Raw genomic sequence first — 40,930 nt, 5'->3', positions numbered from 1 at the left:
GGCCAGTTAAATATGAGCAGTTACACTCAATCAGGAGTTTATTTTCTCCTAAATCAGGAGTTTATTTTCTCCTAGTGGTACTTCTACATCAGGCGGAAAGCTGTTATCAAAACTCCTGCCACGGTGCTCAGGTACAGAAAATGGTACTATGGCAAGAGATATCGGCATCTTTCCCCAATAAGGCATATAGACGGCATCAAACTCATCAGGGGAAGTAAAGTACGATGTGTTATCGTCACGAATTGCCAAAGAGGCTTCGATCATCTTTTGTTAAGCCCAGGCGTTATCGGTAAGACTCTGTCTCTATCTGCACCTGCGGGATAAATTGTTCGCCTTGTTTTCTCATCAATTTATCCGTTTCAAGAAAATCCATTTTCTGATTTGTATGGGTAGAACTAATGCTAACAATAGAAATACGGATTTGGTTTTTATTACGCTCTTTCCATATCGAAATGCCAAAAACAAATCCGGAATGGCTCGGTAGCCAGTAGCCGATAAAGCCAGATACATTCCCCTGTAGAATCGATATTTCCCCAGTTGACAGGGGCAATGTTCCAACCATGTGGATTGGTGCTCGGAAATCAATTCTTCAGTCGCTGCTGCCATACTAGCGGCTCGATGGATAGTGGAATGAGCCCCCGTCAGGTTATCACCACTTTGGGTGTGGTAGATACGAGCTGGCCGGTTAATCATTAGGGCTGGCCGGTTAATCATTAGGGCTGTTCGATGTTTGAGAATTCGCCAGTGGCGCAAAGCTTCAAGGCCATTGTAGGTTGGCCATGCAGAAATCCCTATAACATCACTCCGGTAAATTGGGAAAAATTCACCCCAAATTTTTTGCCCGCACACATGATCCAGATAATCGGTTTCAAGGCGATCGGCAAGTAAGTGATACAAGCCTGCTTTTCCCTCGCTATCGGCCACAGTAAATGCCACCCAAGCAATTTCAGGGCGAGTTTCTCTGATCTCATCCAACATCTCTTTTAAGGTATCTTCTTTGAAGAGCTCATCATCACTGTCCAGATAAATTACATAATCGGCTTTGATTTTTTTGTCACCACAATTACGTGCACCGTTAACACCGGTATTGTTCTGCCAGATGTAAGTAATACGTGGGTCAGCAAAGCCATCGACAACCTGTCGAGTGTTATCGGTCGATCCATCATCAACGATGATCCACTGAAAATCCCGCTCAGTTTGCTCACGTAGGCTTTTCCAAACTCGTGGAAGCAAATGCCCCCTATTATATGTAGGCGTAATAATAGAAACAGCAGGATTCATGTATGAGCTCCAAGTCGAACAATGCGTTTCATAGTTGCTTTGATCAAACTTTGCTCATATCCGTGATAAGCCAACCCTATACAAAGCATTGTTCCACCAATCATAAAAGCTGCAAGAAGGAGGGAGGGAATGCCCAACTGCACACTAATAGGCAAACCATTGAAAACAGATAACATTAATAATAACCCTGCTGCGTTCCAGCCCAACCACCGGAAATGCCTACCATATTCGATAGCAAAACCTATCTGCTTTGTACTGATCAATCCGGTCATCATCATTACCCAATAACTGATCGATGTGGCCATCGCCACCCCGAATAACCCCCACTCCAAACCAAATAAAAACCATATGTTAAGAATGACATTCGTGACCAATCCCAATACTGTTCGCCGCACCATCAAGCCAACTTTTTTCTCTACCTGAAAAACCTGATCCAACGAACCAATTAAAAACAGGGGTAAAATCATCCAAGCGTAAGCGATAATTGCTTCAGTAACTCTCGCCGTATCAGCCACTGTAAATAACCCTCGCTCCAACATCACCTGAACCATGCTCTGCCCAGCGATGAGCATAAAAGTTGTGGAGCCTACTCCGAGGTAAATAACTATAGATATAAGGTCATTCAGTCGCACATTCTTTTTACTGATTTCATTTTGCTCTGCAAATACTGTTATAAATGAACCGCTCAGGGAAATTAATACGGGAAACAAACTGATCAGGGTAAAGCCATAAGCTAATGCTGCGATAGCACCTTCAGGTAAGAACGAAACAAACATCCTGTCTACCAGCACATAAACATAATGCGCTCCCTGCAAAATAAAAAGCCCTGGAGCCATGTTCAATGCATTACGTACATATGGAGAGAAGGGGTTACCGAGTGGAAAAATAAACCGCCGTGTTTTATATAGAAGAAATAGAAAAGACGCAGTAACACCTACACTGAATGACCAGAGCAAAACGTGGCTGTCTTCTTTATAAAGCCAAACACAAACAAGCACCGCAAGAGCCGTAAGAGCCTCAGCCTGATAGAATGGTGAAAAATTGCGTATTGCGCGTAACACCGCCCCCATCAATCGCAATGGAATATAAAACAGAATAACGGGAATCAACCAGGGTATTGCTTCGGCTAGTAGTTGACGGCGCTCCTGCTCGAAACCAATGGCAGTTGCTGCAACACCATACCTGCCGAAATACAAGAAGATAGCAAGTAGAAGTGACCCCACCAGAGTAAGAGTGAACATTCCCGAAGCAATGTAACGGAAATTTTCATGCTGGTTTTCCTGACTCGCACGAACCATACTAGGGACGGCAACTACATCAATCATGCCCGCCCAAGAAAACACCAACACTCCAAGGAAAGCAACTCCCATGTAAAAAACATCAAGCTGGGCGCTCAAGCCAATAGCAGCAGCAATGACAAGATGTTTTGCAAATCCTGCTAATCGATCAACCCCTTTCCAGAGCACGGACGAAGCAATTGATTTCAAAAAAGACTCAGATTCCATGATCGGTTACTACCTCACCCACCATTTTGTGGACCAGTTAGAATCATCTGTGTAGATGCAACAATTGATTCTACAATTAACGGTAAACATCAAGGTTCGAGGTTCGATACGCTTTACATTTTGTAGTATTTCGTAACTGTTCACGGTTACAATCTTAAATCCGATTCATTTGCTCCAAAAACGTACTTAAGGTCATACAGTACGTGCACCGGCTTGCCTAGAGCGTGAATGGCAGCGGAGTCCATTTCCTTGAATTGTTGGTGAGCAACAGATATGAGGATAGCGTCGTATCCCTCATCCTCTCCTTCTAAACATGCGGGTAGAGATGTGAGCGGAAAGACTCCATACTCATTCTGAGCCTCCTCAACATCCACCCAGGGGTCATAAATATCGACCTTGCAGTTGTAGTCTTGTAATTCAGCAATGATATCAACCACACGGGTATTTCGCAGGTCGGGGCAGTTTTCCTTGAAAGCGAGCCCCATGACGAGCACACGCGCACCTTCAACCTGAATGCGCCGCTTCATCATAGCTTTAATCAACTGCGATACTGCATAAGCACCCATACCATCGTTCAAGCGTCGACCTGCCAAGATGATTTCTGAGTGATGCCCAATGGCCTGGGCTTTGTGGGTTAGGTAATACGGGTCAACACCAATACAGTGACCACCCACTAAGCCTGGCCGAAAAGGTAGAAAATTCCATTTACTACCAGCGGCATTAAGAACAGCTTCAGTGTCGATACCCATTTTGTTGAAAATGATAGCCAACTCGTTGATAAGCGCGATATTGAGATCACGCTGAGTGTTTTCAATGACTTTTGCTGCCTCGGCTACTTTTATACTCTCCGCCTTATGCGTCCCAACAGTGATGATTTCGCTGTACAGTGCATCAATAAGTTCGGCAATTTCAGGGGTCGAGCCTGATGTGACCTTTTTAATGGTAGTTATGCGGTGCTCCTTGTCACCGGGATTAATGCGTTCTGGACTGTAACCACAGAAGAAACCCTGGTTGTACTTGAGACCAGACTGCTCCTCCAGTACAGGTACGCAATCTTCTTCTGTAGCTCCTGGATAAACGGTAGACTCGTATATTACGATATCCCCTTCCTTGAGCACCTTACCTACTATTTCAGTAGCTTTGATCAATGGAGTTAAATTTGGACGTTTATGTTCGTCTATTGGCGTGGGGACAGTAACGATATAACAGTTACAGGAGCTCAGGTCATTAATATCAGTGGCATAGACCAGATGCTTCGCAGCCTGCAAATCTTGAGTTGTGGTTTCCAGTGTTATATCGTTGCCTGACTTAAGCTCGTCAATTCGTTTCTGATTGATATCGAATCCAATAACAGGCCTGTATCGCCCAAACTCAACTGCGAGAGGCAATCCAACATAACCTAACCCTATGACTGCGAGCTGAATATTTTTCAAATGCTTGTTCAATTCTTATACTCTTTTCTGAAGTCAGCTTAAGCTGGATTCAAGCAAAACTTGATCTTTTAAAATCCTTGATCCTGACTTCTTCGTGATCAAAAAATTCACAATCGATAGTACTGTTTGAACCATGACACAAACGTGGCCACACCTTGTTCCACTGGTGTATTTGGCTGATAGTGGAGCTGTTTGAAAAGGTCATCAACATTGGCCCAGGTATCTGGCACATCACCAGGCTGCAATGGAAGGAGATTCATCTCAGTTTTTTTCCCCAGCGCTTTCTCCAGTGCACCAATATATTTCATAAGCTCAACGGGTTGATTATTTCCGATATTGTATACACGCCAGGGAGCCTTGCTGGTTCCTGGGTCAGGCTGATTGCTGTTCCAGTCTGGGTTATTGGACGCAGGTTTATCCAACACGCGTATCACGCCTTCAACAATATCGTCGATATAAGTGAAGTCTCGACGATGTTTGCCATAGTTAAAAACGTCTATCGGTTCACCTGCCAGAATAGCCTTGGTGAATTTGAACAACGCCATATCTGGGCGCCCCCAGGGACCGTAAACAGTAAAAAATCGCAATCCAGTAGTGGGTAAATTGTAAAGATGGCTATAGGTATGCGCCATTAACTCATTAGATTTTTTGCTGGCAGCGTAAAGACTGAGTGGGTGATCAACGTTTTGATGGATAGAGAAAGGGATGGCCGTGTTGGCACCATAAACACTTGAGCTACTGGCATAAACCAAATGCTCGACGTCGTTATGGCGGCAACCCTCAAGGATGTGCGCAAAGCCAACGATATTACTGTCAATATAGGCTAGCGGGTTTTCTATGGAGTAACGCACACCAGCTTGAGCAGCGAGGTTTACAACACGTTGCGGTTTATGGGACTGGAAGCATTCTTCTATCGCTTTGCGATCAGCAAGATCAATGCGCAGATGTGTATAGCCTGGATGATCAGCGAAGCGTGCCAGACGAGCTTCTTTTATTGCTGGATCATAGTAATCGTTATGGTTATCAAGCCCAATAACAGTGTCGCCACGATCCAGTAGGCGAAGTACGAGTGCAGAGCCGATAAAACCGGCTGCGCCTGTAACAAGCACTTTCATGAATATTTTCCTTGCTGACTTTGTAAATTCATACCGCTTTTTAGTTTACGAGTCACAGCCAAACAGATCCCGGGTAAAAACCTTAACTTCGACATCTTCGAGTTCCGGTGTTTTTCTATTAGCAATAATCAGATCAGCCTGCTGCTTAAAATTATCAATGTCGTTAACTACTTCAGAGTGAAAGAATTCAGCATCATCAAGTACCGGTTCATAAATAACCACATCTATTCCCTTGGCTTTAATTCGTTTCATGATGCCCTGTATAGATGAAGCACGGAAATTGTCCGAGCCTGATTTCATAACAAGGCGATATATACCTACAACCTTTGGATTCATGCGAATTACTGAATCGGCAATAAAATCTTTGCGCGTTGTATTCGCCTCTACGACGGCCTGGATTAAATTTTGTGGTACATCTCGATAGTTTGCCAGTAGCTGCTTGGTATCTTTGGGCAGGCAGTACCCCCCATAACCGAAGGATGGGTTGTTGTAGTGACTGCCAATACGGGGATCCAGACCGACCCCTTCTATAATCTGCTGTGAATCTAGGCCGTGAGTAGCAGCATAAGTGTCCAATTCATTGAAGTAAGCCACTCGCAAAGCAAGATATGTATTTGAGAATAACTTAACGGCCTCTGCTTCAGTACTATTGGTAAAGAGCACGGGAATGCTCGTTTTTACAGCGCCTTTAATCAGTAAATTTGCGAACTGTCTTGCTCGATCGGTTTTCTCTCCGACAATAACCCTGGAAGGATAGAGATTGTCATGCAGAGCTTTTCCTTCACGAAGGAACTCAGGAGAAAATATTATATTTTCACAGCAAAATTTTTCTTTGATTTGTTGTGTAAACCCTACTGGCACAGTTGATTTTATCACCATCACCGCATCAGGGTTAATACTCAGCACATCTTGAATAACTGACTCAACACTTTTTGTATTAAAATAGTTTGTCTCTGGGTCATAGTCCGTTGGCGTAGCGATTATTATAAAATCCGCTTTCTCATATGCATTCTGCTTATCAAGTGTTGCACGAAAATTCAGTTCTTTACTTTCAAGAAATTCTTCTATTTCAGCATCTGCAATTGGTGATTGCTTATTGTTAAGCAATGCAACTTTTTCTTCCACAATATCAAGAGCAACAACCTCATTATGCTGAGCCAACAGCATGGCGTTGGAAAGCCCTACGTAACCTGTTCCCGCTATAGCAATCTTCATTCGTCAACCATACTGTATAATTTTCAGCTCATACTCTCGCTGAAAAGCAGCTCTCCAATCGTTCGCGCGTTTGTGCGATACCAAAACATAGCAAGTGCCTGAGTCATGGAAGATTGTGCCCCCTGCCCCCTCATGACATTTCCCTATCACGCTACCGCCCTTCAGCTCACACCCTCACTGAAAAGCAAAAATCTCATTTGTTAAAATTGTCCCTTGCAGCCAGTTTCTTATGATATCGGCAATAGAAAAACACAAGAGTCATAAAAATATAGAGGGGGATTTTACCGGAAGAATAAGCTATAAGCACGGAATAAAACCGTGCTTAAATGAGGCAAAAAATACTGCTCTACACCGTCAGAATCTGCAAAACATTTGTATTCCCCTGACTACTCCCCTTAGTCAGCAGCACCTTGTCACCTTTCTTCAGCTCTCCAGTTTCTACCACCTTGGCCAAAGCTTTCTCTTCAACATCAGGGCTGTCACTGGCAATATCAAACGGCAGACAATGCACCCCCCGATACAGCGCCAACCTGCGTCCAATGCCCTCCCTCCGGCTCAAAGCAAAAATAGGAAGCGCAGAATTAATACGTGACATCCACAGCGCAGTCTGACCCGATTTACTCAGGCAGATAATGGCCTTCACTCCAGACTGGTGATTCGCAGCATACATAGCCGCCATAGCAATGGTTTCATCCGTGCGTTCAAATATCATATCAATCCGGTGCTGGGATACCTTCGCCACCGGATTCATCTCCGCTCCCTTGGTAATACGTACCATAGCTTCAACCACTCCGTGAGGACAATGGCCAGTTGCCGTTTCTGCGGAGAGCATCACTGCATCCGTACCATCAAGCACCGCATTGGCCACATCAAAAACTTCGGCCCGGGTTGGCAGAGAGTTTTCGATCATTGATTCCATCATTTGAGTAGCTGTAATTACCGGGCGATTCAACTTACGAGCCATCTGAATCATATTCTTCTGTACGCCCACCAGTTCGGCATCACCAATCTCTACACCCAAGTCTCCCCTGGCAACCATAATGGCATCGGAGGCAGCAATCACCTCTTCCAGCTTACTCAGATCATTAACAACTTCTGCACGCTCAATTTTCGAGAGAATTGCCGCATGACCACCGGCTATCTCCATCAGCTTGCGAGCCTCATCAAGATCTTCCTTGCAGCGCACAAAAGAAACTGCGAGATAATCCACATTAATAGCCGCAGCCGTTTTAATATCAGTCTTATCTTTATCAGTCAGCGCAGGAGCGGAGAGTCCGCCTCCCTGAAGGTTTATCCCTTTATTATTAGAGAGAATGCCCCCAGTCAGTACTTTGCAGCGAATCTGCGGGCCATCAATACTTTCTACCTGCAGGCTTAATCTCCCATCATCCAGTAACAACACATCACCGGGTTTACAATCATTGGGCAGCCCTTTATAGGCAATGCCTACAGAACGGCTGGTTCCTTCATCCCGTTCAAGATCCGCATCCAGGGTGAAGAATTCACCTGGAACCAGATTCACTTTGCCTTCTTTAAAGCGTGCGATGCGAATCTTCGGCCCCTGCAGGTCCCCGAGAATAGCCACATTGCGCTTCTGCTCAGCCGCTATCTCCCTTACCAGATTTGCTCTGTTGATATGATCTTCCGGCTCGCCATGGGAAAAGTTCATTCGCACCACATCAACTCCGGCTGCAACCAGTTTTTCCAGAGCTTCGCGGGATTCACTGGCAGGTCCGAGGGTGGCAACAATCTTTGTACGTCTCAACATAATACTGTTCCGGAAGGACGGTTTGGCAGGGGAATGTCAGTATAGGGGAAGCAACTTTCCCCATACTGATATTCCCTTAAATAAAAAGAGGGGGAAAGCATGGATAAACCATCTCTCCCCCTTCATCACATCAACCTTGGATGTTGCTTACAGCATAACTCAGGTAAAACTGTCAGGTGTTCATCAGAGCCCTGGCGGTATCCAGCATACGGCAGGAGAAGCCCCACTCGTTATCATACCAGCTCATAACTTTTACCAGGCGACCCTGTACACGGGTCTGGGTTGCGTCAAAGTTGGATGAGAAGGCGCTGTGGTTAAAGTCCATGGATACCAGCGGCTGGGTATTAATTGCCAGCACTTTTTTCATAGCGTCGCTGGACACAGCGGCGGCGGCAATAATCTCGTTCACCTCTTCAACGGTGGTATCCCGACTGGCAATAAAGCTCAAGTCTACCAATGATACGTTAGCTGTCGGCACACGAACGGCCATACCGTCAAACTTGCCTTTCAGCTCAGGAACAACCAGTCCTACAGCGGCAGCAGCACCGGTTTTGGTGGGAATCATATTCAAAGCCGCCGCGCGGGCACGGTACAGGTCAGTATGATAAACGTCAGTCAGCACCTGATCGTTGGTATAAGCATGAATAGTGGTCATCATACCTGAAGTGATACCCAGCGCATCATTCAGGGGCTTGGCGATAGGCGCCAGGCAGTTCGTGGTGCAGGATGCGTTGGAGATCACGGTCATATCTTTGGTAATGGTGTCTTCGTTCACGCCAAACACCACTGTACCATCGACCTGCTGGCCGGGAGCGGAAATAATAACCTTGCTCGCTCCAGCGTCCAGATGGGCCTGGCAAGCCTCCTTGGTGCGGAACACGCCGGTACATTCAAACACCACATCGACTTTCAGGTCAGACCAGGGTAGGGAAGCGGGGTTACGCTCAGACAAAACCTTAATCTCATCACCATTCACGAACAACGCGCCGTCGCCAGCTTCTACCTGAGCATCGAAACGTCCGTGTACGGTATCGTACCTGGTCAGGTGAGTATTGATTCTGGCGTCACCCAGATCATTAATCGCAACAATCTTGAATTCGCTGGTTCTTCCGCTCTCGTACAGGGCGCGCAGAACATTCCGGCCAATGCGGCCATAACCATTAATGGCGATACGGATCATTTTCAAACTCTCACTATCCAGTTCGTTCATTGCGGGTCCGCTCCACGGACCCGGTACAGTATTGACACGCTATGACTCTGGGACTGCCCTGCTCACTAGAGGCTCCGGCCTGCCCTTCTCCTCTGGCGACTGAAACAATAACGGTCTAATCATCAGAAATCGGCATTTCCATAGAATTCATCAGCTGGCTCTCGCCACGCTTTATCTATCTACATCTATTATCTACCTATCTATCTACCTATCTATCTATCTATCTACCTACCTATCTATCTACCTATCTATCTACCTATCTATCTATCTACCTATCTATCTATCTACCTATCTACCTATCTACCTATCTATCTACATCTATTATCTACCTATCTACCACCAGCCAAAGCCACTCAATGACCAGCCAGCGGTTAGTGTAGTCGTGAGCCACCAGCCCTTCCGGATTTCCGTATTTATTCGGAGAAACCTGCGGACCAGTCCGGTGAAGTAATGGTATTACATTGGTACACATTTTCTATTGATGCGCATCAAGACCAATACCAATTCACAACCCCAGCACTGACAGCTTATTTACTTATACTGAATGAAAATGAAGAGGAAATTTCAATGGAAGGACCCGGCCGGGCAGGTCCCACACACCCTGTAACCCATCACAACCATTCATTACAAGGTGATAACACACAAAATCCGGGCCGGTTCAAAGGCAAGAAGGTCACATCTTCTCGGGGGAAAAGCTATACAAACCTTTTGTCCCGTTTGTTACTGCGTACCAGCAAAAGCCAAACAACATCAGGCAAACCTATATCGAACCGAAAGACAGCGTTCCTGTCACCATCAACCGTTGCTGTCAAAATACCTCGTCCAACCCAGGTTTATGCTTCTTCCATTCCACAAGGTCTGAAGCAACTCCGGCAGGAAAACAAAGCAATGGAGAAACTTGCCGACCTCCCTCCTGTGCCAACTCACACCCCCGGGGAAAAAGCCGGGAAAAAGAGCAAATCCCACACGGCGCAGACCAGCCCTCTGCCTCTCTCTCCCAAAGCCCTGCTGCAACAGGTCACTGAAGCCAAAACTATCCCTGAGCTGGTGAAGCTTTGGGATCATCTTATATCCGCGCCAGTAAAAAGCAGCATGAGCCTTCAGGACCAGTTTATGATCAAAGGGCGTTTTCCCGGGCGGCTGAACATGATCAGCAAAAACCCGACCCAGGCCAATATGATTACGGAAAAAATGCTACTGGTGATGATTCCCGACAAAAGTCTGAGAAAAAATATTTCCGGGCAGATTAAAGACAGGCAGTTGCTAGACCGCGTGAACAAATTTAAAAACAGTTAACACAATTGGCAGATATACCATACAAAAAACAGCCGCCACCCCGAAAAAGGCAACGGCTTTTTAATAAAGAGAACTCAAATAAAGCGTAATGCTTACTTGAACTCGCTCATGCCACGGTAGGGAGCCTTGGCACCCAGCTTTTCCTCAATACGCAGCAGCTGGTTGTACTTGGCAACACGGTCGGAACGGCACAGGGAACCAGTCTTGATCTGGCCAGCCGCAGTACCTACAGCCAGGTCAGCGATAGTGGCGTCTTCGGTTTCACCGGAACGATGGGAGATAACCGCCGTATAACCTGCATCCTTGGCCATTTTGATCGCGTCCAGGGTTTCGGACAGAGTACCAATCTGGTTCAGCTTGATCAGGATAGAGTTGGCAATACCCTTATCAATACCTTCCTTCAGAATTTTGGTGTTGGTTACGAACAGGTCATCACCAACAATCTGGATCTTGTCCCCCAGAAGCCTGGTCTGGTAAGCGAAGCCATCCCAGTCAGATTCATCCAGACCATCTTCAATAGAGATAATCGGATACTCTTCGGTCAGCCTGGCCAGATAATCGGAAAACGCGTTGGCGTTAAAAACCTTGCCTTCACCCTTCAGGTTGTACTCACCGTTCTCGTAGAACTCGGAAGCGGCGCAGTCCAGGGCCAGGGTCACATCAGTGCCCAGCTTGTAACCGGCATTTTCAACAGCTTCCTTGATAACAGCCAGAGCATCAGCGTTAGACGCCAGATTAGGGGCAAAACCACCTTCATCACCAACAGCGGTGTTCAGGCCTTTGGCAGATAGAACCTTTTTCAGGTTGTGGAAGATTTCCGCGCCAATTCGCAGGGCTTCACCGAAAGTCTTGGCACCAACGGGCTGTACCATAAACTCCTGGATATCCACGTTATTGTCGGCGTGCTCACCGCCGTTGAGGATATTCATCATGGGAACAGGCATGCTGAACTGACCGGAAGTACCGTTCAGGTCAGCAATATGCTGGTACAGGGGAATGTTCTTGGCATTCGCAGCAGCCTTGGCGGCCGCCAGGGAGATAGCCAAAATAGCGTTCGCACCGAACTGGCTCTTGTTCTCAGTGCCGTCCAGATCAATCATCTTGCTGTCCAGGCCACGCTGGTCAGCCGCATCAAAGCCGATCAGGGCTTCACGAAGAGGCCCGTTGATAAAGCCAACGGCTTTCAGAACGCCCTTGCCCAGGTAGCGTGACTTGTCGCCGTCACGGAGTTCCAGAGCTTCACGGGAACCGGTAGACGCGCCGGAAGGGGCGCAGGCCCGGCCCCAGTGGCCGTTTTCCAGCTTAACGTCCGCCTCTACAGTCGGGTTACCACGGGAATCAAGGACCTCACGGCCACGGATTTCTACGATCTTGGTCATCAGTCGTCTCCAGTCGTTTACTGCCCTGACTCTGCCTGCCGTCTGGTTCGCCAAAGCTTCTCTCCAAAGCTAAAGGCCGAATCAGTATGGATGGTCATGTCGAAAAAATCAGGAAAATCACACTCACGGGAAAATTCTGCGCAGGATAATACCTATAATGGTTGCGTCATGCACCCTGACGACACATTCTTCCAGTGGTCCAATTGACAAATATCAACAGATGCGGACATTTCAGCCCCTCTGTTAAGGGATAAAACAGAATACCCAGTAAAAATTGATATTATTCAACCAATACCAATACAGGAACATTCCCAGTGTGGTCAATGCTCCTCAACAGCCGGCGTTCCTAAACAGTTTAAGCACCATCAATTAATTGCCATGATTACCAGTCAAGATACCTCTGAGAGCCTTACCGACCATGAAAGTTCCTCCACAGCCTTCAGCTCTCAGAGTCTCTCCCTGGGCAGTCTGACAAAGCGCATTTTCGGAGAACCTGACTCCCTGAAAGACAACGCCACACCTCTGTATATGCAATTGCAAAGCCTGATTCAGCAGGCCATCACCAACAACACTCTCCAGAAGGGAGCGGCCCTGCCCGCTGAACGGGAAATTGCCCAGTACATGAAAGTCTCCCGGGTCACGGTAAAGAGAGCCATCAGCGAACTGGTCACAGAGGGGCTGCTGACCCAGCGACAGGGAGCCGGTACCTTTGTGGCAGAAAGGATGGTTCATAAACTGGATCGTCTCAACAGTTTTTCTGAAGTCATTGAGTCCGTCGACAAACACCCCGATTCCCTCTGGATTGAACGGGGCATAGGCCTGGCCAATAAAGATGAGCAGGCCCGCCTGGAACTTCCCAATGGTTCAGAAGTCGTCAGGATGTTTCGGGTAAGAATGGCGGACGAGACCCCGGTGGCCCTGGAATACGCCGTCGTTCCCCGCAAATACCTGGACACCCCCTTTGAAGTGACCGGCTCTCTGTACGAAGCCCTGGCAAAAGCCGGGTGTCGTCCAGTGAAGGCTATCCAGAAACTGCGCGCTGTTGCCCTGGAAAAAAACTATGCGGATTACCTGAATATTGCACCCGGAAGCCCGGTGATTGTGATGGAACGCCGGGGGCTTCTGGCTAACAATGTTCCCGTAGAGTACAGCCGCTCCCATTTCCTGGGAGATACTTTTGAATTTGTTGCAGAAGTTTGAAACGCTAAAACCCGAATGGCCAGCCCATAGTGAAAAACAACACCAGCAGCCCGGACCAAAGCAACAGATACACGACTGCATAGGGCCACATTATGGCGATCAGGTCACCCGGCGACAGGCTCGGGCTGTATCTGCGCATAAACGACAGCACAACACCCGCATAAGCCATCATTGGTGTTACGATATTAGTGGAAGAGTCAGCAACACGAAAAGCAGCGGCAACAATATCCGGCGTCATAGCACTATTTACCTGGTACAATATGGGCACAAAAACTGGCCCCATCAGCATCCATTTAGACGTCAATCCACCTACAAAAAGATTTATCATCGCCGTTGTCAGCACAAACCCCAGCAACAGTAACAAGACGGGGCAGGACTGCAACCCCAACGCCTGCAGGGCGCTGGCACCCAGCCAGGTAATCCAGATTCCCATTCCGCTATAGGACAACAGCGACAAAAAGTTGTAACAGAAAAACGTCAGAACCAGAATATATCCCATATTATTCATCTGCCGGGCCATAGCCCTGACCACATCGTCCGGGCTGAAAAACCGGCCAGTACCCGCACCAAAAAACAGGCCAGTAATGCCAAATACCAGCGCAATCAACAGAATCACATTATCCAGCCAGGGTACTACTTTCCGCCCACCCGGCTCATAATAGGAAGCCAGGGGGCCGGCAATCAGCCAGAGAATCATTGCAATTCCAATGAACAGGCCGGCAAGCGCCCAGCACAAGCCGGTATTATCCCGATTAGAAAACTCAAACGCTTTCTTACTTTCCCCGTTATCGAAAGTCTGCCAGGGCTTTTTCGCCAACCTTGGCCCCACAATCAATACCGTGACCAGACCACCGGCAACTGTCAGAAGAAAAGTGGATAAAAAAATGAACCAGTAATGCATGGTCGCCGGTGTTAAAGGCGTGCCGTCCGCGCGGGCAAAGGGGATCCCCTGGGTTTCTGCAAAAATCCTGGCATTCATGCCAATCAGCACATCAATGGGTGTAGCGGGAATAATGTTGGCGCTAAAGCCCGCGGACACACCGGCAAATGCCGCCGTCATACCCACCAGAGGGTGTTTCCCCACGCCCGCATACAACATTCCAGCCAGGGGCACCAGAATCAGGTAGCCCGCATCACTGGCAAGGCTACTGATGATTCCCAGAAACACCAGCAGCATAGGCAGCCAGCGCTCACTCAGGCGCAGCCCTATTCTCTTAATCAGCGTAACCAGCAGTCCACTCTCTTCAGCCACCCCTACACCCAGCATTACCACGAGGATGACTCCCAATACCCCATGGCCGAATGCCAGCCAGTTCTGCAGCAGGGCATTATCAAATATCCAGCGGATACCGTCGTAAGAGAGCATATTGCGGATACTGTGCTGAACCTCTTCGCCATCGGCTCCTGGCGTTGAGAAAGACGTACCGGACAGAGCAGAAGAAAACAGAGTGCAAAGAATAAAAAGCGTGATGAAGATAATCACCGGATCAGGAATACTGGTCCCCACCCGTTCCATAATTGTTCTGCGGGACTGGCCGGCAGTCGCCACAGGGGAGGCTGTGGACATAACCACTATCACCGTTTACATCACGGAAACCGTTACAGTGTAGCAGCAGCGCTTTTTTCTATCTTTCCCTTGACCTGCCCCCCTTCCTGAAAGAAAGTGGATCACTCACCAAAATAGAATACGAATAAAGACAGTTTTGTTACAAACACACTACCTGAAAAGCCACCTTCTGGTTCTTCTGGCAACTGTTCTGGTGGCTGGTTCCTTCCTCGCGTCAGACAGGCTCGCGGGCATTATTAACCCAATCTCTCTGACACTGCTGCGTTTTGTTGGCGCTGCATTGCTTCTTATGCCCCTGGTTTTGTACAAAAAAGACTGGCGCAACCGGATATTGCCAACCATGCCCAGAGCCTTGGTTATCAGCCTGTTTTATGCTCTGTTCTTTATCTGCCTGTTTGAAGCCTTAAAAACAACAACGGCCCTGAATACAGGTACGCTGTACACTCTGGTACCTTTTACCACCGCCATTCTGAGCCTGATCGCCTTTCGACAGAGCATTAACCTGAAACAGGTGACGGTCTATATCATCGGCGCAGCAGGAACAGCCTGGGTCATATTCAGTGGTGATATCGGAGATATGATGTCCTTCAACCTGAACGACGGGGACTTTATATTCCTGGTCGGGGCCATGGCTATGTGTTGCTACTCCGTGGGGATGAAGTTCCTGTACAGAAACGACCCAATGACTGTACTGGTTTTCTGTATTCTCACTGGGGGTTCACTGTGGATGTCCCTTGCTCTCTTAGTGACAGGCCTGCCTCTGAACTGGCATATGATCCAGAGTGAAGCCTTCTACAATATGTCCTACCTTATTGTGGCTGCAACACTTGTTACGTCTTCCCTGTTCCAGAAAACAACGGTTTCACTCGGCCCCAACCGGGTCATGGCTTATGTTTACCTGAATCCGGCAGCAATTGCCCTTCTGCTGTTGTTTATCGACAAAGTATCCATTCCCGATATTGTTATCCCCGGAATTATTATTTCGTCACTGGCGACAATAATTCTTCAGAGCAAACAGGCTGTATAAAGCTGATATAAGAGCGAGGGGTAAGTCTTCCAGAAGACACATATCGTCAGCTTGAACGGCGGGTTCTGCCAGCACCAGAGTTTTTGCTCCTCGCAGGTTTTGATCGGGGTTTGGGAGAAAAACCGGCTTTTTTCTGGCTGCCTGAGCGCTGACTATCCCTGTGTCCGGGCGTGGGTTTCTTAGGCTTTTTAGGCTTAACTGGCCGTAAATCAAGGCGGGATTCCGGAACAATATGAACAGGCTCAAAACCATCCATCAAACGACGCTCCAGCAGCTTTTTGGTAAGTCGCTCTATATCAGACAACAGTTTAAACTCATCGGCACATACAAGAGAAATGGCTGTTCCCGTTGCTCCGGCACGGCCTGTTCTGCCAATACGGTGGACATAATCCTCAGCGACCTGGGGCAGGTCAAAGTTCACCACCTGGGGTAACTGGTCTATATCCAGGCCACGGGCGGCAATATCCGTGGCCACCAGAACATTGACTCCACCACTTTTAAAATCTGCCAGCGCCCGTGTTCGTGCTCCCTGGCTTTTATTACCGTGGATAGCCGCCGCAGAAATGCCATATCCATCCAGGTAACGAGCCAGCTTGTTGGCACCATGCTTGGTTTTGCAGAAAACCAGAACCTGCTCCCAGCGGTTACTGGTAATCAGCTTCATCAGCATGGCTGGTTTTTTTTTCTTATCTACTGGGTAAACCCACTGCTTCACCGTTTTGGCCGCCGCATTGCGGGGGGTAACAGAAATCTCAACAGGGTCATGGACAATGGTTTTGGCCAGGCTGCGAATGTCGTCAGAGAAGGTGGCGGAAAACATCAGGTTCTGGCGTTTCTTCGGCAGAAGGGTAAGAATTCTGCGAATATCGTGGATAAAGCCCATATCCAGCATGCGATCCGCTTCATCCAGCACCAGCACTTCCAGCTTTTTAAAATTCACCGCATTCTGGTTATACAGATCGATCAAGCGCCCCGGTGTTGCGACAAGTACATCCGCTCCCCGGCGCAGTCGCATCATCTGGGGATTAATCTTTACTCCGCCATAAACGACAGCGGAAGTCAGCGGCATATGTTCACCATAAGCGTGCACACTTTCGCCCACCTGGATCGCCAGTTCCCGGGTTGGTGTCAGAACCAGAGCACGGGCACTGTTGCCTTTTGCCTTTTGCCCCCTGGACAGAATTTCCAGCAGAGGCAGGGTAAAGCCAGCGGTTTTACCGGTCCCCGTCTGGGCTGCGGCCATAACATCCTTACCTTGCAAAACTGCCGGTATCGCCTGAGCCTGGATGGGTGAAGGGGTTGTATAACCTTTTTCTTCAACCGCTTTAACTATGGGGAGAGATAAGCCCAGGGAAGCAAAGCTCATAAAGTCATGTCGCCTGTTTTACATAAAAAGAGTTTACCCACCCGCAGGCGGCGATGCAGCTTACAGGATGCGGGAAAGGAGCGCCATTCACGGATACTCCTTAATAGGAATTACTTCAAATGGGCTTTCTCACCGATCAGGGTAGTCTTTCCACTGGCTCCGATGAGGGCGATAATGCGTTCCTGCACTGACACCAGAGACAGAACTCAGCAATTAAGACCAGAATGAAAGAGTTAATTTATGGATATCCAGCGGCATTCCCCTTCTGCAGATTCTGAGGCTGCTGGCAGCAGCCCGAATACAGACTGTGTAGTGCTGGCTGCGGGTCTGTCATCACGGATGGGGCAATGGAAGATGCAATTGCCCCTGGGCGACCAGACCCTCGGGCTGCGGACAATTCTTGATCACAGCCTCCACAACGCCCTGTCCTTCTGTCGGAGGGTGATACTGGTCACCGGCTACAGGGGCGAGGAGCTGGCTGAACGTTACCGGAACCGGGAAGATATCTGCCTGGTGTACAACCCGGACTACCAACAGGGCCTGACCAGCTCCGTTTTGTGTGGTTTAGCGGAAGTCACTTCTGATTTTGCCTTTATCACCCACGGCGATATGCCGTTTTTGCACAGGGACATTTTTTCCCGGGTCTGGCAATCCCGAGGCCAGAGTGCAGTTTTTCCTGCTTTTAACGGCCAGCATGGCCACCCGGTATTAGTACCTGCCACGATGATCCCGGAACTGTTAAATGCAGATCGTACCGGTTCCATGAAACAGCTGCTAAGAAAGAACTGTATTCATGTTTCAGTGACCTTCCCCGAAATCACCCGGGATATAGATACTCCCGAGGCTTACCTTGCCGAAAATCCTGGCCAATAACGCCTGGTTAATAACAAGACACCAGGCTCACATGGTATTGATGAGTACTTATTAAATAAGGTCCAGCAACGCCTTAAACGCACAACTACACTGACAATTCCTGGGAAAAGCCCAGTATCCGGGTTTCTCTGTTAACGACTGCAGATTAAAGAGTCATTGATGATAAGTGACACCGTCCAGTCCGTCGCCATACGCGGTAATCTGCTGGATTTTGATAGTATTGTCAGCAACCCGAAAGATCTTGATAAGCACCTGCGTTATACCGAAGATGGCCTGCTGCTCATTGAAAACGGCCATATCAAATGGCGGAGACGCTGGGCTGATAGCCAGCACCTGATTACTCCCGCAACAAAAATACACGACTACAGAAACCGGCTGGTTATGCCTGGTTTTATCGATACCCATATCCATTTCCCGCAATTGGAAATAATCGGCTCCTGCGGTGAACAGCTGATGGAGTGGCTAAATACCTACACTTTCCCCACAGAAACCAAGTACGTGGACAAATCCTATGCCCGGGATATGGCCAGTATCTTCCTGCAGACACTGTTACGTCATGGCACAACAACCGCCCTGGTATTCTGCACTGTGCACCCCCAATCGGCCGAAGCCCTGTTTGAAGAAGCTGAACAGCTGAACATGCGTCTTATCGCCGGCAAGGTGATTATGGATCGCAACGCTCCGGATGCTCTGCTGGATACTCCGAAAAGCTGTTACACCCAGTGCCGGAACCTGATTGAAACATGGCACAACCGTGGTCGCCAGAGTTATGCTCTTCTGCCCCGCTTCGCTCCCACTTCAACCCGGGAACAACTGGAGCAGATTCAGCGTTTGCAGGAAGAATATCCCAACTGCCACATGCAGACCCACCTGGCGGAAAATCTGGATGAATGCGCCTGGGTAAAAGAATTGTTCCCGGAACGTCGCAGTTATCTTGATGTTTACCATTATTATAATCTGACCGGCCCCCGCAGCACCTTTGCCCACGCCATCCACTTGGATGACGAAGACTTCCGGGTTATGGAAGAAACTGGCTCCGGCATTGTATTCTGCCCGACCTCAAATATGTTCCTGGGCAGCGGACTGTTCCGCTTGCGCAAAGCCCAGGAACACAACCTGCGGGTTGGCCTGGCCACAGATGTTGGCGCAGGTACCAGCTTCAGCATTCTCCAGACCCTGAACGAAGCCTACAAGGTGATGCGGCTGCAGGGTGACAGACTGCCCCCTTATGAAGGTTTTTACATGGCCACCATGGGCAATGCCCACATTCTCAACCTTGAAGACAAACTGGGTAACTTTGACCCAGGCAAAGAAGCCGACTTCATTGTTCTGTCGCCAAGCGCAACGCCTCTGGAAAAAATACGTATGGAAAATACCCGCACCCTTGAAGAACGACTGTTTGTCCTGATGACCCTTGGCGATGACCGCAATATTTATCGTACCTGGGTCGCCGGCAAACCCATGGTCATAGAGAATTAAACGACACCAATCCACCTCCAACAGAAAACCCTCACAACTATGTCTGGCACACTATCCGATCCACACATCACCATTCATCCTGTCACCCCGGAAGAGGCCGTCATAATGATCAGCCTGGCCGCCAAAGAGGGCTGGAACCCAGGGAGACATGACGCAGCCACCTATCTCGCGGTAAATCCTGCAGGTCTTCTCTGCATTCATAAGGATGGAGAAACAGCGGGCTTTGGTTCTATAATGATCTACGACGATCTCTATGCCTTCTTCGGACTGTATATGATGCTTGAGAAGTATCGTGGTCAGGGGCTGGGCATGACATTAACACGCAGTTGCCTCAAGATAGCCGACAACCGTTGCATTGGCCTGGACGGTGTTTCACAAAATATCGAAATGTACTCCCGTATCGGCTTTCAGCCCTCTTTTGCCGTGGTACGTCACCATATTGGCCGGCAGAGCTGTTCCCAGAAAAAGAAAAACCAGGATCATATATCCATTATTCCCCTGGAACAGATCGACCCTGAAACTCTTACTACCTTTGATAACCAGTTCTTTCCCGCCCGTCGAGAAGCCTTTCTCAGCATCTGGTGTTCACAACCAGATGCCATCGCCCTGGCTGCATTAAAAAACGGAACGCTTGCCGGTTATATCGTTGTTCGCCCCTGTCTTACGGGCAGCAAAATCGGCCCTCTTTTTGCCGAAGACTCACATACAGCAGAGAAATTATTGCTAACCGCAATGGTTAATACAGAGAGATTCCCTCTCTTTATCGACATTCCCGAAACAAATCCACACGCCCTATCTTTGACCAATAAATTCGGCATGCACAAAACCAGCAAACTCATTCGCATGCATACTGCACCATATAAGAACATAAATGCTCACGGGATATACGGAGTGACCAGCGCTGAAACCGGATAGGCCTTTTCACTTCAGTTTCCCTTCAAAAATGAAACCGCTATTGATATGGTCTAAGGCTCTACCGAAGCAGAGCTTCTTACTACCTGTATAGAACAACGTATTTCTACAGTCACCGGGACGTTTTTATCCACATGGTTAACGCGATACAGAATTTTCTGCACAAAGATACATCAGTAGGTTTTTTACTGATTGGTGCAGCAGCGCTGGCAATGCTGTTTGCAAACACGCCCCTTAATACCCTCTATGACATGCTGCTCTCCGTGCCGATTACCGTGGCCATTGGTGCGCTGGAAATTTCCAAGCCCATGCTGCTGTGGATTAATGATGGCCTGATGGCGCTGTTCTTCCTGTTGATCGGACTGGAAGTGAAAAGGGAATTTATCTCCGGAGAGCTTTCTACCCGCAGCCAGGTTGTACTGCCTTCCGTCGCGGCCGTTGGCGGAATGGTGGTCCCGGCGCTGGTTTATGTAGCCCTGAACTATGACAACCCTATCGCTATCAAGGGCTGGGCCATTCCATCCGCCACGGATATTGCCTTCTCCCTTGGGGTTCTGGCCCTGCTGGGCTCCCGGGTTCCCCCGGCGGTAAAAATATTCCTGATGGCTCTGGCTATTATAGACGACCTTGGTGCCATTATTATTATTGCTCTGTTCTACACCTCAGACCTGTCCACAATTTCCATTGCACTGGCATCGGCCTGCCTCGTGGTGTTGATTCTGCTGAACCGTTTTGGCGTCACCCGGCTCGGACCTTACATGCTTGTGGGCGTGATTATGTGGACCTGTGTACTCAAGTCCGGCGTACACGCCACCCTGGCTGGAGTGGCCCTGGCCTTTACCATTCCCCTGCGGGCCCTGGACGATGAAGGACATTCTCCCCTCAAGCACCTGGAACATAAACTCCATGGCTGGGTGAACTTTTTTATCCTGCCGGTATTTGCCTTTGCCAACGCCGGTGTTGCCCTGAGTGTTGCTCAGGTTCAGGGACTGGTGGACCCAAGCCCCCTTGGTGTTATTCTTGGTCTTTTTGTTGGTAAGCAGATTGGCGTTTTCCTATTTACCTGGGTCACCATCAAACTTGGCTACGCCAAATTGCCAACCGATACCAACTGGCAACATATATATGGCGTAGCCATTCTCTGTGGCATCGGCTTTACCATGAGCCTGTTTATCGGCTCCCTGGCCTTTGAAAACGTGGGAACCGAATACCTGATCGCCGACCGTGCCGGTATACTCGTAGGCTCTTTCCTCTCTGCCGTGGTAGGCTACTTTGTTCTGCAGAGTATTCCGCCAAAAGCAGCCACTGAAACAGCCACTCATAAAAACTAAGGATACGCATGAAGGGCAGAGCGGTACTTCTGGTTAATCTTGGCTCACCGGACTCCACTTCCGTTGAGGATGTTCGCCGTTACCTGAACCAGTTTTTGATGGACCCCCACGTTATCGACCTGCCCTGGCCCCTGCGGCGGTTACTGGTGAGCGCATTTGTTCTGCCAGTTCGCCCGGCCAAATCTGCGGAAGCCTATGCCAGTATCTGGAGAACTGAAGGTTCACCACTCAAAGTGATCAGCCAGTCCCTGGCTGATCAGGTGGCACAGCAGACCGAATTGCCTGTCGCCCTTGCCATGCGTTATGGGCAACCTTCTATGGAACAGGAGATGTTGAAAATTTCCCAAATGGAAGGTATCGACGAAATCCTGCTGCTACCTCTTTACCCCCATTACGCCATGTCATCGGTGAAAACCTGTCTGGTGGAAGCCCGGAGAATTATGGATGAACACAAGCTGCCCCAGCGCCTGACTGTTCATCCGGTGTTTTATCAACACGAAGAGTACATCAGCAATCTGGTCAACAGTGCTGCCCCCTGGCTGGAGGTGCTGAAGAGCGGAGAGTGGGATCACCTGCTGTTCAGCTACCACGGCGTGCCTGAAAGGCATATCCGCAAGGATGACCCGACAGGCAACCACTGTCTGACACCTGACTGCTGTAACCGCCCGTCTGAAGCCCATAAAACCTGCTACAGACACCAAGTGTTTGCCACCACCAAAGCTTTTGTGGAACAGGCCCAACTTCCTGAAGATAAATGGAGCCTGGCGTTCCAGTCCCGACTGGGTAAAGCCAAATGGCTGGAACCGGCCACAGACCAGACTGTCAGGGAACTGGCGGCTAAGGGGGTAAAAAAACTTCTGGTAATTTGCCCGGCCTTTACCGTGGACTGCCTGGAAACCCTCGAAGAAATTGGCATGCAGGCTAAAGAAGATTTTGAGGCCCATGGTGGCGAAGAGCTGAAACTGATCCCCTGCCTGAACGATAGCAGACAATGGGCAGCTACAATCGCCCGCTGGGCTGAAATCCAGTCATCAGCGCAGTAGAACTTGAACTTACAGGGTTTGACCAACTTGCTGGATTCAAGCAATAACTGCAATAGCCCTGAAGAGCCAAACCCGCAATTTATAACCGTGCCATAAACCGCATCAGACCCGGGTCAGCAAAAGCTCCCTCAATCGCTTTACCCAGAATGTCGTTAATCATGGCTTCGTTCTCTTCATCGGAGGGGGCCTTTAATACCCGACGATTGTCTTTCGCTGTATAACTGCCCTGGTAAGAACGGTCGCCTGCCTGAACTCTGACCCGCAGAGACGCTTTCAGATTTACCCGGGAAATATAATGCCCCTCCGGCACCTGGTATTCCAAAGTATCCACGTACACCTGAAACTGGGGAGCATTGGCAGAGTCACCGGGTGTCATGCCCAGCTCCACCAGCAGCCGCTCCACATCAGCCCGCACCGCATCCTGAAGATTATTCTTAATGCCAATTCGGTTACTGCTGCTGTAAACCCCACCGCGAGTGCCCAGCCAGGGCGTTATCCGCTCATCATAAACGGTCACAGTTACCGGCCCTTTCAGAGCAATAGCCTGCTCCGGCAGGGTTGCTTCAGGGGCAAGGGTAATGTTCTGCGGTCTCAGTGCACAGCCTCCCAACGCCCCGGCCAAAAGAAATGCGCATAGATACTTCACAAAGGACATTTGCCTGACCACCATACCTGTCTCACCTGTTTTATTGGTAGCGGGTTTTCTATGCTCGCATTGTCGCCGCTCAATAATTGTCACGCAACGGCTGTGGCACACACGACAATTATTGGAAAAGATTCATAGCAGCGATATAGTGCAAAGACATTAGACAGAAAAATCCACAATAAATAATCAAGGACATGGCTTCATGAGCAGTGAACGTGTGGTTATTTTTGATACGACCTTAAGAGATGGGGAACAGAGCCCGGGAGCGTCCATGACCCGGGATGAAAAACTGCGCATTGCCCGCGTCCTTGAACGACTGCGGGTTGACGTGATTGAAGCTGGGTTCGCCATGGCCAGCCCCGGTGATTTCAAGTCAGTCAAAGCTATCGCCACCCAGATCAAGGACAGTACCGTCTGCAGCCTGTCCCGGGCTCTGGACAAGGATATTGACCGGGCCGCCGAAGCCCTGGAACCAGCCACCAGCGGGCGTATTCATACATTTATTGCCACCTCCCCCATCCATATGCGCCATAAGCTGCAGATGGAGCCAGAGCAGGTTATTGAGCAGGCGGTTCATGCCGTTAAACGTGCCCGTAACCAGTGCGGTGATGTGGAATTCTCCTGTGAGGATGCTGGCCGTTCCGAGCTGGATTTCCTGTGCCGGATTATTGAAAAAACCATTGATGCCGGTGCGTCCACCATTAATATTCCTGACACTGTCGGCTACGCCCTGCCCCATGAATTTGGTGAAACCATCCACCAGCTGTTAACCCGTATCCCCAACTCCGACAAAGCCATTTTCTCGGTGCACTGCCATAACGACCTGGGCCTGGCGGTGGCCAACTCTCTGGCTGCGGTGGTGAATGGCGCACGGCAGGTGGAGTGCACTATCAACGGCCTGGGGGAACGTGCGGGCAACGCCTCACTGGAAGAGATTGTTATGGGTCTGCGCACCCGTAAGGACAGCCTTGGGCTGGAAACCTGTATCCAAACCGAACATATCGTACCCGCTTCCCGTCTTGTATCCAGCATTACCGGCTTTCCGGTTCAGCCCAACAAAGCCATTGTCGGCGCTAACGCCTTTGCCCATGAGTCGGGTATTCACCAGGACGGCGTACTCAAGCACCGGGAAACCTACGAAATCATGAAGGCTGAAGATGTGGGCTGGAACACCAACAAAATGGTGCTGGGCAAACTCTCTGGCCGCAACGCTTTCCGTACCCGTATGGAGGAACTGGGTATTACTTTTGAAACCCAGGAAGAACTCAATACCACCTTCAGCAGGTTCAAGGATCTGGCGGATAAGAAACGGGATATCTACGACGATGACCTGCAGGCCCTGGTCAACGAAAGCCGCCTGGATGTGGTCGAGGTTTACCAGCTCCATGATATGTCCGCCGATTCCCGTATGGGTTCTATGCCGGAAGCCCGGGTCGTGCTGGCGGTCAACGGCGAACACAATGAAGTCATCAGCACCGGTGACGGCCCTGTGGATGCTACCTTCAAAGCCATTGAAAGCATTGCCCGTTCCGGCGCACAGCTGGAACTTTATAATGTCAGCGCCATTACCAGTGGCACCGACTCTCAGGGGGAAGTCACTGTTCGCCTGGCCCGAGATGGCCGTATAGTTAACGGCAATGGAGCGGATACCGATGTAATTGTGGCTTCTGCCAAGGCCTATGTTCATGCCCTGAACCTGCTGGAAGCCGGTGAAAAAGTGAATCCCCAGGCCAGTTCCCTATAAGCTGCATCCGAATCCAACAGACCGGGGACAGAACCCTGCCTGTTGGATTACAATGGATGCCTTTGGGTAAATGTATTTTCAGCACCAGCGGATACGCATGAAGGAACGACAGCGACAGGACTATCTGGAAGCTATGGGAATCCAACCCTGGTATCCCCGCTTTGTGCTGCCCGGTGCCCTGCCTTCACAGGTACGAGAGGCCGATGAAGAAGATCTTCAGATTATCAGCCAGCCGGTAGAAGCCGTTCATATCCCCATACAAACACCAGCCATCAATGCCTCTGCTCCCCTTCATGGTATTGCAGAACAGCAACCTGTCTATCCTCAGTCTGCACCACAACCTGCGCCAGCACCTTCTTTCGACAGCCCAAGGGAGTCATCTGGTATTCTGAATGATCTTGGCTTTGCGAGTCCCACTCCGGAAGACAGGGAAAAAGACTCTGTATCACCTGAAACAGAGACCACAGAGCCAAAAGAGAGCACACTTGCCGAACCTTTCCGGCTGGCAGTTGTAGAAATCAGCGATACCTGTCTGGCCATTACCGACCTGCCCTGGTCCGACCAGACACAGTTTACCGGTTACCATGAGCAGCTGCTGCGCAATATCCTGAAAGCTGTTGGTATTCAACCAGACCAGGAGCTGAGAATCGGCCTGTTCGCCTGGCCGATACTGCCGGAGCACTCCGCCATTGACCGCTGCTTTGCCAAAGAAGCTGTTTATGGTTTTTTAACCAACCAGTTTGGCCTGAAACGCCGTAAAACCATTCTGCTGTTTGGCCGTACCAGCAGCCTGTACCTGTGGAACGACAGTGAACCCTTTGAGAATTGTCGCGGCATGCAGCAACGGGATGATACCCGCTATGCCATCACCTGCAGCCTGGGTGAAATGATGAGCCTGCCCGAACTGAAAAACGATGCCTGGGCCAACCTCCGCCCCCTGCGCGATGCCTTGCAGAAAAACGCCCCCGAAACCAAATGACCAGCCATACAAACCTGAATACGACATGGGATGATAACTTCACGCTGCGCCCCATGACAGCGAATGATGTTGATACCGTCCTCGCCCTTGAAGTCAGCACCAATCCGTCACCCTGGACCCGGGGTATTATTGCCAACTGCCTTTCATCCGGTCACCACTGCTGGCTACTGAAACAGAATGGCACTCTGGCAGGCTATGCCATCACCATGATTGCAGCAGGAGAAGGGCATCTGCTGAATATTGCTGTCTCACCGGATTTTCAGCGGCGGGGGCTGGGCCAACGCCTGCTGGACTTTATGATTGATGAAGCCCGGGAAAACAACGCGGAAGTGATGTTCCTGGAGGTTAGGGTATCCAATCATGGGGCGATAGAGCTTTACCTGCGCAATGATTTTGCTGAAGTGGGTCGCCGTCCCAATTACTACCCGGGAAAAAAGAGACGGGAAGATGCCATCGTTATGGCCAGGGATTTGAATTATTAATTCCCGTAAAAAGGTACAAAATCCTTAAGTTCACCGCTGGACAGGTCGTAACACTGGTCATTCACTCTTTCGCAGTCTTCATCATACCTGGGTCGAATACTGTAAAAGCCTGCGCCGACCTGATCGTCCAGTTGCAGCGTCCAGTTCCCGTTCTCTTCGGTAAATGACACCAGGGAGAACGCCGGAACATGCTTTAACCAGCCCCGGCTGAAATACCAGCGCTGATCATTGCTTCTGGCTCTTTTGGCGCATTCCAGCATCAGGATATTTTTTTCCGTTCGGGTCAGGCAGAAAGATTCACCCAGCGTGCGGTTATGGATCGCTTTTGTTACCAGATTATGGGACCACTGCTGAGCGTCCCTGCCTGTTGAGCACTCCTGAAGCGACACCCGGTTGACCGAATCTTCCTGGCCAAAGGTGTTTCTGATTTTGGCCCTGGAGATATCAAGGCAAATATTCCGGTCAGTTCTTAACTGCTTGAGGCTAAACCAGCCAGCCACCTTGCTGACCGGCAGAGCGTCCTTCTCTTCTTGCTCATCCGGTTCATCTGGCTTATTCGGCTCCAATGGCTCAACCGGCTTATTGCTGTCTTTATCTTTACCGACGTCTCCATCATCCTTGTTCTCATCAGCATCAGAGGTATTATTATCCTGTGGGCTATTCCGGGTTTTCTCTTCTGGATTATCAGCAGACTCTTTATTGCTGTCTGTACCCTTTTCCTTATCGTTTTCTTCTTCCTTATTCTCGTCCTTATTTTTGTCACTTTCTTCAGGAGCGGGAATATCTTTCTTGTCCTGGTCTAAAACATCCGTCTCCAGAGAAATCACCGGACACTGGCTCCTGTCTTCAATAATACGGTCACAAATACGACACTCTTTCAGCCAGGGAGGCGCGTAACACCAGCTGTCTCCGGGGGGCGTGGCCTTCAGCCAGTCAAAACTGCCACCCCAGGTACCCAGGCTTTGCCGGGAAACAGAGTCATACACCCGCACTGCCAGCCCCTTAACAAGGGCCTCCCCTCTTGCCTGATAACTGTACAGCTCACCACTGCTGCTCAACCCCCAGGCCTGGGTCTCATTGGTACCAAAACGGCACACATCCAGCTGCAGGCGTTCACCATTTTCAGTGGTTTTCCGGGTCAGGCACCATTTGATGTCCTCTTTGTATCCCAGAGTGCCCACATGCTCAATATGGAATTTATTAATGCCTACTTTCCAGAACAGGGCATTTTCGGAAGAACAGAACCCAATAATCAGAAGGTAGCTGGGATCGGCATTGTCACCGTTTGCAGTTTTCTTCCCGACAGCCAGGCAACGGTCTTTATCGCCACTGGTCTGTAGCTGGAATTGCTGAATATCCCCGGAAGCCCCGGCAGACCACGGAGAAAAAACCACAGAAAGAATAGCTACAAGAAAAGAGAAGAATACCCTGAAGATCGCCATAACCCGCTCCATCCCTGAGAGGCCAGAATAGCGGCTGAACTGCCAGCTGCATCACATATTATCTCTCTCACTATAGCCGCCCCTGTTTACCCGACCGCGCTCTGACCTTTAAACTTGGCGAGATACCAGTAAGTCGTCAAAAGAACGAGGATTCACAGCTGTTTCTGTCAAATCAGTTTCAGGAAGTCAGCTCGTCCGTTACCTAAATTCTACGAGGAGACTCTGGACGGTTAAGGCGCACCTGTTTAGGCTACCTGTAACAACGCAATGATTGGGTCGGCTGTGTCACGCGATATGTCAGATATTCGTACACTTCTTAAGCAGAATAGAAAATGGGCAGAAAAGCGCGAAGAGCGTGAGCCTGGCTTCTTCTCATCTCTTGCCAAAGGGCAATCCCCCGAATACCTGTGGATAGGCTGTATCGACAGCCGTATGCCGGCGGAAATGCTAACCGGCCTCAAGCCCGGCGAAATGCTGGTCTACCGCAATATTGCCAATCTGGTAAACCATTCGGATAACAGCTGCATGTCCGCTATCCAGTTTGCTGTGGATATTCTTAAGGTGAAAAACATCCTGGTATCCGGACATACTAACTGTGGTGGCGTAGCGACAGCCCTGAAAGGTGAATCCAGCGGCTCCCTGCGGGACTGGCTGGAGCCTTTGCATAATCTGTGCGAGTGTCACAGCGAGCAGTTGGAAAACATTCCCGATGAAACCGACCGGGCCGACCGCCTGAGCGAACTGAGCATCGAACAACAGGTTCTGAATATTGCTGAAACCCAAACCGTCCAGAATGCCTGGAAGCGGGGCCAGGATCTGACTATCCACGGCTGCCTCTATGATGTTGCCACCGGTGAGCTCAAGCAACTGGGTATTAAAGTCTCCGGCAGCACCGCTTAAAAACTTTCTGTTTTCCCTGCCCGGGCACTTTCCGGGCAGAGTTCCTCCCCATTATCTGATACAGTCCGTCTACTTTTACCAGCACCGTCTGCTCTGTAACAAACACATTATCTGATGAAATACATCCCCCTGTCCGAATACAAAAACGCCTGGGTCTTTCGCCATGCCGATATGCCAGTTCCTCCTGAGGATCAGGCCCTGATCAAACCCATGAAAACCATTGCCGCCATTGATGTATGGCGCAATAACATCAGCAAACAGTGCCTGACCCCCGAAGATTTTAACGCCGACGACTGGCCCGCCAAAGAAGAGAGCTGGGAATTCAGCGGAGAATGGCAGCAGCAGTGGGAATCAGACAGCCCCGACCTGCCGGAAGTGATGGCAGAGAACCTGCCCTGGACACCAGAAACCACCGTCTATTACTGCATCGACAGTGAAACCGTTCTGGAAACTACCTGGGAAGTATTCAGTCGCCACTGGAAAAATTTCTTTTTCTTCGATGACGGCTGTGTACTGATTGGCAGAAAGCGCAAACAGGCCGTTCGGGTTTACCAGGATGGTAAAGTCAGTGTCGGACACAAAGGCCAGAACTGATTACAGCCAACGTGCCAACAAAGACGCCGCTATCGACCACATTAACAGACACACCAGCAAATCAATGCCCTTGCGTACCCTTGGCCGGGAAAGCACGGGAGCCAGTCTGGCCGCTCCGGCGGCCAGAGTATAAAACCAGACAACTGACGCCAGTATGGTGCCTCCAGCAAACAACCAGCGTTCCTGTTCCCCGAATTGCCCGCCAATGCCTCCAAGAACAACGACAGTGTCCAGATATACATGGGGATTTAATAATGTCAGCGCGAGAGTTGCTGCCAAGACGGATTTAAGACTGCCGCTCCTGTTTTTTTCAAACTCCAGACTACCTGCCGGTTTCAGCGCGCTGCGCAAAGCTAAAGCTCCGTACCAGGTTAAGAAAGCGACTCCGCCGATTGTCACGGCCATCATTAGCATCTGGTTTTCTGCAAATAGCGCACCTGCACCAAAAATGCCAAGCAGAATCAGAAATACATCGCAGACGACACAGACAGTGGCAACCGCAAGATGATGATTACGGGCAATTCCCTGTTTTATAACCCAGGCATTTTGCGCGCCTATGGCAATAATCATGGAAGCCCCGAGAAAAAAACCCTGTACGGCAGGAAGAATTGACATTAATTTGTTTGGCTCTGGTAAAGTTTCTTAAAGTGTTTTGTTAATTTGTATTCTTTATATGGAGGTTAAACGACAAACGTGCTCTCCGTTAACCTCAATTTTCTAACTGTCCATCAATTTTTCTAATGAATAACCTGGATTATCGCCTGATTGCCGCTCTTGATGCCGTTGTAACCAAGCGCAGCTTTGAGCGAGCCGCCGAACAACTTTATATTACCCAGTCCGCCGTCTCCCAACGCATTCGCCAGCTGGAGAAACAACTGGGCCAACCCCTGCTGATTCGCAGTCAGCCCCCCCAGCCCACCAACACAGGGCAACGCTTGCTGACCCTGTTCCGGCGGGTGCAGCTGCTGGAGAAAGAAGCCCTTCCCGAACTGCAACAGAAAGCCAACAGCCACTTCCTGCCCCTGTCCCTCGCGGTCAACGCGGATACCCTGGCCACCTGGCTGCTACCGGCACTGGCACCGGTTCTGCGGGAGCAACCTGTTGAACTGGATCTGCGCATCGCGGATGAATCCCGTACACTGGATCTTCTGCGCCGTGGAGAAGTGCTGGGTGCGGTAAGCAGCGAGCCCGTTCCCGTGGCCGGCTGTATTGCTGACCGACTGGGACGTATTGAATATGTCTGCGCAGCGTCACCGGACTTTATCAAGCGTCACTTCCCCAATGGCATAAACCGGGAGAGCCTGGTGAAGGCTCCGGCCACGGCCTTTGATCACTTTGACGACCTCCACCAGCGCTATCTGGAGCAACACTTTGAACTGCCTCCCGGGGAAGTGCCCTGCCATATCGTCGGTACCTCAGAAGCCTTTGTGACCCTGGCCAAACATGGTGTTGCCTACGGTATGATTCCGGATCTGATGATCCGTGATGAACTGGAGTCCGGAGAACTGGTGGAAGTGATTCCGGATATTCGCCATAACCGGGTACTGTTCTGGCATCGCTGGGCTCTGGAGTCAGGGGTGATGAAGCAGGTGAGCAAGCACTTGATCAGCTATGCCCAAAAGCAGTTACTACCTTGAGAGGTCTGCCACTTCACTTAATGAATAAGCCGGTACAGGGCCCGCCCCTGTTCGGCTTTACCATAATTGGTTTTATAACCTGGTTCGTTCACATTCTGCTGCTGAACTTCCAGGTTACCCGTTCCATATAAGAATGTCTGAACGGCTTCCCGATGCTCCCTTTCTGCCGGAGCCAGCGGATCAGGCACATATCCCAGCCTGTCGATTTCCGACGCCAGAACCTTGATTCTGGCATCTGCCTCTCCGGTACGATCCTTGCCACTTTTACAGTTGAAATGGGACACCGCACCTGTCATCCAGGCCAGCAGCTGAACCCGCTCCATCAGCTTGTAAGCGTCCCGCCCTTCGCTGTGGTGCAGGTTCTGGCTGAACAGGGTTCTAGCCTGGGTCGCCAGCTGTTTAACAATGGCAGCCTTCTCAGGATCATTTTCCCCATTTTCTGCCATCCAATTTCCGACAATGCCCCCCAGATCACTATCCGGATGGCTGTTGCCCAGCAGTGTTTCTATGCCCTCACGATTATATTTATCCGCATGCTTCCAGGTTCGGCCGAGGGTGGAGAGAGCGGTATTCAGGCCAATATTGTTAACCGGGATATTCATCTGTGCCAAACGCACATCCACCTGCATCTTACGGGCATTCCCCTGGCTGTCCACAATATCCAGGTCTACAGGTCTGCTGCACAGTTCTTTTAAAATGCGGTGCTGATTTCGCTGAAAGATCAGCTCATCATCATGAAAACCCGTAACATGCCGGGTATCATCCGGAGACATCATGGACGTCGTAACAAAATCCAGGGATAACTCGCCTTTCTCCCAGGCCAGATGCTGTTGCTCCGGTGATAACCGGGTCAGCTTCTCCACCAGAACGGCCGTCAGCAGTTCTTTTGCCCTGCTCGCCATAATCTGTTCCCTTTCCTCTGGGCTTTTCACCTTTCTGGGATAGAGCGTGCCGCTGCGCAGGCTGGAGAAAATCTCTTTTTTTCCGTCGTTTTCCAGACGGGTTTTATAAAGGTTAATGGAATGTACCCGCTCCGTCGTATCTCCTGAACTCCGACCACCACCATGATAACTGATGGCAAATGGGTCCCGGTTGCCTTGCTCTTCCCCTGGCCGGTGAAAGCGCATCTGCCCGGCTGGCTGCAAAGTGGACGGGTAGGTATGAAAACGACCATCCACTCTTACTTTCAAAGGCTTGCTGATCTCATTCCACTCACTGGCATTAGTCACGGCCACTATTGTTTTTCTCCAGCGCTTTTCCAGCCCCTTTGCAGGAATACCAGCCTCAACCAGCAGGTTCCGGAGTTCTCTAGCATCCTGCTTAACGGTTTTCTTCAGGTTCTCTCCCTGGACAACCGGTCTGGGAGTCAGTTCACGCCGACGTTGTCTAAGAACATTATGGGCTTTTTCCAGAACCTCCAGCCGATCTGAAGACTTTGAGACCTCTTTTTTACCCGTTTGCTTACCTGCATGAAGTCGTATACTGGCACGATCAACTTCCTCTGCAATAATCAGCAGGGCCACATCAAGATTACGTTCCACTGCCTGCAATTGTTTGTCCGGGCTGCGGAAATCAACATCAATAAGATGCTGAAGAAATTCCATATGCTTTTTGGCCACACCCTGTTGCCGGTAAATATCCAGAGCCATGGCCTGACGAAGATCTTCCTGCAGCCCCGCGCCTCCACCTCTCTGCAAGGCTTTCAGGCTGGAATCCAAACGTTGAAGGTGAAGGCTGGTATCTTCCAGCTGCCCTTCCCAGTCCCGGCTTTCAAGATGATCAAAGGGTGATTCCCACTGCAGCCTTGCACTGTGACTGGTGTTATAGCGAAAAGCATCCAGCAGCCTGCTGTCCTCAAACCCAAGGGATTTGCCTGACTGCCAAAGGTTTACATCCTGAGAGTACAGAGGCTTGTTACCACCCAGCACCCGGCTGACTTCCGGGGCCGCATTACTAAAGCCCGATGGTGTACTGGCAAAGACATTGGTTACCAGTTCCCGTGCCTCCTCTTTGGAAATGGCATGGTCTCCCCACTGGTGAAAAGTCTGCTCCAACCTTTGCTGAAGATGTTGACGTTCATATTCCGGCAACTGACGGGCTGGATAGCCCTGAACCTGGGCAAATATCTCCCGGGCCAGGCTGCCCTGTCTGTCCAGGTTCAACCAGCTTTTCATATGCTTCTGGTTGGTATGATCAATTTGATCTTTCAGCCTGAGAGCCTGGTTGTGCAAACTGACAATACGTCGGGCAGTTAAAGGCTTGTTACCCGCCTTGTTCATAACCGTCTCACCCACGCCGTTGCCGTAGTCCTGCTTTAAATGGGCAGCCACAGAGCTGGCCTGATAAACGGGACCGGAGTCTGAAGTTTTAAAGACCTTGGCCAGCCAGCGACCAAAGAAATTAACGGATTGAGCCGGGCTGATATTGCCAGCCTGTTCATATCCCTGGGCCTGTCCCGATTCCAAAGCCCTGCCGAGTGCGTTCAAGGCTCGCTCCTTCCATTTTTATCTAAAAAGAGCTATCGGCAGAGCAAAGGGAAACATGCAAAGGTGTGGCCAGGCAGCTGGTTATCTTTTAAAACTGTGGACGATGTAATCATACCCCGTTTATGATGATGCCCTGAAAATAACAACACTAAACCGGTAACACCCATGACAGTCAGTGAAGCCGTCCGCGCCCGTACCACCTGCCGGGCTTTCCGCCCCAAACCCGTTGATGAAACCCTGCTGCGGGATATTTTCACCACCGCCCAGCAGGCTCCGTCCAACTGTAATGTTCAGCCCTGGCAGGTTCTGGTGGCTTCCGGAGAAAAGAAAGATCAGCTGAAAAAAGAGCTGGTTGAGAGCGTAATGAGTGGCAAGGGTCCGAATCCGGACTTTACCTGGCTGGTGCCTTATCAGGGTGTTCACCGCGACCGCCAGTTCGGCTCAGCAGCAGCGCTCTACGGAGCCATGGGCATTGAACGAAGTGATAAAGAAAAACGCAACATTGCCATGCTCCGTAACTGGTCATTCTTTGACGCTCCCCACGTTGCGATCTTCACCATGGATAAATACCTGCAGATGATGGGTGCCGTTGACCTGGGTATCTACGCCCAGACCCTGACTCTTCTGCTGGAAGAGCACGGCATCTCCAGCTGTATGCAGGGCGCTTTGGGCCAGTTCACCACGCCTGTTCGCAAGATGTTTGATCTTCCGGAAGAGCGTGGCGTGCTGTTTGGTATGTCTTTTGGTTATGCTGATGAGACGGCCGATGCCAACAAGGCAAAAACGGTTCGGGCCAGCCTCGAAGAAGCTGTACATTTTCTTAGCTAAAAGCTGAACTCTTCCTTCGGGTCAGAGACTTTCACCCGGTTCTGTGGCCCCGATAACGCCTGTACCTGTCGGAGAGTTAGGTTAGAATCCCGCCATAAGCAGCCATAAGCAGCCATAAGCTGCAAAGTATTGCCCACCCTTAATTACCAAAAAGGCAATACTCAACGGTAAAAGCGGGAGGAGTAAACAACCATGACCACCAGTACAGACCAAAATCACCAGTATGTACTGAAAGCTACCTGTCAGGCCGGCACGGGGATTATTGCCGCCGTAACTTCATTTTTATCGGAGCAAGGTTGCTATATCAGCGAACTTAACCAGTTTGATGATCAGGACAGCGGTCGTCTGTTTATGCGTGCCCGTTTTCATGTGGTATCAGGCCACTCTGAACTGAGTGACCTGCAGTCACAGTTTCCGGAAGTCGCCGAGAAGTTTCATATGGAATGGCAGATGCAGTCTGCCACTGCCCCTGTACGCACCATTATTATGGTGAGCAAATTTGACCACTGCCTCGACGACCTTCTCTATCGCCGCCATAAAGGCGAGCTGAATATGGATATTGTCGCGATTGTGTCCAACCACCTGGACCTGCGCCCCATGGCTGAACGGGAAGGTATTCGCTTTATCTATCTACCGGTAAACAAAGAGAACAAAGTCACCCAGGAACAGGCTTTGCTGGACGTAGTGAACGAAACCAAAGCGGACCTGGTTGTTCTGGCCCGCTATATGCAAATTCTTTCAGATAACCTCTGCACCCAGCTGTCCGGCAGGGCCATAAATATTCATCATTCATTCCTGCCGGGCTTTAAGGGAGCCAGGCCCTATCACCAAGCCTATGAGCGGGGCGTAAAATTGATTGGTGCCACGGCTCATTACGTAACCTGTGATCTTGATGAAGGCCCGATTATTGAGCAAGCAGTACAGCCGGTTGATCATACCTACACCCCGGAAATGCTGGTCGCCACCGGACGGGATACAGAAACCGTCGCTCTGGCCAAAGCGGTAAAGATGCATACCGAACACAGGGTATTCCTGGATGGAAATAAAACAGTTGTCTTTAAATAATCTGCTGTAACTCTGACAACCCGGAGTGCCATGCGGCTTCCGGGCAGCTGTACAAAAGCACCTATTCCAATAAAAACGACCAGAATTATGAATACCAACAACCAGCATGTTATTGAGACTGTTGTCAACTGGCTGCAGCAGGGCCATAACGTCTGGCTCGCCACAGTGTTCAAGACCTGGGGTTCTTCTCCCAGGCCGGTGGGTTCATTGATGGCCTGCGTTCCTGGAACCGGACTGAGTGGCTCCCTTTCCGGTGGATGCATAGAAGAAGACCTGCTGAAACGCTTTGCAGATGGCAGCCTTGAGCAGCAGTATCAGCAGGCAGGACACCCTCTATTCCTGGTTTTTGGCGCTACGGACGATGAACAACAGCGTTTCCAGCTTCCCTGTGGCGGTACCCTGGATATTATTCTTGAACGATTGAAGCCTGATACAGAGACAATCTCCCACTTCCAGAAATTGTTTGAAGCCCAGCAGAATCGCAAAGCTGTTACCCGTTCAGTCTCTCTGACCGGTGAACAATTAAGTCTCTCCAGTCATTCCACAATAGACAGCCCGATACGAAAAGACGACATTCTTCACCATCCCTTCCGCCCCCAGTGGCAAATGCTGCTAACCGGAACTGGAGAGGTAACCCGCTGTATCGCGGAGCTTGCAACTGCTACTGGCTTTACCGTGACTGTATGCGACTTTCGACGTACATTTCTTGAGAACTGTGATTTTGATAATGTCGATATCATGGAAGCCTTCCCCGACGATCTGATTCGGGAACACTTCCATGACAGCCACAGTGCCATTATCACCCTGGCCCATGACCCAAGGGTCGACGATATGGCACTGATGCAGGCATTAACAACAGAGGCATTCTATGTAGGCGCTATGGGCTCCCACAGAACATCAGAGAAACGACTGAAGCGTCTTCATGGGTTAAGCCTGAAACCAGAGCAAACAGAAAAACTCCATGCGCCGGCGGGTTATTCCACAGGGAGTAAAACCCCCTGGGAAATTGCCATTTCAATAATGGCTGAAGTAATTGCCGCCCGTAACGCCAGCATTGCCGGCAAGGTTTAATTCAGTAGTGCAAAGCGGAACGGAATAGAAACCTCAAAGGTATCGGCTTCCAGCAGTTCTGGAATGGCGGGGAAAGGCACAGCTTTTTCTACCGCTTTCAGGGCCGCGTTACTCAACTCCCCGAAACGGGCCTCTTCTATTACCTGGGATTTCAACAGTTGCCCTTCCCTGTCCACTTCCACCTTGATAACCACATAGCCTTCCCGGTTACGACGCAACGCCCGCTTGGGATAAATGGTAAATTTATTGGCATGACTGACCACCCTGCGCAGATACTGACCGGATGCAGCCTGTATGGCTTTCAGACGCTCCAGCTCCCGCTGTTGGGCCAGGCGTTCTTCCTCTTTACGAAGACGTTCTTCTTCCAGCCTTTTCTGTTCCGTTGCCAGCTGCTCCCGTTTTTCCTTTTCTTCTTCGGCTTTTTTATCTGGTTTAGGCCCTGCAGCCTTTTCAATCTGTTCTTCAACTTCAGGCTCTGCCACAGCAACTTCTTCGATTACTTCCACAGGCTCAGGCTTGGGAGAAAACCAGAACGCGATTATCTCTCCTCGCCCTTCCTGGGGCTTTAGCGCATCAAAATCAGCAATATGTCCATAGGAACGATCACCGGACTGTCCGAGAATATCTTCTTTAAAAGCCTGGAGGGGAGGATGTTTGCCTATCCAGCTACGCAGAAGGAGATTAATAAAGCCGGCATCCTCAAAGGTCAGCGCGTTTACGCCATTAATAGTTAGCTGGAACTTATTATCCACAGTTTCCATAACCATTTCGTCGCCTCTTAACAGACGACCCTTAACAATCATGGAAAATTCAACAATTTCATCATCATACTTTTCCAAGTCTGCCCTGCTGTTATTAATTGCCAGGGCGTGGCTCCACAGCTTATAGAACCGACGCTGAGTAAGATGTTTGGCCGCGACTCTTAAAACAAGGCGTTTGTTAACACTGTCTGTCAGAAGGTCATCGGCTCCCGCATTATTATTGTCAGAGTAAATGGCTCCATAATAATAGTTTTCCGAGAGTTCTTTATAAATACCAACGCCAGAAAGGTAGGGAGTTTCAGCAGAAGCAACGGCAGATAAAAAACAGGCTGCCACGAGAACGATTACATTCCTAGCCCGATATCCCATATTCCACATCCTTTTTTTTTATTCTTATTCCGCAGTGCTCCATTTCAGGGCGGCACACTGCTTTACTCTTTTTATTAACTCCAGACTATGTGATTCACTTCCTGCCGGCAACCACCAAAACGACAGTTACAGCCTTAATGGCTCAAACCATCATTATTCAACCTCAAAAGAGACATCTGTGTTTATTAAAACAGTTAGCCCCCTCCAGCCTCCTGATAATCTTCCAGGCTGTCAGAATAGTTCCGGCCTTGATTCTTCAAAGGTCAGATTCTTATGTGTTTTGATATCTGACTTTTAGCAGAAAATCCTTTCGTTGAAGAGTTTCCTATATAAACCATCAGGTTTTCACAGCCTTCAGCGCATCCGATATGCCTGAGTACTCTGTTAAATCCTGAAAGTAAGACGTTCGCTGCGATGATTAGAAATCCGGGGGTAAAACAACCATAGGACTGGATTAGTCCCATGGTTTTGAAAGCAAATACACTTTTACATATCAGCTATATGTAGCAGCCATTCATAAAAACGACTAACCTCGCTTCAGGCTTTCCTCCCGGGCAATCTCATTAGCCATATACTTCAACCACTGACTGGCAAACTTCTTGGAGCGTTTATCTTTTTTCGCTTCGGTAAACGCTTTCTTCGCCTTGTCATACTGCCTGGTATTGAAGTAAGCCATACCCAATGAGAGGCGGGCACTATCCGGACGTTTGACTCCGCCTTTCTTCAAACCAGCGGTAATCGCTTTAATGGCTTCACCGTAGTTTTCCTGGTCAACATAAATGTTGCCCAGCTGGGTCCAGAGTTCGCCCTTGTCGGATTTACTTGCTGCCTGTTTCATAGCGGGAATCGCCTTGTTCAGCTCCTGGGCTTTTCGCCAGGCACTGGCCAGCAGTTCCATATTCTTGGCAGTTGGCTTAATTTGCTTGGCTTTCAGGCCCTTTTCCAGCACCGCGCCGGCCTTGTAAGGCACATCGTGGGTCAGGTAGAGGTAAGCCAGGTTCACCAGCTCGCTCTCTTTGGTCAGAAAGCCCTGCAGATAAGCCGTTTCCATAGCGGACAGCTGCTTCTTCTCCTGATTGATCTCCCCGTACATATGGGAAACCTGCACCCAGTATTCCTTCTTCGGATAGAGCACAATCAGCTCTTCCAGAACTTCCACCACCTTGTTCAGGTGAGCTTTTTCATAATGAAGGAAACGGGCCAGGCTCAGCCATTGCTCTTTCGGGAGCTTGCCCTTGTTCCGGTTCATGGAGATGGCTGTTTCAATATCCCGCAGGGAGTCATCGAACTTCTTCAGCTGGTAGTACGCCTGAGAGCGCAGAACAAAAGCACTGGTACTGGGAGTTTTCGTGTAATCAAACCATACGTTCAGCTCCTTCAGGCCTTCATTCCACTGCTCCTGCATCATCAGCAGCTGGGCGACGGTATAACGGGTATTCACCTCCAGGGCGAGGGGAATATCCTTCTGAGCGATAACATTTTGATAAGCCTGCAGCGCTTTATTCAAATCCTCACGGGCATAGTGAATAAAAGCATACAGGTTATAAACGTTAGCCAGTTCATAGCTGTTCAGGGCTTTCTTACCTGAGCGAGAACGCAGAGCATCCAGCATTTCCAGGGCCTGCTCATACTGTTCTGCCTCAACAGCCTTTTGGGCTTCACTCAGCTTTTCGTAAACCTTGTTACGCAGGGCCGGTGTACGACGGGTTTCTTCCTTCTTGGCTGCGGCCTGCACTTCGGCAGGCATAACCGCGGTAGAAACCACTGCCATCTGAGCAACAAATACCGGCAGACTAAACGCCACAGCCTTGAGCAGTGGTCGGCCCCACTGACCGGTCATCCATCCTGATACTGGTTTCAATAGTGATGTCATAAAGCCTCCCTACTTCTCCAGCCTGAAGGTGAAACGGTTACGCACCCCGGCCACTTCGATGGGCGTACCATCAACGACTCTGGGCTTGTACTTGAATTTCATCGCAGCTTTAACCGATGTCTTTTCAAATACACCTTTCGGCGCACAGTCAATGGGAACAGGATTACGGATAGAACCGTTCTTGGTTACGGTGTATTCCACTGTGCAGTAACCCTCAATACCCCGGGAGTTGGCCCGGCGGGGATAAATAGGCGCGACTTTTACGATGGGAAGATATTCACCGTCCGCAGACCCCAAACCGTTACCCAGGCCGATATTCAGATCCAACCCAAGGTTGGGAGTCATATCCACCGTGCTTTCCGCCAGATCAAAGTTCTCAACCTGGGGCGGTTCAAACTCGGGGGGCGGCTCTTCCGGCTCATCGGGTTTTTCAGCCTTTTCTTCCTTCAGCTGGGCTTCAATCTCACGCTCGGGCATATAGATATCCGCCAGCTTTCGGGCCGGGGTTTTATCGAGATTGGGATCAGCGCTTTCGATCAGGGAGAGCATCAGGTAGAACAGCCCCCCCGTCACTACGCCCCCCAGCACGAGGCTAAACAGTAATCGAAGATATTTCATAAATGCCTGCCCTACTCAGTCGTGGACAGGGAAACATCAAACACCCCGGCTGCCCTGGCCGAATCGATAACAGACGTCACTGTATCGGTATTGGACTGTTTGTCCGCCTGGATAACAACCGCGCCCTCCGGGTTCTCGGCGTGCATCCGCTCAATGACCGCACGTACTGAACGACGATCTATACGACGCTTGTCGATCCAGACTTCATTGGTCGGGGTAATGGCCACGAGAATATTCACATTCTCAACCTTGTTGGCCGTAGACGCTTCCGGACGTTCCACATCAACACCTGCTTCTTTGATAAAGGAGGCAGTCACGATGAAGAAAATCAGCATGATAAACACCACGTCCAGCATGGGCGTGAGGTCGATCTCGGAGCTCTCTTCTGCGGCACTGTTTTTTGCAAACTGATTTATACGCATATCCGAACTCTTA

Annotated in this window: 36 protein-coding genes; 17 read left to right on the top strand and 19 right to left on the bottom strand. The window is 49.9% G+C overall.

What is annotated here, in order from left to right:
- Nucleotides 1–48: 48 nt before the first annotated feature.
- The 8 genes from ACY2RQ_RS16295 to gap all read right to left on the bottom strand — a co-directional run bounded on the left by ACY2RQ_RS16295 (nucleotide 49) and on the right by gap (nucleotide 9,527).
- Nucleotides 49–264, bottom strand: coding sequence for a hypothetical protein (locus tag ACY2RQ_RS16295; RefSeq protein ID WP_490114051.1), 216 nt, complete (start codon nucleotides 262–264; stop codon nucleotides 49–51).
- 81 nt (nucleotides 265–345) lie between these two features.
- Nucleotides 346–1,281 (bottom strand): glycosyltransferase family 2 protein, encoded by a 936-nt coding sequence (locus tag ACY2RQ_RS16290; RefSeq protein ID WP_490114050.1) that lies wholly within the window; start codon nucleotides 1,279–1,281, stop codon nucleotides 346–348.
- Complete coding sequence (gene murJ, locus ACY2RQ_RS16285) at nucleotides 1,278–2,786, bottom strand: murein biosynthesis integral membrane protein MurJ (RefSeq protein ID WP_490114049.1); 1,509 nt, start codon at nucleotides 2,784–2,786, stop codon at nucleotides 1,278–1,280. Before murJ ends, ACY2RQ_RS16290 begins: the two co-directional genes overlap by 4 nt.
- 146 nt (nucleotides 2,787–2,932) lie before the next feature.
- The gene (gene tviB / locus ACY2RQ_RS16280; protein ID WP_490114048.1) at nucleotides 2,933–4,219 is read right to left on the bottom strand and encodes a Vi polysaccharide biosynthesis UDP-N-acetylglucosamine C-6 dehydrogenase TviB; all 1,287 of its coding nucleotides are present in this window, start codon (nucleotides 4,217–4,219) and stop codon (nucleotides 2,933–2,935) included.
- Nucleotides 4,220–4,326: 107 nt separating this feature from the next.
- Nucleotides 4,327–5,334, bottom strand: coding sequence for an NAD-dependent epimerase (locus ACY2RQ_RS16275; RefSeq protein WP_490114047.1), 1,008 nt, complete (start codon nucleotides 5,332–5,334; stop codon nucleotides 4,327–4,329).
- Nucleotides 5,335–5,379: 45 nt separating this feature from the next.
- Nucleotides 5,380–6,549 carry a nucleotide sugar dehydrogenase gene (locus ACY2RQ_RS16270; RefSeq protein ID WP_490114046.1) on the bottom strand — a complete coding sequence of 390 codons (1,170 nt, stop codon included), beginning with the start codon at nucleotides 6,547–6,549 and terminating at the stop codon, nucleotides 5,380–5,382.
- Between the two features lie 346 nt (nucleotides 6,550–6,895).
- Nucleotides 6,896–8,317 carry a pyruvate kinase gene (gene pyk, locus ACY2RQ_RS16265; protein ID WP_490114045.1) on the bottom strand — a complete coding sequence of 474 codons (1,422 nt, stop codon included), beginning with the start codon at nucleotides 8,315–8,317 and terminating at the stop codon, nucleotides 6,896–6,898.
- Nucleotides 8,318–8,489: 172 nt separating this feature from the next.
- On the bottom strand, nucleotides 8,490–9,527 hold the full coding sequence (gap, locus tag ACY2RQ_RS16260) for a type I glyceraldehyde-3-phosphate dehydrogenase (protein WP_490114044.1): 1,038 nt from the start codon (nucleotides 9,525–9,527) through the stop codon (nucleotides 8,490–8,492).
- A gap of 888 nt (nucleotides 9,528–10,415) precedes the next feature.
- Between gap and ACY2RQ_RS16255 the strand changes: the two genes are divergently transcribed.
- Entirely contained in the window at nucleotides 10,416–10,823 is a 408-nt protein-coding gene (locus ACY2RQ_RS16255; RefSeq protein ID WP_490114043.1) for a hypothetical protein, read from the top strand.
- 92 nt (nucleotides 10,824–10,915) lie between these two features.
- On the opposite strand, the gene eno is transcribed toward ACY2RQ_RS16255, so the two are convergent.
- Nucleotides 10,916–12,202 (bottom strand): phosphopyruvate hydratase, encoded by a 1,287-nt coding sequence (eno, locus tag ACY2RQ_RS16250; RefSeq protein WP_490114042.1) that lies wholly within the window; start codon nucleotides 12,200–12,202, stop codon nucleotides 10,916–10,918.
- A 378-nt stretch (nucleotides 12,203–12,580) separates the two neighbouring features.
- Between eno and ACY2RQ_RS16245 the strand changes: the two genes are divergently transcribed.
- Nucleotides 12,581–13,402 (top strand): GntR family transcriptional regulator, encoded by an 822-nt coding sequence (locus tag ACY2RQ_RS16245; protein ID WP_490114041.1) that lies wholly within the window; start codon nucleotides 12,581–12,583, stop codon nucleotides 13,400–13,402.
- A 4-nt stretch (nucleotides 13,403–13,406) separates the two neighbouring features.
- Here ACY2RQ_RS16245 and ACY2RQ_RS16240 read toward each other — a convergent pair whose 3' ends face one another.
- On the bottom strand, nucleotides 13,407–14,969 hold the full coding sequence (locus tag ACY2RQ_RS16240) for an AbgT family transporter (protein WP_490114040.1): 1,563 nt from the start codon (nucleotides 14,967–14,969) through the stop codon (nucleotides 13,407–13,409).
- Between the two features lie 136 nt (nucleotides 14,970–15,105).
- Here ACY2RQ_RS16240 and ACY2RQ_RS16235 point away from each other — a divergent pair, with 136 nt between their 5' ends.
- Nucleotides 15,106–15,996 (top strand): DMT family transporter, encoded by an 891-nt coding sequence (locus ACY2RQ_RS16235; protein ID WP_490114039.1) that lies wholly within the window; start codon nucleotides 15,106–15,108, stop codon nucleotides 15,994–15,996.
- Nucleotides 15,997–16,042: 46 nt separating this feature from the next.
- Here ACY2RQ_RS16235 and ACY2RQ_RS16230 read toward each other — a convergent pair whose 3' ends face one another.
- Complete coding sequence (locus ACY2RQ_RS16230) at nucleotides 16,043–17,362, bottom strand: DEAD/DEAH box helicase (protein ID WP_490114038.1); 1,320 nt, start codon at nucleotides 17,360–17,362, stop codon at nucleotides 16,043–16,045.
- A gap of 240 nt (nucleotides 17,363–17,602) precedes the next feature.
- Here ACY2RQ_RS16230 and ACY2RQ_RS16225 point away from each other — a divergent pair, with 240 nt between their 5' ends.
- From ACY2RQ_RS16225 to hemH, 5 genes are all read left to right on the top strand, one after another.
- Nucleotides 17,603–18,235: an NTP transferase domain-containing protein gene (locus ACY2RQ_RS16225; protein WP_490114037.1), complete on the top strand. Its 633-nt coding sequence runs from the start codon at nucleotides 17,603–17,605 to the stop codon at nucleotides 18,233–18,235.
- A gap of 159 nt (nucleotides 18,236–18,394) precedes the next feature.
- Nucleotides 18,395–19,714, top strand: a complete 1,320-nt coding sequence (guaD, locus tag ACY2RQ_RS16220) for a guanine deaminase (protein WP_490114036.1) — start codon at nucleotides 18,395–18,397, stop codon at nucleotides 19,712–19,714.
- Nucleotides 19,715–19,753: 39 nt separating this feature from the next.
- The gene (locus ACY2RQ_RS16215) at nucleotides 19,754–20,629 is read left to right on the top strand and encodes a GNAT family N-acetyltransferase (protein ID WP_490114035.1); all 876 of its coding nucleotides are present in this window, start codon (nucleotides 19,754–19,756) and stop codon (nucleotides 20,627–20,629) included.
- 131 nt (nucleotides 20,630–20,760) lie between these two features.
- Entirely contained in the window at nucleotides 20,761–21,957 is a 1,197-nt protein-coding gene (gene nhaA / locus ACY2RQ_RS16210) for a Na+/H+ antiporter NhaA (protein WP_490114034.1), read from the top strand.
- Nucleotides 21,958–21,965: 8 nt separating this feature from the next.
- Entirely contained in the window at nucleotides 21,966–23,000 is a 1,035-nt protein-coding gene (hemH, locus tag ACY2RQ_RS16205; protein WP_490114033.1) for a ferrochelatase, read from the top strand.
- 79 nt (nucleotides 23,001–23,079) lie between these two features.
- Here hemH and ACY2RQ_RS16200 read toward each other — a convergent pair whose 3' ends face one another.
- Entirely contained in the window at nucleotides 23,080–23,670 is a 591-nt protein-coding gene (locus tag ACY2RQ_RS16200; RefSeq protein WP_490114032.1) for a YajG family lipoprotein, read from the bottom strand.
- 178 nt (nucleotides 23,671–23,848) lie between these two features.
- On the opposite strand from ACY2RQ_RS16200, the gene ACY2RQ_RS16195 reads away from it, so the two are divergent.
- The 3 genes from ACY2RQ_RS16195 to rimI all read left to right on the top strand — a co-directional run bounded on the left by ACY2RQ_RS16195 (nucleotide 23,849) and on the right by rimI (nucleotide 26,851).
- Complete coding sequence (locus tag ACY2RQ_RS16195; protein WP_490114031.1) at nucleotides 23,849–25,390, top strand: 2-isopropylmalate synthase; 1,542 nt, start codon at nucleotides 23,849–23,851, stop codon at nucleotides 25,388–25,390.
- 97 nt (nucleotides 25,391–25,487) lie between these two features.
- On the top strand, nucleotides 25,488–26,369 hold the full coding sequence (locus ACY2RQ_RS16190; protein ID WP_490114030.1) for a uracil-DNA glycosylase family protein: 882 nt from the start codon (nucleotides 25,488–25,490) through the stop codon (nucleotides 26,367–26,369).
- Nucleotides 26,366–26,851, top strand: a complete 486-nt coding sequence (gene rimI / locus ACY2RQ_RS16185; RefSeq protein ID WP_490114029.1) for a ribosomal protein S18-alanine N-acetyltransferase — start codon at nucleotides 26,366–26,368, stop codon at nucleotides 26,849–26,851. The genes ACY2RQ_RS16190 and rimI overlap by 4 nt, the downstream gene beginning before the upstream one ends.
- Here rimI and ACY2RQ_RS16180 read toward each other — a convergent pair.
- Complete coding sequence (locus ACY2RQ_RS16180; protein WP_490114028.1) at nucleotides 26,848–28,293, bottom strand: hypothetical protein; 1,446 nt, start codon at nucleotides 28,291–28,293, stop codon at nucleotides 26,848–26,850. The two genes, rimI and ACY2RQ_RS16180, sit on opposite strands and share 4 nt — an antisense overlap.
- Before the next feature lie 294 nt (nucleotides 28,294–28,587).
- Here ACY2RQ_RS16180 and ACY2RQ_RS16175 point away from each other — a divergent pair, with 294 nt between their 5' ends.
- Both ACY2RQ_RS16175 and ACY2RQ_RS16170 read left to right on the top strand, forming a co-directional pair.
- Nucleotides 28,588–29,193 carry a carbonic anhydrase gene (locus ACY2RQ_RS16175; RefSeq protein ID WP_490114027.1) on the top strand — a complete coding sequence of 202 codons (606 nt, stop codon included), beginning with the start codon at nucleotides 28,588–28,590 and terminating at the stop codon, nucleotides 29,191–29,193.
- A gap of 114 nt (nucleotides 29,194–29,307) precedes the next feature.
- Nucleotides 29,308–29,787 carry a DUF2947 family protein gene (locus tag ACY2RQ_RS16170; RefSeq protein WP_490114026.1) on the top strand — a complete coding sequence of 160 codons (480 nt, stop codon included), beginning with the start codon at nucleotides 29,308–29,310 and terminating at the stop codon, nucleotides 29,785–29,787.
- Here the strand turns inward: ACY2RQ_RS16170 and ACY2RQ_RS16165 are convergent, their stop codons facing one another.
- Nucleotides 29,788–30,402, bottom strand: a complete 615-nt coding sequence (locus ACY2RQ_RS16165) for a LysE/ArgO family amino acid transporter (protein ID WP_490114025.1) — start codon at nucleotides 30,400–30,402, stop codon at nucleotides 29,788–29,790.
- Nucleotides 30,403–30,527: 125 nt separating this feature from the next.
- On the opposite strand from ACY2RQ_RS16165, the gene ACY2RQ_RS16160 reads away from it, so the two are divergent.
- Nucleotides 30,528–31,424: a LysR family transcriptional regulator ArgP gene (locus ACY2RQ_RS16160; RefSeq protein ID WP_490114024.1), complete on the top strand. Its 897-nt coding sequence runs from the start codon at nucleotides 30,528–30,530 to the stop codon at nucleotides 31,422–31,424.
- A 17-nt stretch (nucleotides 31,425–31,441) separates the two neighbouring features.
- Here ACY2RQ_RS16160 and ACY2RQ_RS16155 read toward each other — a convergent pair whose 3' ends face one another.
- Nucleotides 31,442–33,910: an inositol phosphate phosphatase SopB gene (locus ACY2RQ_RS16155; RefSeq protein WP_490114023.1), complete on the bottom strand. Its 2,469-nt coding sequence runs from the start codon at nucleotides 33,908–33,910 to the stop codon at nucleotides 31,442–31,444.
- 165 nt (nucleotides 33,911–34,075) lie between these two features.
- Between ACY2RQ_RS16155 and ACY2RQ_RS16150 the strand changes: the two genes are divergently transcribed.
- From ACY2RQ_RS16150 to ACY2RQ_RS16140, 3 genes are all read left to right on the top strand, one after another.
- The gene (locus ACY2RQ_RS16150) at nucleotides 34,076–34,738 is read left to right on the top strand and encodes a nitroreductase (RefSeq protein WP_490114022.1); all 663 of its coding nucleotides are present in this window, start codon (nucleotides 34,076–34,078) and stop codon (nucleotides 34,736–34,738) included.
- 192 nt (nucleotides 34,739–34,930) lie between these two features.
- Complete coding sequence (gene purU, locus ACY2RQ_RS16145; RefSeq protein ID WP_490114021.1) at nucleotides 34,931–35,803, top strand: formyltetrahydrofolate deformylase; 873 nt, start codon at nucleotides 34,931–34,933, stop codon at nucleotides 35,801–35,803.
- An 87-nt stretch (nucleotides 35,804–35,890) separates the two neighbouring features.
- Nucleotides 35,891–36,874, top strand: a complete 984-nt coding sequence (locus ACY2RQ_RS16140; protein ID WP_490114020.1) for an XdhC family protein — start codon at nucleotides 35,891–35,893, stop codon at nucleotides 36,872–36,874.
- Here ACY2RQ_RS16140 and ACY2RQ_RS16135 read toward each other — a convergent pair.
- The 4 genes from ACY2RQ_RS16135 to ACY2RQ_RS16120 all read right to left on the bottom strand — a co-directional run bounded on the left by ACY2RQ_RS16135 (nucleotide 36,871) and on the right by ACY2RQ_RS16120 (nucleotide 40,917).
- Entirely contained in the window at nucleotides 36,871–38,004 is a 1,134-nt protein-coding gene (locus ACY2RQ_RS16135; RefSeq protein WP_490114019.1) for a TonB family protein, read from the bottom strand. The two genes, ACY2RQ_RS16140 and ACY2RQ_RS16135, sit on opposite strands and share 4 nt — an antisense overlap.
- Nucleotides 38,005–38,530: 526 nt before the next feature.
- Complete coding sequence (locus tag ACY2RQ_RS16130) at nucleotides 38,531–39,877, bottom strand: tetratricopeptide repeat protein (protein ID WP_490114018.1); 1,347 nt, start codon at nucleotides 39,875–39,877, stop codon at nucleotides 38,531–38,533.
- Between the two features lie 9 nt (nucleotides 39,878–39,886).
- Nucleotides 39,887–40,495, bottom strand: coding sequence for an energy transducer TonB (locus ACY2RQ_RS16125; protein WP_490114017.1), 609 nt, complete (start codon nucleotides 40,493–40,495; stop codon nucleotides 39,887–39,889).
- An 11-nt stretch (nucleotides 40,496–40,506) separates the two neighbouring features.
- A complete protein-coding gene (locus ACY2RQ_RS16120; RefSeq protein WP_490114016.1) occupies nucleotides 40,507–40,917 on the bottom strand; it encodes an ExbD/TolR family protein in 411 nt (136 codons plus the stop codon).
- Between the last annotated feature and the right edge of the window lie 13 nt (nucleotides 40,918–40,930).

The organism is Parendozoicomonas sp. 209JJ7-1 (assembly GCF_058147085.1).
This window is presented reverse-complemented; position numbering and strand designations above follow the sequence as displayed.

Bases quoted from the DNA above. Each gene is read 5' to 3' on its own strand.
- ACY2RQ_RS16295 (WP_490114051.1), bottom strand. From the start codon at position 264: ATGATCGAAGCCTCTTTGGCAATTCGTGACGATAACACATCGTACTTT.
- ACY2RQ_RS16290 (WP_490114050.1), bottom strand. From the start codon at position 1,281: ATGAATCCTGCTGTTTCTATTATTACGCCTACATATAATAGGGGGCAT.
- murJ (WP_490114049.1), bottom strand. From the start codon at position 2,786: ATGGAATCTGAGTCTTTTTTGAAATCAATTGCTTCGTCCGTGCTCTGG.
- ACY2RQ_RS16275 (WP_490114047.1), bottom strand. From the start codon at position 5,334: ATGAAAGTGCTTGTTACAGGCGCAGCCGGTTTTATCGGCTCTGCACTC.
- ACY2RQ_RS16270 (WP_490114046.1), bottom strand. From the start codon at position 6,549: ATGAAGATTGCTATAGCGGGAACAGGTTACGTAGGGCTTTCCAACGCC.
- pyk (WP_490114045.1), bottom strand. From the start codon at position 8,317: ATGTTGAGACGTACAAAGATTGTTGCCACCCTCGGACCTGCCAGTGAA.
- gap (WP_490114044.1), bottom strand. From the start codon at position 9,527: ATGAACGAACTGGATAGTGAGAGTTTGAAAATGATCCGTATCGCCATT.
- ACY2RQ_RS16255 (WP_490114043.1), top strand. From the start codon at position 10,416: ATGGAGAAACTTGCCGACCTCCCTCCTGTGCCAACTCACACCCCCGGG.
- eno (WP_490114042.1), bottom strand. From the start codon at position 12,202: ATGACCAAGATCGTAGAAATCCGTGGCCGTGAGGTCCTTGATTCCCGT.
- ACY2RQ_RS16245 (WP_490114041.1), top strand. From the start codon at position 12,581: ATGATTACCAGTCAAGATACCTCTGAGAGCCTTACCGACCATGAAAGT.
- ACY2RQ_RS16240 (WP_490114040.1), bottom strand. From the start codon at position 14,969: ATGTCCACAGCCTCCCCTGTGGCGACTGCCGGCCAGTCCCGCAGAACA.
- ACY2RQ_RS16230 (WP_490114038.1), bottom strand. From the start codon at position 17,362: ATGAGCTTTGCTTCCCTGGGCTTATCTCTCCCCATAGTTAAAGCGGTT.
- ACY2RQ_RS16225 (WP_490114037.1), top strand. From the start codon at position 17,603: ATGGATATCCAGCGGCATTCCCCTTCTGCAGATTCTGAGGCTGCTGGC.
- guaD (WP_490114036.1), top strand. From the start codon at position 18,395: ATGATAAGTGACACCGTCCAGTCCGTCGCCATACGCGGTAATCTGCTG.
- ACY2RQ_RS16215 (WP_490114035.1), top strand. From the start codon at position 19,754: ATGTCTGGCACACTATCCGATCCACACATCACCATTCATCCTGTCACC.
- nhaA (WP_490114034.1), top strand. From the start codon at position 20,761: ATGGTTAACGCGATACAGAATTTTCTGCACAAAGATACATCAGTAGGT.
- hemH (WP_490114033.1), top strand. From the start codon at position 21,966: ATGAAGGGCAGAGCGGTACTTCTGGTTAATCTTGGCTCACCGGACTCC.
- ACY2RQ_RS16200 (WP_490114032.1), bottom strand. From the start codon at position 23,670: ATGGTGGTCAGGCAAATGTCCTTTGTGAAGTATCTATGCGCATTTCTT.
- ACY2RQ_RS16195 (WP_490114031.1), top strand. From the start codon at position 23,849: ATGAGCAGTGAACGTGTGGTTATTTTTGATACGACCTTAAGAGATGGG.
- ACY2RQ_RS16190 (WP_490114030.1), top strand. From the start codon at position 25,488: ATGAAGGAACGACAGCGACAGGACTATCTGGAAGCTATGGGAATCCAA.
- rimI (WP_490114029.1), top strand. From the start codon at position 26,366: ATGACCAGCCATACAAACCTGAATACGACATGGGATGATAACTTCACG.
- ACY2RQ_RS16180 (WP_490114028.1), bottom strand. From the start codon at position 28,293: ATGGCGATCTTCAGGGTATTCTTCTCTTTTCTTGTAGCTATTCTTTCT.
- ACY2RQ_RS16175 (WP_490114027.1), top strand. From the start codon at position 28,588: ATGTCAGATATTCGTACACTTCTTAAGCAGAATAGAAAATGGGCAGAA.
- ACY2RQ_RS16170 (WP_490114026.1), top strand. From the start codon at position 29,308: ATGAAATACATCCCCCTGTCCGAATACAAAAACGCCTGGGTCTTTCGC.
- ACY2RQ_RS16165 (WP_490114025.1), bottom strand. From the start codon at position 30,402: ATGTCAATTCTTCCTGCCGTACAGGGTTTTTTTCTCGGGGCTTCCATG.
- ACY2RQ_RS16160 (WP_490114024.1), top strand. From the start codon at position 30,528: ATGAATAACCTGGATTATCGCCTGATTGCCGCTCTTGATGCCGTTGTA.
- ACY2RQ_RS16150 (WP_490114022.1), top strand. From the start codon at position 34,076: ATGACAGTCAGTGAAGCCGTCCGCGCCCGTACCACCTGCCGGGCTTTC.
- purU (WP_490114021.1), top strand. From the start codon at position 34,931: ATGACCACCAGTACAGACCAAAATCACCAGTATGTACTGAAAGCTACC.
- ACY2RQ_RS16140 (WP_490114020.1), top strand. From the start codon at position 35,891: ATGAATACCAACAACCAGCATGTTATTGAGACTGTTGTCAACTGGCTG.
- ACY2RQ_RS16135 (WP_490114019.1), bottom strand. From the start codon at position 38,004: ATGGGATATCGGGCTAGGAATGTAATCGTTCTCGTGGCAGCCTGTTTT.
- ACY2RQ_RS16130 (WP_490114018.1), bottom strand. From the start codon at position 39,877: ATGACATCACTATTGAAACCAGTATCAGGATGGATGACCGGTCAGTGG.
- ACY2RQ_RS16125 (WP_490114017.1), bottom strand. From the start codon at position 40,495: ATGAAATATCTTCGATTACTGTTTAGCCTCGTGCTGGGGGGCGTAGTG.
- ACY2RQ_RS16120 (WP_490114016.1), bottom strand. From the start codon at position 40,917: ATGCGTATAAATCAGTTTGCAAAAAACAGTGCCGCAGAAGAGAGCTCC.